At 38.3% G+C, this 57,671-nt stretch carries 44 protein-coding genes and 2 pseudogenes (1 of these 46 running past the window's edge); 24 read left to right on the top strand and 22 right to left on the bottom strand.

Annotation, left to right across the window (positions count from 1 at the left end; translation table 11 throughout):
• From DV415_RS01960 to DV415_RS01935, 6 genes are all read left to right on the top strand, one after another.
• A protein-coding gene (locus DV415_RS01960; RefSeq protein WP_118790740.1) for a fimbria/pilus outer membrane usher protein crosses the window boundary here: on the top strand, nt 1-2,060 show its 3' portion. Its footprint begins 538 nt before the window's first position; 2,060 of the gene's 2,598 nt are visible here — the last part of the coding sequence; its start codon lies off the left edge, out of view; its stop codon occupies nt 2,058-2,060.
• Nucleotides 2,061-2,075: 15 nt separating this feature from the next.
• Nucleotides 2,076-2,675: a fimbrial protein gene (locus DV415_RS01955; RefSeq protein ID WP_192879070.1), complete on the top strand. Its 600-nt coding sequence runs from the start codon at nt 2,076-2,078 to the stop codon at nt 2,673-2,675.
• A gap of 13 nt (nt 2,676-2,688) precedes the next feature.
• On the top strand, nt 2,689-3,321 hold the full coding sequence (locus DV415_RS01950; RefSeq protein ID WP_118790742.1) for a fimbrial protein: 633 nt from the start codon (nt 2,689-2,691) through the stop codon (nt 3,319-3,321).
• A complete protein-coding gene (locus DV415_RS01945; RefSeq protein ID WP_118794390.1) occupies nt 3,314-4,087 on the top strand; it encodes a hypothetical protein in 774 nt (257 codons plus the stop codon). The genes DV415_RS01950 and DV415_RS01945 overlap by 8 nt, the downstream gene beginning before the upstream one ends.
• Nucleotides 4,033-4,542 carry a fimbrial protein gene (locus tag DV415_RS01940; protein WP_192879069.1) on the top strand — a complete coding sequence of 170 codons (510 nt, stop codon included), beginning with the start codon at nt 4,033-4,035 and terminating at the stop codon, nt 4,540-4,542. The genes DV415_RS01945 and DV415_RS01940 overlap by 55 nt, the downstream gene beginning before the upstream one ends.
• Nucleotides 4,543-4,921: 379 nt before the next feature.
• Nucleotides 4,922-6,949 (top strand): BCCT family transporter, encoded by a 2,028-nt coding sequence (locus DV415_RS01935; RefSeq protein ID WP_118790743.1) that lies wholly within the window; start codon nt 4,922-4,924, stop codon nt 6,947-6,949.
• Between the two features lie 35 nt (nt 6,950-6,984).
• Here the strand turns inward: DV415_RS01935 and DV415_RS01930 are convergent.
• Nucleotides 6,985-7,413 (bottom strand): annotated as a pseudogene (locus DV415_RS01930) (leucyl aminopeptidase); the annotation flags it as partial.
• Between DV415_RS01930 and DV415_RS01925 the strand changes: the two are divergent.
• Nucleotides 7,412-7,672 (top strand): annotated as a pseudogene (locus tag DV415_RS01925) (TOBE domain-containing protein); the annotation flags it as partial. The pseudogenes DV415_RS01930 and DV415_RS01925 overlap by 2 nt on opposite strands.
• A 74-nt stretch (nt 7,673-7,746) precedes the next feature.
• On the opposite strand, the gene DV415_RS01920 reads toward DV415_RS01925, so the two are convergent.
• Nucleotides 7,747-10,704, bottom strand: coding sequence for an autotransporter outer membrane beta-barrel domain-containing protein (locus DV415_RS01920; protein WP_118790744.1), 2,958 nt, complete (start codon nt 10,702-10,704; stop codon nt 7,747-7,749).
• Nucleotides 10,705-11,107: 403 nt separating this feature from the next.
• Nucleotides 11,108-12,583 (bottom strand): leucyl aminopeptidase, encoded by a 1,476-nt coding sequence (locus DV415_RS01915; protein ID WP_118790745.1) that lies wholly within the window; start codon nt 12,581-12,583, stop codon nt 11,108-11,110.
• A 107-nt stretch (nt 12,584-12,690) separates the two neighbouring features.
• Between DV415_RS01915 and lptF the strand changes: the two genes are divergently transcribed.
• The 3 genes from lptF to DV415_RS01900 all read left to right on the top strand — a co-directional run bounded on the left by lptF (nt 12,691) and on the right by DV415_RS01900 (nt 15,795).
• Nucleotides 12,691-13,785 carry an LPS export ABC transporter permease LptF gene (gene lptF, locus DV415_RS01910; protein WP_118790746.1) on the top strand — a complete coding sequence of 365 codons (1,095 nt, stop codon included), beginning with the start codon at nt 12,691-12,693 and terminating at the stop codon, nt 13,783-13,785.
• A gap of 4 nt (nt 13,786-13,789) precedes the next feature.
• A complete protein-coding gene (gene lptG, locus DV415_RS01905; protein WP_118790747.1) occupies nt 13,790-14,866 on the top strand; it encodes an LPS export ABC transporter permease LptG in 1,077 nt (358 codons plus the stop codon).
• Between the two features lie 86 nt (nt 14,867-14,952).
• The gene (locus tag DV415_RS01900) at nt 14,953-15,795 is read left to right on the top strand and encodes a patatin-like phospholipase family protein (RefSeq protein ID WP_192879075.1); all 843 of its coding nucleotides are present in this window, start codon (nt 14,953-14,955) and stop codon (nt 15,793-15,795) included.
• 43 nt (nt 15,796-15,838) lie between these two features.
• Here the strand turns inward: DV415_RS01900 and DV415_RS01895 are convergent, their stop codons facing one another.
• Both DV415_RS01895 and DV415_RS01890 read right to left on the bottom strand, forming a co-directional pair.
• Entirely contained in the window at nt 15,839-18,481 is a 2,643-nt protein-coding gene (locus DV415_RS01895; protein ID WP_118790749.1) for a PqiB family protein, read from the bottom strand.
• A complete protein-coding gene (locus DV415_RS01890; RefSeq protein ID WP_118790750.1) occupies nt 18,465-19,715 on the bottom strand; it encodes a PqiA/YebS family transporter subunit in 1,251 nt (416 codons plus the stop codon). The genes DV415_RS01895 and DV415_RS01890 overlap by 17 nt, the downstream gene beginning before the upstream one ends.
• A 179-nt stretch (nt 19,716-19,894) precedes the next feature.
• Here DV415_RS01890 and proQ point away from each other — a divergent pair, with 179 nt between their 5' ends.
• The 8 genes from proQ to odhB all read left to right on the top strand — a co-directional run bounded on the left by proQ (nt 19,895) and on the right by odhB (nt 30,580).
• Nucleotides 19,895-20,533, top strand: a complete 639-nt coding sequence (gene proQ / locus DV415_RS01885) for an RNA chaperone ProQ (RefSeq protein WP_118790751.1) — start codon at nt 19,895-19,897, stop codon at nt 20,531-20,533.
• 26 nt (nt 20,534-20,559) lie between these two features.
• Nucleotides 20,560-22,635, top strand: coding sequence for a carboxy terminal-processing peptidase (gene prc / locus DV415_RS01880; RefSeq protein WP_118790752.1), 2,076 nt, complete (start codon nt 20,560-20,562; stop codon nt 22,633-22,635).
• 75 nt (nt 22,636-22,710) lie between these two features.
• Complete coding sequence (locus DV415_RS01875; protein ID WP_479682615.1) at nt 22,711-24,171, top strand: L,D-transpeptidase family protein; 1,461 nt, start codon at nt 22,711-22,713, stop codon at nt 24,169-24,171.
• A gap of 30 nt (nt 24,172-24,201) precedes the next feature.
• The gene (mepK, locus tag DV415_RS01870) at nt 24,202-24,762 is read left to right on the top strand and encodes a peptidoglycan L,D-endopeptidase MepK (protein WP_118790754.1); all 561 of its coding nucleotides are present in this window, start codon (nt 24,202-24,204) and stop codon (nt 24,760-24,762) included.
• Nucleotides 24,763-24,814: 52 nt separating this feature from the next.
• On the top strand, nt 24,815-25,570 hold the full coding sequence (locus DV415_RS01865) for a TatD family hydrolase (RefSeq protein WP_118790755.1): 756 nt from the start codon (nt 24,815-24,817) through the stop codon (nt 25,568-25,570).
• 9 nt (nt 25,571-25,579) lie between these two features.
• Nucleotides 25,580-26,212 (top strand): MBL fold metallo-hydrolase, encoded by a 633-nt coding sequence (locus DV415_RS01860; RefSeq protein ID WP_065246744.1) that lies wholly within the window; start codon nt 25,580-25,582, stop codon nt 26,210-26,212.
• Nucleotides 26,213-26,422: 210 nt separating this feature from the next.
• On the top strand, nt 26,423-29,230 hold the full coding sequence (sucA, locus tag DV415_RS01855) for a 2-oxoglutarate dehydrogenase E1 component (protein ID WP_118790756.1): 2,808 nt from the start codon (nt 26,423-26,425) through the stop codon (nt 29,228-29,230).
• 120 nt (nt 29,231-29,350) lie between these two features.
• Nucleotides 29,351-30,580 (top strand): 2-oxoglutarate dehydrogenase complex dihydrolipoyllysine-residue succinyltransferase, encoded by a 1,230-nt coding sequence (gene odhB, locus DV415_RS01850; protein WP_118790757.1) that lies wholly within the window; start codon nt 29,351-29,353, stop codon nt 30,578-30,580.
• Between the two features lie 115 nt (nt 30,581-30,695).
• On the opposite strand, the gene nrdB is transcribed toward odhB, so the two are convergent.
• From nrdB to DV415_RS01820, 6 genes are all read right to left on the bottom strand, one after another.
• Entirely contained in the window at nt 30,696-31,826 is a 1,131-nt protein-coding gene (gene nrdB / locus DV415_RS01845) for a class Ia ribonucleoside-diphosphate reductase subunit beta (RefSeq protein WP_065249677.1), read from the bottom strand.
• Between the two features lie 97 nt (nt 31,827-31,923).
• Entirely contained in the window at nt 31,924-34,194 is a 2,271-nt protein-coding gene (nrdA, locus tag DV415_RS01840) for a class 1a ribonucleoside-diphosphate reductase subunit alpha (protein WP_118790758.1), read from the bottom strand.
• A 243-nt stretch (nt 34,195-34,437) separates the two neighbouring features.
• Nucleotides 34,438-35,019 (bottom strand): division/outer membrane stress-associated lipid-binding lipoprotein, encoded by a 582-nt coding sequence (gene dolP / locus DV415_RS01835; RefSeq protein WP_118790759.1) that lies wholly within the window; start codon nt 35,017-35,019, stop codon nt 34,438-34,440.
• Between the two features lie 55 nt (nt 35,020-35,074).
• Nucleotides 35,075-35,659, bottom strand: a complete 585-nt coding sequence (locus DV415_RS01830; RefSeq protein ID WP_118790760.1) for a D-sedoheptulose-7-phosphate isomerase — start codon at nt 35,657-35,659, stop codon at nt 35,075-35,077.
• Nucleotides 35,660-35,671: 12 nt separating this feature from the next.
• Nucleotides 35,672-36,031 carry a YraN family protein gene (locus DV415_RS01825; protein ID WP_118788506.1) on the bottom strand — a complete coding sequence of 120 codons (360 nt, stop codon included), beginning with the start codon at nt 36,029-36,031 and terminating at the stop codon, nt 35,672-35,674.
• Complete coding sequence (locus DV415_RS01820) at nt 36,031-37,758, bottom strand: penicillin-binding protein activator (RefSeq protein ID WP_118790761.1); 1,728 nt, start codon at nt 37,756-37,758, stop codon at nt 36,031-36,033. Before DV415_RS01820 ends, DV415_RS01825 begins: the two co-directional genes overlap by 1 nt.
• A gap of 71 nt (nt 37,759-37,829) precedes the next feature.
• Between DV415_RS01820 and rsmI the strand changes: the two genes are divergently transcribed.
• From rsmI to DV415_RS01805, 3 genes are all read left to right on the top strand, one after another.
• Nucleotides 37,830-38,681, top strand: a complete 852-nt coding sequence (gene rsmI, locus DV415_RS01815) for a 16S rRNA (cytidine(1402)-2'-O)-methyltransferase (protein ID WP_118790762.1) — start codon at nt 37,830-37,832, stop codon at nt 38,679-38,681.
• Nucleotides 38,682-38,783: 102 nt separating this feature from the next.
• Nucleotides 38,784-40,232, top strand: a complete 1,449-nt coding sequence (tldD, locus tag DV415_RS01810; RefSeq protein WP_118790763.1) for a metalloprotease TldD — start codon at nt 38,784-38,786, stop codon at nt 40,230-40,232.
• A 115-nt stretch (nt 40,233-40,347) separates the two neighbouring features.
• A complete protein-coding gene (locus tag DV415_RS01805) occupies nt 40,348-40,899 on the top strand; it encodes an NlpC/P60 family protein (RefSeq protein ID WP_118781592.1) in 552 nt (183 codons plus the stop codon).
• An 84-nt stretch (nt 40,900-40,983) separates the two neighbouring features.
• Here the strand turns inward: DV415_RS01805 and fbp are convergent, their stop codons facing one another.
• Nucleotides 40,984-41,985, bottom strand: a complete 1,002-nt coding sequence (gene fbp / locus DV415_RS01800; RefSeq protein WP_118781591.1) for a class 1 fructose-bisphosphatase — start codon at nt 41,983-41,985, stop codon at nt 40,984-40,986.
• A gap of 234 nt (nt 41,986-42,219) precedes the next feature.
• On the opposite strand from fbp, the gene truA reads away from it, so the two are divergent.
• A complete protein-coding gene (truA, locus tag DV415_RS01795; protein ID WP_118791745.1) occupies nt 42,220-43,029 on the top strand; it encodes a tRNA pseudouridine(38-40) synthase TruA in 810 nt (269 codons plus the stop codon).
• A 92-nt stretch (nt 43,030-43,121) separates the two neighbouring features.
• Here the strand turns inward: truA and DV415_RS01790 are convergent, their stop codons facing one another.
• From DV415_RS01790 to DV415_RS01765, 6 genes are read right to left on the bottom strand one after another with little or no spacing between them, the layout of a single operon-like run.
• Complete coding sequence (locus tag DV415_RS01790) at nt 43,122-44,138, bottom strand: YeiH family protein (RefSeq protein ID WP_118791744.1); 1,017 nt, start codon at nt 44,136-44,138, stop codon at nt 43,122-43,124.
• Between the two features lie 11 nt (nt 44,139-44,149).
• Entirely contained in the window at nt 44,150-44,959 is an 810-nt protein-coding gene (locus tag DV415_RS01785) for a peptide ABC transporter ATP-binding protein (RefSeq protein ID WP_118791743.1), read from the bottom strand.
• On the bottom strand, nt 44,959-46,008 hold the full coding sequence (locus DV415_RS01780; RefSeq protein WP_118791742.1) for a peptide ABC transporter ATP-binding protein: 1,050 nt from the start codon (nt 46,006-46,008) through the stop codon (nt 44,959-44,961). The genes DV415_RS01785 and DV415_RS01780 overlap by 1 nt, the downstream gene beginning before the upstream one ends.
• Nucleotides 46,009-46,011: 3 nt before the next feature.
• Nucleotides 46,012-46,899: an ABC transporter permease subunit gene (locus DV415_RS01775; protein WP_118791741.1), complete on the bottom strand. Its 888-nt coding sequence runs from the start codon at nt 46,897-46,899 to the stop codon at nt 46,012-46,014.
• Nucleotides 46,889-47,854 (bottom strand): ABC transporter permease, encoded by a 966-nt coding sequence (locus DV415_RS01770; RefSeq protein WP_118791740.1) that lies wholly within the window; start codon nt 47,852-47,854, stop codon nt 46,889-46,891. Before DV415_RS01770 ends, DV415_RS01775 begins: the two co-directional genes overlap by 11 nt.
• Complete coding sequence (locus DV415_RS01765; RefSeq protein ID WP_118791739.1) at nt 47,854-49,548, bottom strand: ABC transporter substrate-binding protein; 1,695 nt, start codon at nt 49,546-49,548, stop codon at nt 47,854-47,856. Before DV415_RS01765 ends, DV415_RS01770 begins: the two co-directional genes overlap by 1 nt.
• A 69-nt stretch (nt 49,549-49,617) precedes the next feature.
• Between DV415_RS01765 and DV415_RS01760 the strand changes: the two genes are divergently transcribed.
• The gene (locus DV415_RS01760) at nt 49,618-51,030 is read left to right on the top strand and encodes a YcjX family GTP-binding protein (RefSeq protein WP_118791738.1); all 1,413 of its coding nucleotides are present in this window, start codon (nt 49,618-49,620) and stop codon (nt 51,028-51,030) included.
• A gap of 37 nt (nt 51,031-51,067) precedes the next feature.
• Here DV415_RS01760 and ppc read toward each other — a convergent pair whose 3' ends face one another.
• Both ppc and purR read right to left on the bottom strand, forming a co-directional pair.
• Complete coding sequence (ppc, locus tag DV415_RS01755) at nt 51,068-53,707, bottom strand: phosphoenolpyruvate carboxylase (RefSeq protein WP_118791737.1); 2,640 nt, start codon at nt 53,705-53,707, stop codon at nt 51,068-51,070.
• A gap of 183 nt (nt 53,708-53,890) precedes the next feature.
• Nucleotides 53,891-54,901, bottom strand: coding sequence for an HTH-type transcriptional repressor PurR (gene purR, locus DV415_RS01750; protein ID WP_118791736.1), 1,011 nt, complete (start codon nt 54,899-54,901; stop codon nt 53,891-53,893).
• 353 nt (nt 54,902-55,254) lie between these two features.
• On the opposite strand from purR, the gene dapD reads away from it, so the two are divergent.
• A complete protein-coding gene (gene dapD, locus DV415_RS01745) occupies nt 55,255-56,082 on the top strand; it encodes a 2,3,4,5-tetrahydropyridine-2,6-dicarboxylate N-succinyltransferase (RefSeq protein ID WP_005637068.1) in 828 nt (275 codons plus the stop codon).
• Nucleotides 56,083-56,141: 59 nt separating this feature from the next.
• Here the strand turns inward: dapD and purA are convergent, their stop codons facing one another.
• Together purA and DV415_RS01735 are read right to left on the bottom strand one after the other, a co-directional pair.
• A complete protein-coding gene (gene purA, locus DV415_RS01740) occupies nt 56,142-57,440 on the bottom strand; it encodes an adenylosuccinate synthase (protein WP_118790770.1) in 1,299 nt (432 codons plus the stop codon).
• 130 nt (nt 57,441-57,570) lie between these two features.
• Nucleotides 57,571-57,671: IS3 family transposase (locus DV415_RS01735; protein ID WP_133253116.1), on the bottom strand; the 101-nt coding region annotated here is incomplete at its 5' end.

Genomic DNA, 57,671 nt, shown 5'->3' with positions numbered 1-57,671 from the left:
CAAGCCGTTGGCAAACGGGTAGCAGTGCTGCGTTTGTGAATTATGATGTAAACCACAGCCGTTATACCAGCCAATTTAATACGCACTCTTCGCAGGCATATTTAAATTTACGTACAGGTATTAACTTAGGCGATTGGGCATTTCGTCACTCTGGCTCAAAAGTATGGAGTGAATCTGAGGGGAAATCCTCTCATATGCCATACCAAACCTACGAAACCTATTTGCAAAAAGATTTTGCCCCTATTCGTGGGTTAATGACAATAGGTGATTTTTATACTTCAGGTCAATTTGTGGAGGGCTTTGCTCTCCGTGGGATCGGTCTTGCATCCGATGACCGCATGCTCTCTCCTTCCCAGATGGGGTTTGCTCCACGCATACAAGGTATAGCCAATAGTAATGCAGTGGTCACTATTCGCCAAAATGGTAATATTGTTTATCAAACTAATGTAACCCCAGGGGCTTTTGTTATTGAAGACCTCTACTCTACGGGTTATAACGGCGATTTAACAGTAGAAATTAAAGAAGCTAACGGCCAAGTACGCACCTTTATTGTGCCCTTTTCTAACATAGCCCCCCTTATTCGTATGGGGCAATTCCGCTATCAAGTTACCGCAGGGCGTTATCGTAACGGACAACAAATTTCTGATGTCAACGTTGGGCAAGCAATGTTGCAATATGGTTTACTTAACAATCTCACCCTCAATACGGGGGTTACGTTCACCCGAAATTATTGGGCGGGCACTGTAGGGATTGGTTTAAACACGCCAATTGGTGCATTTTCATTTGATAACACTTGGACAAGAAGTATCTTCTTGCCTAATACAGTATTAGTTGCTCAAGAGACATTAAACCCATACCGTGAAGCACGTAAAGGCTACAGCCTACACGGCACTTATAGTATTAACTTTAACCGCACGGGTACCAACGTAACCCTTGCAGCTTATCGCTACTCTTCTCGCGATTTTTATAATTTGAGCGATGTAGTAAACGCAGAACAATTTGGTAGCGAAAGTCAATTTTCATTAACAGGAGTGCGACCAAAAAACCAATATCAAATCTCGTTAATTCAAGATCTGAAAGGTTTAGGTAGCCTCTATTTAGTTGGTTCAACCCTTAATTATTGGAATAGAACAGGGACTTATAGTCAATATCAGGTTTCCTATGCAAACAACTTTAAGCTGTTAAACTACCAGATTGGATTTTCACAAACGATTCACCGTGAAAATGGTCAACGTGATAACCAAATTTATCTTGGTTTCAGCATTCCATTAGGCCGCAACCATTCATTATCAGCAAACCAAACAAGTGGTTCAGGGCAGAAAAATGCTCACGTTGGTTTAAATGGCAGCTTCGGTGATTATAACCAATGGAGTTATGGTTTGCATACAAACTCAGGTCAATCTGGGTATCGTAATATTTCGGGCAATATTAATTACCGCAATACACACTTTAACTTTAACTCTTCTATCTCAAAAGATAGCCACGGTTCACAACAATTTAGCAATGCGTTATCTGGCGTGATCGTCGCACACCGTTATGGCGTAACCTTCGGTGAATCTGTTGGTGAGAGCTTTGCGATTGTACACGCTGATGGTGCAGCAGGTGCAGAGGTAAATAGCGGTCAAGGGCAAGTGTTAGATTGGTTCGGCAATGCGGTATTGCCTTATACACAACCTTATCGTATTAACGAAATCGGGATCGACCCACAAAATCTACCGATTAATATGGAATTTGATAGCACTGAGCAGAAAATTATTCCACGTGCTAACAGCATTCATGTGGTGAACTTTGGTACTACACGCAATAGTCTTGTGTTGTTTAACCTTTCACGACCAAATGGCGAATTATTGCCAATGGCATCTGAAGCCTTTGATGAAAATGGCAATTTTGTCGGCTATGTTGTACAAGGTGGCGTGCTCTTTGCGAGCGGATTAAAACAGCCAAAAGGTACTATTACCGTCAGCTGGGCAAGCGGTGAAACAGGACAATGCCGTTTTGATTATGAGGTGAAATTAGATGCCACCGAACAAATGCAACAACACACGAAACAGTGTAAGTAATAGGAAGAATAAATTGTGAAGAAATTGAAGATTCAATATTTATTCCTGCTAACAAGCGGTCTATTTTTTGCATCATTTGCCTCTGCCCATGATGGTGAAATACGTTTTAAAGCAGAAATTATCAAGGGCACCTGTGAAGTAAGTACAGATTCAGTAAACAAAACGGTTGAGCTCGGTATAACCTCAGCCCAAAATTTAATTAGCCAAGGTTCTACTGCCAATGAAAAATCATTTCAGCTTAATGTTGAAAAGTGTGGTGAGGACACAACAGACTCAAAATATATTAAATTTGCACTATCTAGAACTTCTGCTTCAGATGATTTACCTACAGGGGTGCTACCTAACAAGAACACTACAGCAATAAATCGGAATACGGTTGGTGTTCAACTCATTTCGAATAGTGGAACGCCCATTGAAATTGGATTTAGTCCATCAGGATTACCAACCATTACTCAATCACGACGCACATCAGGGAACGATCTAGGCGCTGTTTTAAAGCCTCCTTATGGCTTTGAAATCCCATTAAAGGCACGTTTTTATTCCCTAACTAATGGAAGTGCAAATAAAGAAGGCCAAGTGGAGTCAGAAGTAACTTTTGCTGTATTCTACGAATAATTAAGGATCAAAAATGAGAAATAATGCTGTTATATTTTTTTTATTACTGGGCACATCGCTCTTTTCTTACGGACAAGCAGTAACCTCGGGAAAGGTTAAATTTACTGGTGAAGTTATTGCTGGGAAATTGTGCACGGTAAAAGCTGATTCAGTAAATAAAATCGTGCCACTAGGGACTATCTCAAGAGCTCAACTTCCTACAGCGGGAGCTACTGCAGGTAATTCAGAATTCACACTTTCGGTAACCGACTGTGGCATAGATGTTTCTAACGCTAACAACCACCGTTTAACTTATTACTTTGTGTCTCCTGCTGCTACAATAAATCCTCGTGCTGGGGGCTATGACTATTATTTAAAAAATACAGCGACATCACCTAACCAGAATAGCGTGGGAGTACAAGTCTTTATTAAAAATGGCACCAATGCAGGAAATGTGCTTCAGGTGACAAATCGGGCGTTGCCGAATACTAACAGAGACGGGGGTGGATACACTGGACGAGAATTAGGTGCAACCGTTACTGGCACAGGAGTTAATGCTGATGTTAATATTGATCTCAGTGCTAAATTTTATTCTGTAACAAATGGTACTGCTGATAAACCAGGGCAAGTAACTAGCGAAATGAACTTTGAGGTATGGTATGAATAGCACCCTAGTTAAAGTAAATAAAAAAATAACAGCTCTATCGCCAATTATGGCTATTGGGATAATTGCTATATTTGGTAGTTCCTCATTATGGGCAGCTGATAAGATAGGTAGATGGGAACCCCGTACAGCAGCCCAGCGTCCATATCTTGTTTTTGATAATAGGCTTGAAGTATCACATTATCCTGAAGGACCTGTTGTCAGTAACGTTTATACCTTTCCTCGAGATAATCCCCCCTCTTCTCTTGACATGAGTAATCTAACAACACGATTACCAAAAAAAGAATATAACATGGCAACTTATAGGATTCCTGTTTCAGGGGTAAATACTTTAGGCTGTTTCCAAGCTCGTTATTTCATTGATAATCAGAATTTAACACCTATCTCAACTGCTTTTGGAACGGTGTGGCAAGTTAAAAGTTTCCCGTATTTAGGTTTTAAGATAAGAGTAAGAACACATACTCAAAGAAATGCAGGTATAGGGCAAAATTACGATCAATGGCATGATGTTAATTCAGCGGAGTTCACGTTTCCTACTAGCTGTACAGGTTCTGCAGCAATGAGGATAACCCCTAAGATGGAAATCGAACCTATAGTACTAAACAACATTCCAACAGACCTCAAATTTGAGGATGGGAAAGTCGATATTAATTTGAGTAACATTACATTCGGGCGTTTCTATTTGCAAGGTCGAGATGCATCTACTGGAAACACTTGGCGAGTAGACGTAGAAGACGAGGGGGGGCATCAATTATTGGTAGTAATGTAACCATTAAAATTAATGCCACAACTTGTGATATTACTGGTACTAAAAATCATGCCCATAATTTCGGTAAAATAAGAAGTATCGATTTGAAGACGCCAAAACAAGGACCAGAGATGAGCATCATCGTAAACTGTGGGCGCTATCAGATCGATCCCCATATTGTGTTTAGCGATGCAAACACACCTAACAACACAAGTGATATATTAAGTATGTTTTACACTGGTGGCGTAGCATCTAACGTTGGCGTAAAATTACGTAAAAAAACGGATTCAACCTACATTAAATTCGGCCCTGATAGTTCTAAAAAGGGGATAACGAACCAATTTAAAATGACCCCTATCGGGAATAATCATTTTTCCGTTACGTTTACCCCTGAGTTAATTAAAAAGAATAGCAGTGCAAACGTAGATGGCGGCATTTTAGAAGGTTTAGCAACCTATACGCTTTCTTATCAATAACCAAGCCCGTAGAGTGGGCGTAAGCCCACGAAAAATAAATATGCCTAAGGATTTGGGTTAAACGCGTGGGCTTACGCCCACCCTACATTGGATTATATGTTGTCATATTAATAATTCAGATTGAAACAAGCATAAAGTGCGGTGAATTTTCACCGCATTTTTATAGCTTTAGTCTTCACTAATTTGAAATAATAATCACATTTTGTTATTATGTTCTCACTTTTTGGAAACAAACCTTCAATTCCTACTGAACGTTTCCTTCAAAATCGCACTTCTATGTGCTGTCCTTTGTAGTGGTTCCATTACACATTTTTGCTTCTAGGCAATGTTTATTAAATCTATTTTTTAATCTATTCACTTAATCGTTAAGGGGAAAAGTTTGTCTTTATTTCAATTTATGACAAAGCGAACGTCATTTAATCCTTTGGTAATTGGCGTTACATTATTTTTTGTGTTGTTACTTATGGCGATGATTTTAATTGTCCCAGCACAAACTCAAGCATTATTGAATCAAGCTAAAACCAGCATTTTTGCCAATTTTAGTTGGTTTTATGTTCTCACTTTTTCAGTGTTTTTAGGATTTTTATTAATTTTATCAGTAAGTAGTCTTGGCAATATAAAACTAGGGCAGGATGAAGAAGAACCTGAATTTAGTTTCTTATCTTGGCTTGCGATGTTATTTGCCGCTGGAATGGGGGTTGGGCTGATGTTTTTTGGCGTAGCAGAACCATTAACCCATTATCTTTCTGACATTACAACAGGTTCAGCTGAACATAAACAACAAGAGGCTTTACTTCACACCCTGTTCCACTGGGGCATTCACGCTTGGGCAGTATATGGTACCATTGCTTTAGCATTAGCTTATTTTGGGTTTCGTTATAAATTACCTTTAGCATTGCGCTCTTGTTTTTATCCTTTATTAAAAGAGCGTATTAATGGCAAAATCGGCGATGCGATTGATGTTATGGCGTTACTTGCTACGTTATTTGGGATTATTACTACATTAGGTTTCGGTTCATCACAGCTTGGTGCAGGGCTTGAACAAATAGGTTGGATAAGTCAGAACAGCTTTGCTTTACAAGTTGGCGTTATTGTTGTGGTAATGTGTTTAGCGGTGTTTTCTGCTATTTCTGGTGTTGGAAAAGGTGTGAAAATATTAAGTGAAATTAACTTAACTTTAGCATTTTGTTTACTTCTTTTTGTTTTAATTGCCGGCCCTACGTTATACCTTTTATCTGCATTTAGCGACAATATGGGGAATTATTTCAGCAATTTAGTGCAACTCAGCTTTAAAACTTATGCTTATGAGCAAGAACACACAAGTTGGTTTAGTGGATGGACGATTCTTTATTGGGCATGGTGGTGCTCTTGGGCTCCGTTTGTTGGCTTATTTATTGCTAGAATTTCCAAAGGACGAACTATTCGTGAATTTATCTTTGGGGTGTTAGTTATTCCAAGTTTATTTGGAATTCTATGGTTTACTGTTTTTGGTAATACAGCAGTATGGCTAAATGATGGCATTGCTGCGGGCGGGCTTGGCGAATTTATTTCTTCTCCAGAAATTTTATTATTTAAATTTTTAAATTATCTGCCTTTACCAACAATAACAGGCTTTGTGAGCTTATTAGTGATTTCATTGTTTTTTATCACTTCAGCGGATTCAGGTATTTATGTGTTAAATAACATTGCATCTCGAGATAAAAGTTTAGCTTCGCCTGCATGGCAAGCGATAATGTGGGGCACTTTGATGTCAGTTGTTGCAATTGTGCTTATGCAGTCTGGTGGACTTGCTAATTTGCAAACAATGACATTAATTGTTGCCTTGCCTTTTGCTTTATTGATGTTGGTAATGTGTTTTAGTTTATGGAAAGGCTTAATTGCAGATAAAAAATATTTTTCTACTAAAGTCAATCCAACTAGTATTTTCTGGAGCGGCGATAAATGGAAATCACATTTAGAGCAAATGATGAACCAAACACAAGAGAAAGATATTTTACGTTTCCTTAAAAATACGGCGTTACCTGCTATGCGAGAATTACGTCAAGAATTAACAGGAAAATATAATTTAAGTGTAGAAATCAATACATTATTTGAACAAGAAGAGCCAGCTTTGGAATTGGTAATTCATAAAGAATCAATGCGAGATTTTATGTATGGTATTAAATCTGTTGGGCGAGAAGTGTCAGAGCAATTAATTAACGATGAAAATCTACCGCACATTCAGCATAGTGTTACTTACGAGCCTTACACTTATTTCTTTGATGGACGAGTCGGTTACGATGTTCAATATATGGATCAAGATGAATTGATTGCCGATATGTTGAAACAATATGAACGTTATCTAAGTTTGCTTGATGATGTGGGTCAGGAACTGATGGCACACGAGCAAACCGAACTAGCAGAGTAATCGATTTAAAGGTGCAACGTGTGCCAGTTTTGTGGTTATTTAACCTGATTAATCAAAAATTGGGTTAATAAAGAAACAGGGCGGCCAGTTGCGCCTTTATTTGCGCCTTGTAACCAAGCTGTACCTGCAATGTCTAAATGTGCCCAGCGATATTTTTTCGTGAAGTTAGACAAAAATGCACCAGCAGTAATTGCGCCACCCCAGCGACCGCCAATGCTGGCAAGGTCGGCGAAAGGCGATTTAAGTTGCTCTTGATATTCTTCGCCTAATGGTAAACGCCACGCTTTGTCAGTGGTTTCTGTTGCGGCTTGGAGTAGTGCATTGGCAAGATTGTTATCTGTAGAAACTAAGCCGCTATTGTGTTGCCCTAGTGCAACCACACAAGCACCAGTCAAGGTTGCAACATCAATAACAAGCTCAGGTTCAAAACGCTCAACATAAGTAAGTGCATCACAAAGGACTAATGTAGGCGAACGAGTGCGAGTTTGTATTTATAGTTCAGATGTTTCTATTACACTGCAAAAGCCAGAACAAACAAGCATTCGTAATATTTTACGTGGCAAAATTACACAAATTGAGATACAAGATTCTCGAGTGGATATTGCTGTATTAGTGGAAGGGCATAAGATTTGGGCAAGCATTAGTAAATGGGCGCAAAATGAACTGCGTTTTGCTGTTGGGCAGGATGTTTATGTTCAGATTAAAGCGGTGTCGGTGATGTAGTAAGAATGACCTAACTTAATCTGCACCCTAAAAGTTAGAAAAAATCGCTAACTGATTAAGGTGCAGATTATTTATTATTTCCAAGTATATTTTATCCCAATCGTGCCATGATAGCCTTCCCGTTTAGGTGTGTTTATTTGAAATTCATATCTCGCATCTGAGTACAAATAAGTTTGTTTAGAGACAGGAATTTGCATTCCTAAGCCTATTTCTCCCCAAAAACGATGATATTTTTCAGTCGCGATACTATCTTGAGCAATTTTAACACTTTGTTGTTTGCTAAGATCTGACCATAGGTTTGCAATGAAATAGAAAGTATTAGTGCGGTAGTTTTGGGTTTTATTATTGTAAGCTAATCTTACACCCATTCTTCCTCGAGAATTATGTTCTCTTGATTGTTGTACCATTCTTATTCCGTCATTAAATTTATTTAATTTAATGGTTTGGTAAATGAGTTGTACTTGAGGTTCAATTAACCAGCCCACTTCTTTATTATTGTGTTTGGTTAGACTATAAGGGCGACCAACTTCTGCTGATAAGATTAAACCATAACCATGTTGTTTAGCTGTAGGATTATTGTCTCTTGGTATGTAGCTATTTTTCAAATAAGAAAGTTGTCCTACAATATCAAGATAGCTCCCATTTAAAGAATAGCGAGTATGGGTAATACCTAAGCTGAATAATTTACTTTTGCCCTTTCCTGTAAATTTATCGTTACTAATTTCAGCATTTTCTGTTCGATAAAGATCTGTAAATTTTGTATTAGCTTGATTATAAGTAATATAAATCCCCGTTAAACGATAAGCTCCTTTATCTGTTCGTTTTATATTAAAATCATGACCAAGTTGAAAGCCATATATATTAGTGCTAAAACCAAAACGGTTTTTTCCCTGAATAGCCAAATGATGACCAAGAATTTTCCCCCAAGTTTGAACTTGAGTCTGTTTGTCACTATCTCCATAATAATCCCAAGCCAATATTTGGTTTTCACCGCGACGTTCGTGTAATGTACGTAAACTAGTATAGCCTTGCTCTATATTGACTTTATGCATTTGTACATAAGCAGAAACTATCGGATTATAGGTTGGGGTATCTGGTTGGGATTTAGCTTCCATTGTCCAATAGTATAAATCTTTACCCGCTTCTGTTTTCTTAGCCAGTTGCACTTCCACTCCTCCACGTGTTTGTGCAGTTCCTGAGAATGCTCGTTCTCCTGGGGTGGCAACTTCAATAACAGGAATAGTATTAATCACTTTAGTAAGTTGCTTAACATTGCCTTCAATAATATTACTTTTACCGCTATGACTAATTGGACTAACTGTTGTACTACCTATTGCTGAGCCTGTGATTTTTAATACATCTGAGGTCGAATTTGCGCCATTTTCATCACCTAATGAATTCCAAATAGTATCCATACGCACTAATGAATTATTACCCTCATAATTCCCCTCAATAGTCAAAATATCTCCCGCTTTACCATCAACAGTAGTTATAATTCCTTCATTAGAACTTACATCACCTTTAAGGATAAACTTTGCTGTACCTTGTTTGGCTGCCGTAATTGTTGCACCAGAGGATAAGTTTGTTTTATTAAAATAAGCTTGCTTTGTCGTATCAGTATGTTCACGTAAAATCCAATTAAATTTATCAGAGAGATTAATATTTAATATTGATGAATCAACTTTATTAACCAAACCCGTCATTTTCCCCTCTTTAGCCGAAATATCGAGGTTGCTGTTATTCTCAACGTTAATTAACCAACCATTTTCTGCAGCACTAACTTCAGTTTTATTACCACTTAGCGTAAATTCTCCTGTAGTATTGGCATTTACTTGAATTAAATTCGCCTTTGTAGCGGTTGTGCCTATAACAGCATTATTTAATAGTACTTTTTGGTTTTTTCCACTACCGGAGGAAAAATAGTCACTGCCACCAAAGAGTATAGCTGTATTAGCAGATTTTATTTCACTCCTACTGTTCTCAAAATTGGCAATAAGTGATGAACCTGAACCAACTAAACGTACAGTCGGTGCTTTATCTTCCGCAGAAGTATCTAATATCATTTGCCCCTTTGATTCAACAATACCATTACCGGTACCAACACTCCTTGCCTTACCAATTTTGAGTGCAGCAGAATGTTTGCCTGATTTCCCTACAGTAATTTTCGAATCGTTTAAAATGACCTTGGAATCTGGTCCTGATACATAAATTCCATTCACATAATCGCCACTGTTATTTGTACTACTATCGTAGGCATTGATAACGACTTCTCCCGTCGATTCAAATATCGGCGTCGATCCTATTTTTGCCTCATTACGAACAACTCGAATACCTGTTAGTTGATAGGGCGCAGTAGCCCACCAACGATTACTTTCAGTTGTCGTTGTCGGTGTATTAGTAATAGTGATATTAGCATCACGTACACTAACTTTAGATTGTCCATCCGCTATAGTATCTTCATTTTTTATTGCAGTTCCCACTTGGATACCATAGCTTTCTTTTGCTCCATGGTCCGTTTTAATATCATTTTGATAGACAATCTTTGCATTAATTGTATCTGCCGAGATCATAGAATTAGCAAACGCAACAACACCTCGCATTGTTACATTTTTACCTGGTGTGGATTGTAGGGTAACCGAGAGGTTTTTAGCGGTAAGCTTTGAATTTCGTTGTGCGTTAAAACCATCAGAATTGAATATATTATATTTTGTTGAATTGGCAGTTAAATCAAGATCTAATCCTTCACCAGTGACAGTGATTTTCCCCCCATCACGAGCAAGTAAATAACTTTGCCAGCCAACGCTTGCAACGGTTTTTTTACCAGTGATTTCACAAGTTGTATTGGTGTTCACAATACCATTATTATTTGTACATTCAGTTGCTATAGTTTGCTTAGAAAAGGATAATAAAGAACCTAAAACAAGAAAAATAGATACATAATACTTTGATTTTCCTTTGGCTTTGGTTAATTCAGAACATACAATCCAACTTTGACTGGTATGATTCCATTTAAGCTTAAAGATTTTATTCATATATAATCTCCTTTATTTTATTAAGATATAGTGGGATTTATGGGAAAGGAATTGTTCTATAAAGAAAGTAAACAGTGAAAAGTATTTCTTTATGGAACAAAATAGGATAAGAAAAATCTACTGGAAATAATATAGAGAAAGAATATTATTTGTGCTGTGCTGTGCTGTGCTGTGCTGTGCTGTGCTGTGCTGTGTATCATTGTATTGATTTTCTCCTTAAATTGTAACAGATTAATTTATAATACAACCTTAGTTCTGAGTATTCTAAAGATTATGTGATTTTTGATCAAATTTTTTTAATTAAATAACGATAAAAACAAGCGTATTTTAATTTATTTAATTGTGTCGTAAAACGACAAGATAGCACAGGCTTTCTAGCGTGCGCTATCTGTTTTTCGTTGGTTTATTTTGTTTGATTAATCAAAAATTGGGTTAATAGCGAAACTGGGCGGCCAGTTGCACCTTTATTGGTGCCTTGTAGCCAAGCCGTACCAGCAATGTCTAAATGTGCCCAGCGATATTTTTTCGTGAAGTTAGACAAAAATGCACCCGCTGTAATTGCGCCACCCCAGCGACCGCCAATGTTGGCAAGATCGGCAAAAGGTGATTTCAGTTGCTCTTGATATTCTTCGCTTAATGGTAAACGCCACGCTTTGTCTGTGGTTTCTGTTGCCGCTTGGAGTAGTGCATTGGCAAGATCGTTATCTGTAGAAACTAAGCCGCTATTGTGTTGCCCAAGGGCAACCACACAAGCCCCCGTCAAGGTTGCAACATCAATAACAAGCTCAGGTTCAAAACGTTCAACATAAGTAAGGGCATCACAAAGGACTAAGCGACCTTCTGCATCGGTATTCAGCACTTCTACGGTTAAACCGTTCATAGTAGTAAGAATATCGCCTGGGCGATAAGCATTACCATCTGGCAGATTTTCACAACCTGCTAAAACACCAATAACGTTTAATGGCAAGTTCAACTCGGCAATGGCTTTCATTGTGCCGAAGACAGAGGCTGCACCGCACATATCATATTTCATTTCATCCATGTCAGCGGCAGGTTTAAGTGAAATACCGCCTGCATCAAAGGTTAATCCTTTGCCTACAAGTACAATTGGTTTGGCGTTTTTATCTGGTGCATTATTGAATGTTAAAATAGACATATAAGCACGGTTTTCAGAGCCTTTTGAGACGGCAAGATAAGCGTTCATTCCAAGTTTTGCCATTTCTTCTTCATCCACAACTTTCAATGAAAGTGCGGTAGAATTTTCTGCTAAATTTTTTGCTTGCTCAGCAAGATAAGCGGGGTTGCAGATATTTGGTGGCATATTTGCGATGTCGCGTGCTGCTTTTATGCCTGAGCTAATCGCATTGGCATGAGCAATGGCTTGTTGTGCTTGATCACAATCTGTATTGAAGATGAAAGATTCTAAAACAGAAGCTTCTGCTTTTTGAGATTTGAAATGATCAAATTGATAATTGGTGTGTTCAATCGTTTCAATGGCAAAGCGGATATTCCAATAAAGATCGCGATCTTTTAATTCAATTTCAGTCAAATAAGAAATGACTTCGCGCGCGTTGGTTTCTTTTAGCGTTTTTAATACAGCTTGGATGATTTGTTTATATTGACGCTCCGTGAGTTCTCCTTTTTTGCCACAGCCAACGATTAATAGGCGTTTTGCAGCCAAACCTTGAAGATCACGAAGTAAAACGGTTTGCGCTAATTTTCCCGTCAGTTCACCAGATTTAACCAAGTTGTTTAAATAGCCTTGTGTTAATTGATCGATTTCATTAAAACATTTTGAAAATTCATTGTTTTCATAGATGCCTAAAACAATGCAATCAGTGGCTTGAGAAAGTGCGGTGTTTTTTGCTTGATATTTCATTTGATGTCCTTAAATTTCTGTTTAATTCAGCGAAAATAAGGTATCATACGCGACCGATTTTATCCAGTTTTCCCCCGTTTTAGATTTAGAAAAACAAACGAAATAAGATGATTTTAATTCGATATTTAACGAAAGAAGTATTTAAGAGCCAAGTCGCCATTTTGTTCATTTTATTACTGATATTTTTCTCTCAGCAGTTAGTGCGCGTACTTGGATCTGCGGCTAATGGTAAAGTGCCAGCTGACTTGGTATTTTCCTTACTTGGGCTAGGCATGCCTGCTATGGCACAATTAATGTTGCCATTATGTTTGTTTATTGCGATTTTACTCACTTTTGGTCGTCTTTACGCTGAAAGTGAAATAACGGTGATGCGAGCTTGTGGTGTCGGGCAACGTGTTTTAGTGCGTGTGGCGTTAATGCTTTCATTGATTACAGCGGGACTTGCTGCTTATAACATCTTGTGGCTTTCGCCTTGGTCAATTCAAAAACAAGCTGCAATTGTGGAAGATGCCAAAGCGAATCCTACAATGGGGGGGCTTGCTTCTGGTCAGTTTATATCAACAAATAACAACAATTTTGTTTTATTTATTGATAGTATCAAGGAAAATCAAATTAATGACGTGTATTTGTTCCAAACTGCGCCAAAAGGACAAACAAAACCATCCGTCGTAACTGCTGAAAAAGGCGAATTAAAAGCGCTGCCAAATGGCGATCAAATTTTGAATTTACAAAATACGCAACGAGTTGAAGGTACGTCTGTTTTGCCTGATTTCCGCATTACGCATTTTGATGAATATCAAGCCTATTTAGGGCATCAGGAAACAGAAAATACGAATGATGAAGTCGCGGAATTAACGTTATCGCAACTTATCGGTTTAGATTCTCCTTCTGCGAAGTCGGAATTGCATTGGCGTATTACATTAATCCTTGCGGTTCCACTCATGGCGTTAATTGCTGTACCGTTAAGTCGTGTAAATCCTCGACAAGGTAGATTTGCCAAAATTTTACCCGCACTTTTACTCTATTTAATTTATTTTTTATTACAAAGTTCCTTTAAATCTGCGGGGGCAGCAGGAAAATTAGATGCTGCTATTTTTATGCCTCTTGTTAATATTGGCTTTTTGTTGCTTGGTATCGTGTTAAACGGTTGGGATAGCGCTGCGATGTATAAATTCCGCCATTTATTCAGTAGAAAAGGATAAGCAAATGATGAATACCCTCGATCGTTATATTGGAAAAAGTATTCTTGGCTCGATTTTTGCCACTTTGCTTACATTGGTTGGGCTCTCTGCTATTATCAAATTTGTGGAACAATTTCGTAGCGTAGGTAAAGGTACTTATGATATTTGGCAAGCGGTGGCTTTTACTGGCTTAACCATTCCAAAAGATATCGAAACTTTCTTTCCTATGGCTGCATTGCTTGGTGCCCTAATGGCTTTGGGCAACCTTGCGAGTCGAAGCGAACTTGTTGTGATGCAAGCCGCAGGATTTTCTCGTTTTAAAATCGGAATGGCTGTGATGAAAACCGCATTACCATTAGTGTTGTTAACCATGGTGATTGGTGAGTGGGGGATTCCGCAAACAGAACAGTTCGCACGTGATATGCGTGCTCGAGCGCTTTCTGGTGGTTCAATGCTTTCCATGAAAAATGGGGTTTGGGCAAAAGATGGTAATAATTTTGTGTTTGTTCGACGTGTTACCGATGACGCAAAATTAAACGATATTTATATTTATACTTTTGATCAGCATCGCAATTTGACGGAGTTGAAACATGCTAACCAAGCAAGTTATTCGGAAGATGAAAGTAAATGGACTTTACGTCAAGTGAACCATTCTATGATTAGCAAAGATGAAATCACGACAAGTAATCGCTTATCAGAAAAATGGGAAACAAATTTAACGCCAGATAAATTAGGCGCGGTTTCTTTGCGTCCTACATCACTGTCTATTTCAGGTTTGTATAATTACATTTCATTTTTACGTGAAACAGGTCAGGATGTGAGTCGCTTTGAACTCACATTCTGGCGGAAAATTTTCCAACCTGTATCTGTTGGCGTAATGATGTTATTGGCATTATCTTTTATTTTTGGATCACTACGCAGTGTGACTGCGGGGGCAAGAATTGTAACGGGCATCTGTTTTGGCTTTTTGTTCTATGTCGTAAATGAAATTTTCGGGCAAATGAGCATTGTTTATAACATGCCTGCTGTTTTTGGTGCATTAATGCCAAGTTTACTATTTATTGTGATGATTTGGTGGTTGCTGAGTCGGAAACGGGATTAATCCAGATTGTTCAAATAATTGCGTGTTCAGAAATGGCACGCAATATTTTTATGTGTTGTTTTCAAATGGAAGAAGTTAAAAAATCAATGAAAATTGGCTTAGTATTAGAAGGTGGAGCGATGCGAGGTATGTACACCGCGGGAGTGCTAGATACCTTCTTAGATAAAGATTTTTGGGTGGATGGAATTATTTCCGTTTCAGCAGGTGCATTGTTTGGCGTTAATTATCCTTCTCGGCAAAAAGGGCGGGCAATTCGTTATAACAAGAAATTTATATCAGATAAGCGTTATATCAGTTTTAAAAGTTTGGTGAACACTGGAAATATCGTGAATAAAGACTTTGCTTTTTATGAAGTACCTTTCAAATATGATGTGTTTGATAATAAAACGTTTAAAGAATCAGATATCGATTTTTATGTAGCTGTGACTAATTTACAAACTGCACAAGCAGAGTATGTCAAATTAACAGATCCTTTGACGCAAATGGAAGTGTTGCGCGCCACTTCCGCTATGCCTTATGTTTCTCGTCCTGTTGAGATAGACGGGATTCCTTATTTGGATGGCGCTATTGCGGATTCTATTCCTGTCGAACAAATGCAGAAGCTAGGATACGATAAAATCATTGTTATTCTTACCCGCACTTTAGATTATAGAAAATCTAAGCCAATGGCTTGGATTGCCAAATGGTTTTATCGACGTTATCCACATTTTGCAGATGCCGTAAATCAGCGTTATGCCATGTATAATCGACAAGTTGAAAATGTGATTAAGCTAGCAGAAAAAGGCGATATTTTTGTTATTCGACCTTCAGTTGATTTGAAGATTAAGCGTATTGAAAAAGATCCCAATAAATTGCAGGCAATGTATGAGTTGGGTATAAAAGATATGCAATTACAGTGGAAAAATTTATTGGGTTATTTAAATCGATAATAAAAAATGGATTAAACCTTTTACCGTTTAATCCATTTTTTATTTATTGTGGTAACGCGCCGCTTCCCCAGGTTTGTACTTCTTCAGGGCGTTTTATTTGAAGTAAGAAACGTTTGTTTGGCTGCGCCTGTGGTTGAATTTCTTTTTCTGCTGGTGTGGAGAAAGAAATACCACCTTTTAGCAACTGTTGAACACTTCCTGTATTAAATATCGCACCTTTCCAGCCTAAGGTAAAGTCATAACCCGATGCAATCCAAAATTCTGTATTTTGTCGAACAAGATGACTATATTTTGGCATAATTGCAATATGCACTAAGACGCGATCACCAAGACTGTTAAGCTCAAATTTTTTCACGGTCCCCACTTCTACGCCTCGATAAAGAATTGGTGAACCTTCACTTAAATTCATGGCATCACGTGTTTCTAAAATAAATGGCGTACCATTACTAAATTTATTACGTTGTGGCGCTGTTTGCGCTAAATTGAATTGTGTTTTTGGTTTACCATTCCCAATTTCAATATCGATATAAGGCTGTAATAAGCTATCAAGGTTATCTATTCCACTTGCTGAAATTTGTGGAGAGATAATCGTAAAGTTAGAACCTTCTTTTGCAATCATATTTATATAATTAGGGTTGATTAACGCTTTTGCTGTGATGCGTTTAGATTTTGCATCAAGCTGAATACTGTCAATTTGCCCCACATCTAAACCTAAATAGCGCAGATTCATCCCTTTACTCAGATTGGTTGCATCATCTGCCGTTAAGGTGATGGCAAGTCCGATGGATTTTGCATAACTTTCATTTGCGTAAAGTATTCGATTATTGCCCGAACCACTATTATCAAAGCTAATCGCACCTTTTAAGGAACGCGCAAGTGGCATTGCTTGAATGCTAATTCCTTTAGGTGTGATATCAATTTTCGCCGCACTTTCCACCCAAAATCGGCTTTTATCTGTCAACAAATGCTGATAGGCAGGGTAAATATAAACTTCTACATCAAAGCTATTAGTTTGAGGTTTGATATTTAACACTTTTCCCACTTCAAATTGACGATATAGTACGAGAGAGCCTTTATCAATGCTTGGTAACGTTTGGGTTTGTAAGGTTATCGTTGGCGTAAGAATATTTCCTGTGATGCCATGTTCAGCATTGCTGATATTTTGATAAAGCGGATAGCTATCTTTAGCTTTTCCCTGACCTTGTTTCGTTAGTATTCGTACGCCACCTTGTAACCATTTTTCTGGTGTCGCGGATTCAAAACGCAATCCGTCTAATCCAACTCTGATATCAAAGTTGGTTGCTGCGACAAATTGTGTATTTTCGTGAATTAAATTGCGATATTCGGATGCAATCGCTGCTTTAAATTGCACGCCATTTACATCCACTTTTTGTGAAACAATTTGTCCGATTGGCATGTTGTTATAAAACACATTTTGCCCTTCACTTACACCATAATTTTCTGGTGCAGTGAGTGTTAAAACCAATGTATTAGGTGCATTGAGTAATAACTCATTTTCTTTAATGACATCAAACTGATGCTTAGTTTCACCATCTCCAGCAATGACATCAAAATATTCGCCACGAAAGAATTTTTTGGGATCTGCTAAATTACCAAGATCCGTTTTTTTATTGCGAAGTACGATTTTGCTATTCGCTTTAAATAAAGAGGCTTGGTTTGGATCTATCAATAAACTGCCTTCTAAAATTTCATCGTTATTTTCAACCGCACTTATTTTAGAAAGAATCCCGATAGGATTATCTTGAGAATAAACTTCGGTCTGTCCTGCAACGAGACCAGCAGAAGCTGGGATATTTACGTTGATTTCAATTCCACGTTTTGCGGCTTTTAAATTGGTATAGAGCGTGAAATGACTATTTTCATCTGCCTTTGGGCTGTCAGCTGGAGAGTCAAAAGAAACAGCACCTTGTACAACTGCATTTAAACTTTCTACATTTAGATTTAAGCCTGATGGGCTAATGTTAGCGTTAATGCCACTAATATTCCAAAAACGTGAATCTTTTTTCACAAATTGTGCATAGGCTTTATCAATCACCACATCTATTTCTACTTTATTGTCTTTATTAATGCGGTAATCGTAAATTTTTCCTACAGGTAATTTTTTAAAATAGACGGATGCACCAATAGAAATTGAGCCTAAATCATCAGAAATTAAGTGAATCAATAAATCTCCTGCGGAAACTTGTGCAATAGGGCCTTGTTCTTCCGCAATAAATTCATCTTCGCGATCGCCATCACCCGGTTGAAGAGTGATGTAATTACCTGACACGAGAGAATCTAAACCTGAAATGCCTGCAAGTGAAACATTTGGTTGGACAAGCCAGAATTTTGTATTTTCACGCAAAATACTTGACGCTTCAGGATTGATATTGGCAACAACTTCCACTTTTTGCATGTTATCTGTGAAATTTACTTTTTTCACCACACCAATTTGTAAACCTTGGTAGCGAACTTGTGTTTTATCCGCAACGATACCTGAACCATTGGTAAAGGTAATCGTGATGCTTGTGCCGCGTTCCTTAACTATTTGGAAGAATAAAATTGCCCCAATACATAATGCAATAAAGGGAAGTAACCAAAATGGAGAAATACGACGAGTTTTTCGAACTGCCGCTGTCATTTCTGTATGTTGATCTTTCATTGAAGAACTATTTTTCTCTGTCATAAATTTTCCAAATTAATCGACTATCAAATTGTGAGGTTGAAATCATGCTGCAAAATACGGCAGCACCGAAGTAAAAAGCACCAGGACCAACGGTAAAATTAATAATTTCACCACGTGTTACGAGTGACATCATTAAGGCTAATACAAATAAATCGAGCATCGACCAGCGCCCAACGAAATGCACAATATGCAATAAACGTATTTGCCATTTAATAGAGTGTCGCCATTTAAAATGAACACAACTTAGTAAATAAAGTAAAATTACAGCTTTACTGATTGGGACAAAAATACTCGCAAAGAATACCACGAAAGCAACAAAATAACTGCCCATGTTCACAAAAGAAATTACACCAGATATTAATGTATCTTCAGAGAGCGAACCTGTTAAATAAATGCCTGATATGGGTAATAAATTTGCTGGGAAAAGCATAATAATCCCTGCAATTAAACTTGCCCAAGTGCGTTGTAACTTAATATTATCTGAAATATGAACAGGCGATAAACAGCGCGGACATCGTGGGTTGTTCTTTTTATCGTAATGAATACCATTTTTTGAAAATGTATAGTTACAAGCATCACATAATTCAATATTGTTTGCATCATAAGCTGGTTCATTTTCGGGATAAAACTCTTTCCATAGCGCTTTAAGGTTTAATTTGATAAAAAGTAAGGTTGTCAAAAGTGCGGTGAAAATAAAGGGAATTAAATAAACATTAATTTCCAGTGTTGCATATTCACGTACTTTGAACATTGTTACACCTAGTGCGACTAAATATACATCAAACATCACCCAGGGTTTTATGTAACCTAAAAAAAGTAAAACACTGCGTGGTTTTATATGCAAAATTTTTGCAATCCAGAGCATGATGACTAAAATTGCAAAGGTAATTGGCATGACAACGGCACAAATAAACACCATAAAGGCAGTGTATTCATAGCCTGCCACTGACATTTTCCAAATACCTTCCCAAATAGATGCGTCAATTTTGACACCTAATAAATGAAGACTTAATAGGGGATAACTCAAGGCAAATGGCATCAAAATAAGGATTGATAAAGCAACCATAGCGCAACGATGAACAGACCAACGCCCACCTGTCGCTAAATGATGATGGCAACGTGGACATTCAGCTTGTTCATTTTTATTTAATATTAAAGGTGTTTCTACGCTAGCATCACATTCTTCGCATTTTATAATTTGAAATGATTTTTGTGTGAGGTTTGATTCTTGCACGAAGGATTATCTTTTATTCGGTTGTTAAAAACGGCGCATTTTAGCCTTGTTTAAGTATATATGGGAAGTGATTTTGACTATTTTTGTGTAAAATTTATTCACAATGTTGTGATTAATTGTAAATTTTGTAAAAAGTGCGATAAACTAACTCGGTTTATATTTACCCTAGGATAACTAACATGACTGATTCTCAATCTGGCGTTCAGACCACTGATGCGCAAGTAAATTCACAAAAATTAACCAATACAAAAGATATTATTGCGTATTTGGCTGAAAAATTCCCTCTTTGCTTTATTTTAGAAGGCGAAGCAAAACCATTAAAAATTGGTTTATTCCAAGATTTAGCGGAAGCATTAGAAGATGATGAGCGTGTAAGCAAAACTCAGTTGCGTCAGGCTCTTCGTCAATACACATCAAATTGGCGTTATTTACATGGCTGTCGAGAAGGCGCGGTGCGCGTAGATTTACAAGGTAATCCAGCCGGAGTATTAGAAGCGGAACATGTAGTCCATGCAGCTCAACAGCTTGCTGATGCTAAAGCTCGTGTTGCTGAAAAACGTAAGGCAGAGGCTGCAGCGAAAAAAGCACAGCAGAAACAACGCCCACGTAAACCTGCAAATAAAAATGCTAAACATTTCAATAAGCCGTCATTAAGTGCGGTTGATTTTTCACAAATTTCTGTTGGTTCTGTGGTGAAAGTAAAAGCTGGCGATCATGCGAAAAAAGCAACAGTAGTGGAAGTGCTAAAAGATTCAGCACGTGTTCAGCTTGAAAACGGTTTGGTTATGAGCGTAGCTGCAGATCGTTTATTTGCATAATGATTTAATTCTACTCGGGAAAGGTTATGAGATCTAATATTTCAAAAAATGTGATTACTCGCGCATTGTTATCGGCATTGTTAATCGGCTCTGTGCCTGCTTTTGCTGTGCAGCCTAAATTAAAACTGAGCGATATTACTATTCCAACAGCAAGCGAAGAGAATCAGTTGGCAACTAAGCGTGCAACGACTCGATTAACCCAATCGCATTATCGAAAGATCTCATTGGATGATGCTTTTTCTGAAAAGATTTTTGATCGTTATATTAAAAATATTGATTTTAGCCATAACACCTTTTTGCAATCTGATGTAGATGAACTTCGTCAAAAATATGGCGCTAAGTTGGATGACCAGTTAAATCAAGGTGATCTTTCTGCTGCTTTTGATATTTATGGTGTAATGATGAAGCGTCGTTATGAACGTTATGCTTATGCGTTGTCTTTATTAGATAAAGAGCCTAATTTGAATGGCCAGGATCAAATTGAAATTGATCGTGAAAAAGCGACATTTCCGAAAAACGAAGAGGAAGCCAATAAACTTTGGGAAGAACGAGTAAAAAATGACATTATCAATCTTAAATTAAAAGATAAAAAATGGTCAGAAATTAAAACAAAACTCACCAAACGTTATAATTTGGCAATTCGCCGTTTAACTCAAACGAAGGCAGATGATATTCTTCAAACTTATTTGAATGCATTTGCTCGCGAAATTGATCCTCATACAAGCTATCTTGCACCAAGAACCGCGAAAAGTTTTAATGAAAGCATGAATCTTTCGCTTGAGGGGATTGGAGCAACGTTACAATCAGAAGATGATGAAACAAGCATTAAATCACTTGTTCCTGGCGCACCAGCGGAGAAAAGTAAAAGATTACATCCCGGAGATAAAATTATCGGTGTGGGACAAGCTACTGGCGAGATTGAAGATATCGTTGGCTGGCGTTTAGAAGATATCGTTGAGAAAATCAAAGGTAAAAAAGGCACAAAAGTGCGGTTAGAAATTGAGCCGTCTAAAGGTGGAAAATCCCGTATTATTACTTTAGTGCGCGATAAAGTGCGTATTGAAGATCAAGCTGCAAAATTAACCATGGATAAAGCAGATGGTAAAAATATTGCGGTAATCAAAGTGCCAAGTTTCTATATTGGTTTAACTGACGATGTTAAAAAATTATTGGTTAAAGCAGAGAAACAAAAAGCCGATGCGTTAATTATTGATTTGCGTGAGAATGGTGGTGGCGCATTAACAGAAGCGGTTGCTTTAAGTGGTTTGTTTATTACTAATGGTCCTGTTGTGCAAGTACGTGATGCTTACCAACGAATTCGTGTACATGAAGACGATGATGCCGAACAACAATATAAAGGCCCTTTGTTGGCCATGATTAACCGTTACAGCGCTTCTGCATCAGAAATTTTTGCAGCGGCAATGCAGGATTACAATCGCGGTATTGTTATTGGGCAAAATACTTATGGTAAAGGTACCGTTCAGCAAAGTCGTCCTTTAAATTTTGTGTATGATTTGGATCAGACGCCGTTAGGTTTATTGCAATATACCATCCAAAAATTCTATCGAATTAATGGTGGGTCAACTCAGTTAAAAGGTGTGGCGGCAGATATTAATTTCCCTGAAATTATCGATGCGAAAGAGTACGGTGAAGATAAAGAAGATAATGCATTGCCGTGGGATAAAATTCCATCCGCAACTTATAAAGAAGTTGGTAATGCGCGCAAAGACGTTGATGTATTAAATAAAAAACATCTTGAGCGTATTGCTAAAGATCCTGAATTTGTTGCATTGAATGAAGATTTAAAAATCCGTAATGAGCGCCGTGATCGCAAATTCTTATCGTTGAATTATCAAACGCGTAAAGCTGAAAATGATAAGGATGATGCAAGACGCTTAAAAGATATTAATGAACGTTTTAAACGTGAAGGTAAAAAAGCATTAAATGATATTGATGATTTACCGAAAGATTATGAAGCGCCAGATTTCTTCTTAAAAGAAGCAGAAAAAATGGCTGCGGATTTTGTCATGTTGAATTCAAGTGCGCAAGATGTTGGTAAAGAAGCTCAGAAACCAACAGAAAAAGTAGAAGAGAAAAAATAAAATTATTTTAATCGCACTTTGTTTTAGAACTTAGATAAAGTGCGGTTGTTTTTAGGAAATGTTTAAGGAATGGCTATGTTTAAAAGCACTGCAAAGCTCTCAGTATTTGTGTTGTCATTGTCAATGATGACATCAGGATGCGCTTTAGCAGATTTTGTAAAGAATGGACAATCGGCACAACTTCATGGCGTTGATGTTTCGCATTTATCTCCAGAAGAAAAACAAAAGCTTGAAGAGGAAATAAAATTAGATCAAGCCCGCTTAGCACAGGAAAAGCAAGCGATTTTAGAAATGTCTCTCACCCATGAAATAGGTGAGCATGCTTTACAGTTTAAGCCTTTGTTGGCTCGTTTATATGCAGAGCGTAAATATGCACCATTATGGAAAGATAACGCTGCGGCTCGCCAATTATTACAGGATTACGCAGCAATGGTGGCTAGTGGTATTTCTAAACGTTCAGCAAAATCCTTAGAATCCTTTGAATTGATTGAGCAGCAAGGCGGGTTAGCTTATGATGTTTTATTGAGCGATATATTGCTAGATTACTTGTATTATACTCAAAATGTAGGTGTACAAGCTCAACGTTGGTTGTATTCATCTAGCGCTTATCAAGTCCAACAACCTGCAGATGAGCATATTCAACGTTGGTTAAGTGCGGTAGACAATAGTCAACTTTTAGGTTTTGTACAAAGTTTATCGGGTGATAATCACTTATATCATCAAACTGTTAAAGCATTATCATCAATGGTATCTGCATCAGGCTTATCAGAGGTTGGGCAGAAACTTGCAATTAATGCTCAGCGTTTGCGAGTAATTCCTGATTTTCATAACGGCATCTTTGTAAATATTCCAAGTTATAAATTGCAGTATTATCGTGATGGTAATTTAATTTTGGAGTCTCGTGTTATTGTTGGTAAGGATCAACGGCGTACGCCAGTGATGTATAGCAAATTGAGTAATGTTGTTGTTAATCCACCTTGGAATGCCCCTACTCGCTTAATTAATGAAGATTTATTGCCAAAAATGAAAGCGGATCCAAATTATATTGCAGAACATAATTATTCAATTTTAGATAGTCAGGGAAATGTTGTTGATCCAGCTTCTATTGATTGGGCATCTATTGGTAATAAATTCCCTTATCGAGTTCGACAAGCTGCGGGCGATAGTGCCCTGGGTAATTATAAATTTAATATGCCAAGCTCAGATGCCATTTATTTACATGACACGCCAAATCATGGGCTGTTTAGCCGTAAAGATCGCGCATTAAGCTCTGGTTGTGTGCGTGTGGAAAAATCCGATCAACTTGCTAGTATTTTATTGAAGGAAGCAGGGTGGTCTGATGAACGTAAAAAGAATGTTTTAGAGAGTAAAAAAACGGTTTCTGCCCCAATTCGTTCGGAAAACCCAGTGTTTATATACTATGTGACATCTTGGGTTGAGAATGGAAATATTCAGGCATTGCCAGATATTTATAAATATGATGGATTGATGAATTTCAGTGGAATTAACTGGAATGTCGTTAAAAAATATCTCTAATAATCCATTAAAAAATAGAAAGGAGAGATGATGCACAAAGTTGATAAACAGAAACGTAAATGGTTGTCGCTCGGCGGTATTGTTTTAGGTGCATCAGTTTTACCGAATTCTGTATTAGCAATGGTTTCAACACCTAAGCCTCGTATTTTGACGTTCCGTAACATTAATACGGGAGAGCGATTAAGCGGTGAGTTTTCTGCTCAAAAAGGTTTCGCAAGTACCACATTAAAAAAATTAGACCATTTTATGCGCGATAAACGAACAAACCAAGTTTGTAAAATGGATCCAAATTTATTCCACAAGTTTTATAACATTCAAAGCAATTTGGGGCTACGCAATGCGGAAATTGAAGTTATTTGTGGGTACCGTTCTGCTGCAACTAATGCAATGCGTCATCGTCAAAGTAGCGGAGTAGCAAGTAATAGTTATCATATTAAAGGAAAGGCCATTGATTTTCGTATTGCTGGTGTACCTTTGATTAAAGTGAAATCTTCCGCAGAAAATCTTCGAAATGGTGGGGTAGGGTATTATCCGACAAGTAATTTTATTCATGTGGATACAGGCCCTGTTAGAACCTGGAAAGGGGTATAAAATAGATTTAAAATTGACCGCACTTTTGTGCGGTTTTTCATTGGGAAATACTATGCTATTTGACTGCCATCTTCATTTGGATCAACTCTCTGATGAGAATATTCAGAAAACACTTGGTGATCCAAAGCTTACTGGTATGCTTGCGGTAAGTACGAATCTAAAAAGTGCTAAAAAACTATTGAATTTAAAACAGGGTTATCCCGAGAAACTTTATATTGCAGCTGGTTTTCATCCGGAACAGCCATTATTTAATTTCGAAGAGCAAGATGAATTATTTCAATGGATTGATGAATATCATTCATCGATTTCTGCGATTGGCGAGGTGGGGTTGCCACATTATTCTAAACGTGAAAATGCAAATTTGGATTACGCACCTTACATTGAATTACTGGAACGATTTATTCTGATAGCGAAAAAATGGGATTTGCCGTTAAATTTACATATTGTGCATAATGATGTGGATATTGCGCTTGAATTATTGCAGAAACATAATATCCAACTAGCCCATTTTCATTGGTTTAAGACAGATGAAAAATCTTTTCAGAAATTTTTATCTACACCATATTTTGCTAGTCTAACGCCTGATATTTTATGGAATCCTAAAACGCAATATGTTGCTCAACATTTGTCGTTGAACCGTTTGATGATTGAAACGGATAGTCCATGGCCACACGAAGGATTTGAAAGTGCGGTAATTTCTGAGCAATTATTCGCAGTAGCGAAGAAAGTAGCTGAATTAAAATCTTTGCCATTACATTATGTTCAAGAGCAAATTCTTTTGAATACTCAACAATTTTATCGATTATAAGGAGCAAACATGAATATCGAAATTATCCCAGTCACCGCATTTCAACAAAACTGTTCTTTGATTTGGGATGATGACAAAAATGCAGCAATTATTGACCCAGGTGGCGAAGTCGAACGTCTAATTCAACGTATTGAAGAACTGGATTTAAATCTTAAAGTGATTTTGCTTACCCATGGTCATTTAGATCATGTTGGCGCAGCGATGCAGTTAAAACAACACTTTGGTGTTGAAATTTGGGGTTCTCATGAAGAAGATAAATTTTTATTTGAGAGTTTGCCAGAACAAGCACAACGTTTTGGTTTGCCAAATATTGAAGCCTTTTTACCTGATCGTTGGTTTAATCAAGAAGGTGAAATCTTAAAATTAGATGGCTTTAATTTCGAGATTTTACATTTACCAGGGCATACACCTGGGCATATCGGTTTTATTGAACATGATAAAAAAGTGGCATTTACAGGCGATGTATTATTTCAAGGCGGAATTGGTCGTACCGATTTCCCTCGAGGCGACTATGAAACATTGATTTCTTCAATTCGAACAAAACTATTACCCTTGAATGATGATCTGATTATTATTGCTGGGCATGGGCCTTATACAACCATTGGCCGAGAAAAACAGACAAACCCATTTTTAAATCGTTAAAGTTAAAAGTGCGGTGAATTTTATTCTTATTTTCTAAAAGAGCTGATTTTTTATTGGCTCTTTTTATCTGAAAAAGGAAAGAGTTTGAGTCAGATCACAAATCTGTAACAATTTCTGATAAGAGGCTTATTTCCTTTTCAATCCTATGTATAATGGATAAAAAATGGAGCGAAAAATATCGTTCCAAATAATCATAATAAAGAGGTAATTATGCAGCAAAACAAGGCATTTGATGATTGGTTAGCTAGCACAGCATTAGGCGGTGCAAATCAATCTTATATAGAAGAACTTTATGAAAGCTATTTGAGTGATCCGCAGTCGGTGGAGGAAAGCTGGCGAGCCACTTTTGATTCTTTACCAAAAATGACCGCACTTGAACAGCCTCATACACCAGTGCGAGATTATTTTCGTCGTTTGGCGCGAGAAAATCATAATGAAGCGGTGACAGTGATAGATCCTGCTGCTGGTGCAAAATTGGTGAAAGTTCTACAATTTATCAATGCCTATCGTTTTCGTGGCCATTTAGAGGCTAATCTCGATCCCCTCAATTATTATCGTTGGAAAGTATCTTCCGTCCCTGAATTAGATTATCGTCATCACGGTTTTACTGAACAAGATCTCAATGAAACCTTTAATATTAATCATTATGTTTACAAACGCGATACCATTAAGCTTGGTGAGTTAGCTCAAATGTTGAAAGAGACTTATTGTGGCTCAATTGGTTTGGAGTTTATGCATGTGCAAGATATGGCACAGAAAACTTGGCTTCAGAGCAAAATGGAAAGTGTGTTAGATAAACCGCTTTTTACATCTGAGGAACGTGTTAATTTTCTTCGTGAACTTACCGCTGCAGACGGTTTAGAACGTTATCTGGGTGCAAAATTCCCGGGGGCGAAACGCTTTTCTTTAGAAGGAAGTGATGCATTTATTCCATTAATGAAAGAAATTATCCGTCATGCTAGTCGCCAAGGGGTAAATGATGTGGTAATGGGAATGGCACACCGTGGGCGTTTGAATATGCTCGTGAATGTATTAGGTAAAAAGCCTGAGGATTTATTTGATGAATTTGCGGGTAAACATTCGAGTGAACGTACAGGGGATGTGAAATATCATCAAGGTTTTTCCTCTGATTTCGCAGTGGATGATAAGCGAGTCCACTTAACTTTGGCATTCAATCCATCTCATTTGGAAATTGTAAGCCCAGTAGTGGTGGGCTCTGTGCGTTCAAGACAGACTCGTATTAATGATACAACGCGTAGTCAAGTTTTAGCGATTACAGTACATGGTGATTCCGCTGTAGCTGGGCAGGGTGTTGTTCAAGAAACATTGAATATGTCAAATGCCCGTGGTTACAGTGTGGGCGGTACTATTCGTATCGTGATTAATAACCAAATTGGTTTTACGACATCTAACCCGAATGACACGCGTTCCACAGAGTATTGCACCGATATTGCGAAAATGATTCAAGCGCCGATTATTCACGTTAATGGTGATGATCCTGAAGCGGTTGCTTTTGCTGCGCGTATGGCGGTGGAATATCGTAATTTATTCAAACGAGATATTTTTATTGATTTGATTTCTTATCGTCGTCATGGTCATAACGAAGCTGATGAGCCATTAGCTACTCAGCCAATGATGTATAGCATCATCAAAAAACATCCTACACCTCGTAAAGTTTATGCAGATCGCTTAGTTGCAGAAGGCGTGATGACTGAAGAACAAGTCACCGAGATGGCGAATGATTATCGCGATGCGCTAGATAATGGTGATCGAGTCGTATCAGAATGGCGAGAAATGGATACGGCAAAAATGGATTGGTTGCAATATCTCAACTATGATTGGACTGCTCCGTATGAAAGCAAGTTTTTACAGGAACGTTTTTTAACGCTTGCTAAACGTGTGTGTGAATATCCAGAAAGTTTACGTGCGCATCCTCGTGTAGAAAAAATCTATAATGATCGTAAAGCAATGTATCAAGGCGAAAAATTGCTCGACTGGGGGATGGCTGAAACCATGGCTTATGCAACCTTACTTGATGAAGGTGTTAATGTCCGTTTATCAGGTGAAGATGCAGGGCGCGGAACCTTTTTCCATCGTCATGCCGTAGTGCATAATCAAAATGATGGTACGGGGTATGTACCATTGACACATCTACATGCTAACCAAGGTCGTTTTGAAGTATGGGATTCAGTACTTTCAGAAGAATCAGTACTTGCTTTTGAATATGGCTATGCAACAACAGATCCAAAAACTTTAACCATTTGGGAAGCGCAATTTGGCGATTTTGCTAATGGTGCACAAATTGTTATCGACCAATTTATTAGCTCCGGCGAACAAAAATGGGGCAGAATGTGTGGTTTAGTTATGTTATTGCCTCATGGCTATGAGGGACAAGGCCCAGAACATTCTTCTGCCCGCCTTGAACGTTATTTGCAACTTTGTGCTGAACAAAATATGCAAGTCTGCGTGCCATCAACGCCAGCACAGGTGTATCACATGCTTCGTCGTCAATCGTTGCGTAAGATGCGTCGTCCATTAATTGCTATTTCTCCAAAATCTTTGCTACGTCACCCATTAGCAGTATCCAGTTTAGATGAGTTGATTAATGGGGCTTTCCAAACAGTAATCGGAGAAATTGATGAGCTTGCTCCTAAAGATGTAAAACGTGTGGTAATGTGTTCAGGTAAAGTTTATTACGATTTACTTGAACAACGTCGTGCGAATAATCAGAAAGATGTGGCGATTATTCGTATTGAGCAGCTTTATCCATTCCCACATGAGGATGTGAAGAACGCGCTTGCGCCTTATGCACATGTCACGGATTATGTATGGTGCCAAGAAGAACCACTTAACCAAGGGGCTTGGTATTGCAGTAAACATAATTTTGAATCCGCAATTCCAGAATCCGTTAAACTCAAATATGCGGGGCGTCCAGCTTCGGCTTCGCCTGCTGTGGGTTATATGTCGCTTCACACTAAACAGCAAAAACAGTTAGTGGAAGATGCGTTAACCCTATAAAGTGCGGTTAAAAATTAAGATATTTTTATAAATTTACAGGTGTACTTGTTGCATCCTGGATAAAAAGTAAAAGAGTAATTCAGTGCAATAAGTTGCACTTTAAGAGATAAGGAAAATAAAATGACCATTGAAATTCTTGTTCCAGACCTACCTGAATCAGTTGCGGATGCAACCGTGGCTACTTGGCATAAAAAAGTAGGTGATACTGTTAAACGTGATGAAGTTATTGTAGAAATTGAAACGGATAAAGTCGTGCTAGAAGTGCCCGCACTTTCTGATGGCGTACTGGCAGAAGTTGTTCAAGCTGAGGGCGAAACTGTGGTGAGTAAACAACTGCTAGGCAAAATTTCTACGGCTCAAGAAGGGGATATTAGTTCCGCGACATTAAAAGCAACGAATGAACCCACACCTTCTGATCGTCAAAATGCAGCGATTGAAAATAGTCATAATCACAATGCGGATCAAGGCCCTGCGATTCGTCGTTTATTAGCAGAACATGATTTACAAGCAGAGCAAATTCAAGGTTCGGGTGTGGGTGGCCGTTTAACACGTGAAGACATTGAGCGTGAAATCGCAAAACGACAAGCACTGCAAGCGAAACAAGAAGCTGCCACTGAGCAAAATACAATTAGTACGGTAGCTTATAGCGCACGTTCTGAAAAACGTGTGCCAATGACCCGTTTGCGTAAACGTATTGCTGAACGTTTACTTGAAGCCAAAAATAGTACAGCAATGCTTACTACTTTCAATGAAGTAGATATGCAGCCGATAATAACTTTGCGTAAAACCTACGGTGAAAAATTTGAAAAACAACATGGTGTGCGTTTAGGATTTATGTCTTTTTATATTAAAGCGGTTGTGGAAGCATTAAAACGTTATCCTGAAGTTAATGCTTCTATTGATGGGGATGATGTTGTTTACCATAACTATTTTGATATTAGTATTGCGGTTTCTACTCCTCGTGGATTAGTCACCCCAGTGCTTCGCGATTGCGATAAGCTCAGTATGGCAGAGATCGAAAAACAAATTAAAGTATTAGCTGAAAAAGGTCGTGATGGCAAATTGACAGTAGAAGATCTTACTGGCGGAAATTTTACCATTACAAATGGCGGCGTGTTTGGTTCTCTTATGTCCACCCCAATTATCAATCCACCACAAAGTGCGATTTTAGGAATGCATGCAATTAAAGAACGTCCGATTGCGCTTAATGGTCAAGTTGTGATTCGTCCGATGATGTATCTTGCTTTATCTTACGATCATCGCTTAATTGATGGCCGTGAATCTGTTGGTTTCTTGGTAACGATTAAAGAATTATTGGAAGACCCAACAAGATTATTATTAGAAATCTAAGAAATAAAAGGCTTTCTGTGTTAGAAAGCCTTTTAAAATGAACAAAAAATTAACAGCACTTTAAATATTTAAAAAGAATATTTCAAAGTGCGGTTATTTTCTTATGTGTTTTTAATTATAGATCGAAATCCCCAAAATCATTCGTATCAACTTTTGAGTCAATTTGACCAACAAGGTAAGAACTCACTTCCACTTCTTGTGGTGCTACTTGTACATTATCAGAAACAAGCCATGCGTTAATCCATGGAATTGGGTTAGAACGCGCACCAAATGGCAATGGAAGACCAACAGCTTGCATACGGATATTAGTGATATATTCCACATATTGCACCAAAATGTCTTTGTTCAAACCAATCATCGAACCGTCTTTAAACAAATAATCTGCCCAGTCTTTTTCTTGTTCTGCAGCGGCTAAGAATAAATCATAGGCTTCTTGTTTACATTCTTCTGCAATTTCTGCCATTTCCGGGTCGTCTTGACCTGCAGCCATAATATTTAAAATGTGCTGCGTACCAGTTAAGTGTAGGGCTTCATCACGTGCGATAAATTTAATAATTTTCGCATTACCTTCCATTAATTGACGTTCAGCAAAAGCAAACGAGCATGCGAAAGACACATAGAAACGAATGGCTTCAAGCGCGTTCACGCTCATTAGGCAAAGGTAAAGTTGTTTTTTCAAATTACGCAATGTCACAACACATTCTTTACCATCTACCGTGTAAGTACCTTCGCCGTATAGGCTATAAAGTTGGCTGTCGCGGATTAAATCATCGTAATAAGAAGAAATATCACGTGCACGTTTGATGATTTCTTCGTTAGTTACGATGTCATCAAATACGATAGATGGATCGTTCACAATGTTACGAATAATGTGCGTGTAAGAACGAGAGTGGATGGTTTCAGAGAATGTCCAAGTCTCGATCCAAGTTTCTAATTCTGGAATAGATACCAACGGTAATAATGCAACGTTCGGGCTACGGCCTTGAATAGAATCTAATAAGGTTTGATATTTTAAGTTACTGATGAAAATGTGTTTTTCATGCTCAGGTAACGCAGCATAATCAATACGGTCTTGTGACACATCCACTTCTTCTGGACGCCAGAAGAAAGAAAGTTGTTTTTCAATGAGCTTTTCAAACGTCTCATATTTTTGTTGATCGTAACGCGCAACGTTAACGTTTTGACCAAAGAACATTGGCTCTTTTAATTGGTCGTTTTTAGTTTGTGAGAAAGTGGTGTATGCCATATATTGTTCCCCGTTTTGGCAACCTTAATTTTGCCGATAGTAATTAATAGGTTACAAGTAGCGGGCTAAAGCCCGCTAATAATTTGAAAGTAAATAGTTAGATTTTACAAGCCCCACCAGCACAGCCCTCATCAAGATCTTCTTGAGCATCTTCAGCACCGTCGCGAGTGTTTTGGTAGTAAAGGGTTTTTAAGCCGTATTTGTAAGCGGTTAAAAGATCTTTTAACAACACTTTCATTGGTACTTTACCATCTTCAAAACGTTTTGGATCGTAGTTAGTGTTGGCGGAGATCGCTTGGTCTACGAATTTTTGCATAATACCGACTAAGTGTAAGTAACCATCATTGCTTGGGATATCCCAAAGTAATTCGTAGTTGTCGCTTAAGTTTTCGTACTCAGGTACAACTTGTTTTAGGATGCCATCTTTTGAGGCTTTAATACTTACATGACCACGCGGTGGCTCAATACCATTAGTCGCATTGGAAATTTGTGATGATGTTTCTGATGGCATTAAGGCGGTTAATGTTGAGTTACGTAAACCAAATTCTTGAATATCTTTACGCAAACTTTCCCAATCATAATGTAATGGCTCTTGCGTTAAGGCATCTAAATCTTTCTTATAGGTATCAATAGGTAAAATGCCTTTTGCATAAGTGGTTTCATTGAAGTATTCGCAAGCACCTTGCTCTTTTGCTAAGTTCATAGAGGCTTTCAATAAATAGTATTGAATGGCTTCAAAAGTGCGGTGAGTTAAATCATTAGCTGAACCATCAGAATAACGAACACCATTTTTCGCAAGATAATAAGCATAGTTAATTACACCGATACCTAATGAACGACGAGCAAGTGAACTACGTTTTGCCGCCACAACAGGGTAATCTTGATAATCTAATAATGCATCAAGCGAACGAACCGCAAGATCGGCAAGTTCTTCTAATTCATCTAAGTTTTCAATTTTACCTAAGTTAAATGCGGAAAGGGTACAAAGTGCGATTTCTCCATTTTCATCATTAATGTGCTCAAGAGGCTTCGTAGGTAACGCGATTTCTAAACATAAGTTAGATTGGCGAACTGGTGCAACTTGTGGATCAAACGGAGAGTGAGTATTACAGTGGTCTACGTTTTGAATGTAGATACGGCCTGTTGATGCACGTTCTTGCATTAATAAAGAGAAAATCTCAACGGCTTTGACGGTGCGTTTACGGATAGTTGGATCTTGTTCGTATTTTATGTACAGTTCTTCAAATTTGTCTTGATCTGCAAAGAATGCTTCATAAAGTCCAGGTACATCTGATGGACTAAATAAAGTAATCTCGCCGCCTTTAATTAGACGTTGATACATTAATTTATTTAATTGGACGCCATAATCCATATGACGAACGCGGTTGTCTTCTACACCACGGTTATTTTTTAATACAAGTAAGCTTTCTGCTTCTAAGTGCCAAATAGGGTAATAAAGTGTCGCCGCACCGCCACGAACACCACCTTGTGAGCAAGATTTCACCGCGGTTTGGAAATATTTATAGAATGGAATACAACCCGTATGGAATGCTTCACCGCCACGAATCTCACTACCTAATGCACGAATTGCACCTGCATTAATACCAATTCCCGCGCGTTGTGAAACATATTTCACAATAGCTGATGCCGTTGCATTGATTGAATCTAAGCTATCATCACATTCAATTAATACGCAAGAGCTGAACTGACGAGTAGGTGTGCGCACTCCCGCCATAATTGGCGTTGGTAAGGAAATTTTGAAGGTGGATGTTGCATCGTAGAAACGTTTTACATAATCCAAACGCGTTTCTTTTGGATATTTAGAGAATAAACTCGCTGCAACCAGTAAATAGAGGAATTGTGCTGATTCGTAGATTTCTCCTGTCACACGGTTTTGAACTAAATACTTACCTTCTAATTGTTTTACGGCAGCATAAGAGAACGTCATATCACGCCAATGGTCGATAAACCCATCCATTGTGTCCCATTCTTCACGGGTGTAATCATCCAATAACGCATGATCGTATTTACCCATGCGCACTAATTTTTTGACGTGATCGTATAAACGAGGGGGATCAAAATGACCGTAGGCTTTTTTACGTAAATGGAAAATCGCTAAGCGAGCAGCTAAAAATTGATAATCTGGCGTATCTTTGCTGATTAAATCTGCGGCTGCTTTAATAATGGTTTCGTGAATGTCTGAAGTTCGAATGCCTTCATAAAATTGAATGTGTGAGCGAAGCTCAACTTGGGAAACAGACACATTGTCTAGACCTTCTGCTGCCCATGTAATAACACGGTGGATTTTATCAAGATTGATTTGTTCCTGCGTGCCATCACGCTTGGTTACCATTAAGCTTTTATTCATTATACGACCCTTGTTATTATGCGATGTTAAACACAAGATATAGTGTTTGTAATAAAATTACGCACAAGGTAATGTGTTTTTTGCTTGAGATCAAGCAATAAATTTTTTGCTTAAATTATTGACAATAGGTAACTTATTTAAAAATAAACAGTTTTTTCGAAGAGCAAAAAAATCAAATTTTTTACTTGTAAAAATGAGAAAAGTGCGGTTGAAATTCGTTGAATTTTTACCGCACTTTGAAGATTAGTTGAGATATTTGAAAACTTTAATTACTTTTTGTACGCCACTGATTTTACTTGCAATATCTGCAGCTGCATCAGCTTGAGCGTGTGTTAGGGTACCAAGTAGGAAAACTTCTCCATTTTCGCTAATAACTTTAACATCGGTTGCTTTAACTCGATCATCGACTAACATTTTTGATTTGACTTGCGTAGTAATCCAACTGTCTTTGCTGATTTGTGTAAAAGAGATTTTCGGGCCAACAGTCAGTTCGTTATAAATATCATTGACACCTTCAACGCCTTTTGCAAGATCTGCGGCAGTGTCTTTTACACCACTATTAGGCACTTGACCGATTAAAAGTACTCGACCATTGTAAGACACTGCATTTACACGGCCTTCAGCCTTAATTTGGGCATCTTTTTCAACGGCATTTTCTACTTTGAATTCGAGTGTTTCGTCATCAATTTGTGCCCCAGTTGTTCGAGGATCGGTACCTACTTTAGCCGCTACAGCGCCACCTCCAATCACAGCTGCAACACATCCCTGTAAAAAGATTGTTGTTCCAAGTACGATAGCCAGTTTTTTTAATGGGGATAATTTCATATTAACTCCTTTTGAGATTGAACTACTGGTAGTTTGAAAGTAATTTATTTTTCTGTCAAGCACTTGGGAACAACGCATGGTCAACTAATTCACAAAGGGCATTGATAACAAAAAGATGGTTTTCTAGGACTCGACTTTCTTTGGTTGCTGGAATCGATATTTCTAAATCACTATCGGCTAAAATTCCTTGAATTGCATCGTTATTAGAGCCAGTGAGTGCAATAACATTAACTTCTTTATTTACTGCATGAGAAATAATGTTTAGCACGATTTTCTCTGTTCCCAAAGGCGAAAAAGCGATAAGTAAGTCGCCCGGTTTGGCAACAGCATTAAATTGGTGACAATACAATTCTTCAGGCGAGTGTTCAAAAACAAGAGAAGAACCCACCGCACTTTCTAAACTTAATAGAACAGAGGGAAAACTTGGTCTTGCTAAATCGTATCGATTAAGCAAGTTAGATACGAGAAACTGTGCATTGGCATAAGAACGCGAGACGCCACAAGCGATCACTTTATTGCCGCCTAGCAAACATTGCATCACCATTTGGGTGGCGTTAGCAATATTTTCCGAAAGCATGCTAGACGCAGCAATTTGAATTTGAATACTTTCGCTATAAATATCTTTTACTTTTTGTAACATCATAAAAAGCCATTAATCGAGAAAATTAGGAATCCATTGAATATCTTGGGGCGTTTTGCCAAAGGCGATTAAATCAAAACGACAATCGGCGTCTTCTAAACTCATATTTTGTTTCATTAGCCATAAATTTGCCGCATCCAACCATTTTTGTTGTTTTTGCCAATCTACGCTTTCTATTGCCGAGCCAAAGGTATTATGAGAACGTTGGCGAACTTCAACAAAAACGATGGTTTCTTTGTCACTCATAATAAGATCAAGTTCACCACATTTGAAATTTTGATTAGCCGCAATAAATTTTAAGCCTTTTGATTCTAAAAAAAGGCGAGCTTGATGCTCAAAGCTCGCCCCTTGTTGACGTTTTAAAGAAAACATTAGTTTGCGACCGGTACAACTGCACCATCTTGATATTGATACCAAGTCATATCGCGTTCAACATTACAATTTGTACCCGCACTTAAAATACCAGTTAAACCACTTAAGCGATATCCTGGTACTTGGCGCAATTCATTAAATTGATTGATGAGTAACCAAGCATCTGCACCCATTGCGTATAAACGCATTAATTGATATTCACCGCCAGTTGTTTTGGCTAGTTTTTGATATTGTGGTGAATTGGTTTCTTTAAAAAATGGAATATCACTAAACTGTACGCCATTCATCTGTGTAATGAAATCCGCGTTAGTATTTGTCGCATTTGCGCTTGCTCGAGAGCTGGCATAAATCGCTAAATTAGGCGCGATATTTGTTAAATAACCTTTCATTTCTGCTAGCTCAGTTGGACTTGCTACGACATAAAGTGCGGTTGAATTTGAACCATTTTCTTGAAGGAAATAAGTGACATCCGCAGGCAAATTGTAGTAACGGATATTCGCATCAGTACCTGCTAATTGTTGCCAACGTACATTAAAGGCATTGCCTACGCGTTGCCCTAAATCATTTTGTGGCATTGCGACAAGTGGATTACGCACGCCATCGTTCCACATTTTATTGGCGGCAGATTCAGCTTCATCTTCTGGAGAAAGTCCGTAATAACAAAGTTGAGGAATCGCACGAGAATTTGGTGTTGCATTTAATGCAAGCACATCCATACCTTGAATTTGTGCAGGATCCGCTAAAATCACATCAAGATTTTGTTTTAGTAATGGACCCACTAATGTTTTAATCCCCGCTTGTTTCGCTTGCGCAATGATATCTTGTACCGAATTTATTGAGGTATCAAATACTTGCACTGGAATAGTTGAGTTACCTTTCGCGTCGTTGAAACCCGATTGAATGGTTGTACCAAGAATTTGTCCATCTCCACTTAATGGCAAGAGTAAACCAATTTGTGACACATTCGTTTGTTGGAAATTAAGCAATGTAAGCAATTCTTTTGGGAACAACGTTGCGGCTGCATGATTTGGATAAGCATTTTTCCAGCTTTGTAATGCTTGGCTTAATTGTACAGGCTGACGAATATAATCATTGTAGGTTTTGATTAACGTTAACCAACCGCCTAAAGCCGCGTTGCCTTCATCTGAAGCATTATTGATTACACCAGTATTTGCTGAACGTAACAATGCCCAAGTTTTATCAACATTATCTTGGCGACGTTGTACATCCGCTAAATTCTCATCAATTTTTACCCGCGCTTTTACGGCTTCAATGATGTCTTTACGGTTTTCAGCAACAATAGCTAAGGTTTCGTAATAACGAGATTTTTGTGACGGGCTTAATTTATTTAAATCCAATGCACGCAATTGATTTTGCGCGACTTCATTAGCATTTTTTGCAGCAGAAATTCTCGCTTCAATTAATGCACGATCTAATTTTTGCGCATCATTTAATTCACCTAATTCACTTAATAAAGCTTCTGATTGTTCAACTTTATTTTCACTGATTAACACGCGAGCCGCGAGCAATTTATAGGTTTGTTGATCTTCAAGTTCTTGTGCTTGTCCTAATTTATTCATATAAAATTCAGAACTTGCATTCGCATCTTGTTGTAAAGTTTGCGTAAAACTGCTACCAAGTAGATTTGAACAGCCAGCTAAGGCCATTGACAATAAAATTGGCATTAAACGTTTTTTAAAACGCCCGCCTTGTAATAGAATAGACATTCTTGCTCCATCATGAACAGACAATAGTTGTGGCAGATCTTACTTATCTCATAACTTAAAAGCAAACAAAAATGACTGATTTAACCGGAATTTTATACATTGTTGCCACGCCGATTGGCAATTTACAGGATATTACCCAGCGTGCTTTAGATACTTTTGCGCAAGTGGATTTAATTGCAGCAGAAGATACCCGTCATAGTGGCCTTTTATTAAGTCATTACGGTATCAAAAAGCCCTTTTTTGCTTTGCATGATCACAATGAACAAGAAAAAGCCCATATTTTGGTGGAAAAACTCAAGCAAGGTAGCAATATTGCTTTGATTTCTGATGCGGGCACGCCATTAATTAGTGATCCTGGTTTTCATTTAGTACGCCAATGCCGTGAGGCTAGCATTTGCGTTGTTCCTTTGCCTGGGGCATGCGCAGCAATTACCGCACTTTGCGCATCGGGGATTGCTTCTGATAGATTTTGTTTTGAGGGGTTTTTGCCCGCAAAAAGTAAAGCCCGCATAGATAAATTAGAAAATATCGCAGAAGAAGACCGCACTTTGATTTTTTATGAATCCACTCACCGTATTTTAGATACGCTAGAAGATATGCAATTTGTGCTAGGAGAAGAACGATATATTGTGTTAGCCCGCGAAATTACTAAAACTTGGGAAACGATTACGGGTAATACGATTAAAAATTTACGAGAATGGCTTTTAGAAGATGCAAATCGTACAAAAGGCGAGATGGTTTTGATTGTTGAAGGCAAACCAAAGTCTGACAATAACGATGAAATCTCCCCACAAGCGGTGAAGGCACTTGAATTAATTGCAGAAGAATTACCGCTAAAAAAAGCGGCCTCTATTGTTGCTGAGTTGTATGGTTATAAGAAGAATGCTTTGTATCAATTTGGATTAGCGCATTTGGAAAAATAACCTCAAAATTAACTGCACTTTATTCATCCAATTTTAATCTTTGCTGTTGCACCAAAGGGACACAAGCTCTTACAAGATATTTACTTTTAGACTGGAAAAAATATGTTAAACCAAGTTTCAAATACATTACTGACGCCAAGTAATCTTTCAACTAAAGCATTGCTCAATATTTTCGACATGATGTCGCATCGTAATATTGACTATGCTGATTTGTATTTTCAACTTAGCCAAGATGAAAGTTGGGTATTGGAAGATGGCATTATAAAAGAAGGCGGTTTTCATATTGATCGTGGAGTTGGCGTGCGAGCAGTTTCTGGTGAGAAAACAGGCTTTGCTTATGCCGATCAAATTAATCTTGCCTCTTTGCAGCAATGTGCGGAGGCGGTAAAGGGGATTGCGCAAGTAAAACAAGGAAATTTGATTTCGCCATCCGCTTTTAATGTGGTAAATCCTATTGCTCGTTATGCAGCGATTAATCCTTTGGAGAGTTTGACTAAAGAGAAAAAAATTGAGCTATTACATTTGGTTGATCGTACAGCACGCGCAGAAGATCATCGCGTAACTCGCGTATCAGCAAGTCTTAGTTCGGTTTATGAAGAAGTATTAGTCATGGCGACGGATGCTACGCTAGCCGCAGATATTCGTCCTTTAGTTCGCTTATCTATTTCTGTGTTAGTAGAGGAAAATGGAAAACGTGAACGAGGCAGTTGTGGTTCTGGTGGGCGTTTTGGTTTAGATTGGTTCTTTGAAGTGATTGATGGCGATATTAGAGCAGTCCGATTTGCTAAAGAAGCGGTTCGTCAAGCTTTAGTAAACCTTAGTGCAGTTGCGGCACCTGCTGGATTAATGCCAGTTGTATTAGGTGCTGGTTGGCCAGGCGTGTTGTTACACGAGGCGGTAGGGCACGGTTTAGAAGGAGATTTTAATCGTAAAGAAAGTTCACTTTTCACAGGCAAGATTGGTGAACAAGTGACTTCACCGTTATGTACGATTGTGGATGATGGCACGATTGAAAATCGTCGAGGTTCATTAACTATTGATGATGAAGGAGTGCCAAGTCAGTGCAATGTACTCATCAAAGATGGGATCTTGCAAGGTTATATGCAAGATAAAATGAATGCCCGTTTGATGGGCGTAGCACCTACGGGGAATGGTCGTCGCGAGTCTTATGCTCATTTACCAATGCCTAGAATGACCAACACCTATATGCTTGCGGGACAAAGTCAGTTTGATGATTTAATTGCTTCTGTAGAACAGGGGATTTATGCACCGCACTTTGGTGGTGGTCAAGTGGATATTACGTCTGGTAAATTTGTATTTTCCACTTCAGAAGCTTATTTAATTGAAAAAGGAAAAATTACGAAACCAGTTAAGGGCGCAACTTTAATTGGCAGTGGCATTGAAGTGATGCAAAAAATTTCTATGGTTGCAGATAAATCAGAACTTGATTTAGGTATCGGGGTTTGTGGCAAAGAGGGGCAAAGTGTGCCAGTTGGTGTTGGACAGCCCGCACTAAAAATTGATGAAATTACTGTTGGTGGTACAAATTAAACCAAAATTGTGCAAAAGATCACAAAAATCCCATTAAAATTGGATTTTTACTGGCAATTTTATTCAAATTTTGATAGCCTCTACAAAATTTTATTTCTTTTAATTATTTGAAATTATGCTGAAAAGAATTTTAGTTATTATCGGTTTAGCGACCCTCGCAACCGCTTGTTCTAATGGTCCACGAACGGCAAATCATCAGATTATTTCAGAAAATGATGATGTTCAATTAACTGGTTTAATTAATAATTTAGAAAAAGATAATCGAACAGGCATTTTTCACAAAGTGAGAACAAACCGCTCCTCTGCTTTGATGGGCGATAAGGCTCTCGCTAGTGTTTATAATGAATGGGTTGGAACTCGTTATCGTATGGGCGGTACGACTAAACGTGGTATTGATTGTTCAGCATTTATGCAAACTACTTTTTCTGAAGTTTTTGGTATTGAATTGCCTCGTTCTACGGCTGAACAGCGTTATTTAGGTAAACAAATTAGTAAATCAGAGTTGAAAAAAGGCGATTTAGTTTTCTTCCGTAAAAATAACCATGTCGGTGTTTATATTGGTAACAACCAATTTATGCACGCAAGTACAGGGCAAGGTGTGACGATAAGTTCCCTTGATGAAGAATACTGGGCTAGAACTTACACTCAATCGCGTCGTATCATGTAATGAAAAAGAAAACCGAACATTAAGTTCGGTTTTTTTGATCAGTTTATTGATAAAAATCTCCTCTTTTAATCGAGGAGATTTTTATTATTCTTTAAATTCTTCCATCATTTCTTGTGCTTTTTTCACCATATCTTGTGAACCAACAAATAGTGGAACGCGCTCATGAAGTGCGGTTGGTTCGATATCTAAAATTCGACGATAACCATCCGTTGCGACACCACCCGCTTGCTCCGCTAAAAATGCAATTGGATTGCCTTCATATAATAAACGGAGTTTTCCATTTGGATAGTTGGTTGCACTTGGGTAAATATAAATACCGCCTTTTAATAAGTTGCGGTGGAAGTCTGCTACAAGTGAACCAATATAGCGAGAGGCGTAAGGACGATTAGTCGATTTATCTTCTTCTTGGCAATATTTAATATATTTTTTCACACCTTGTGGGAATTTGAGGTATTGCCCTTCATTGATGGAATAAATGCGGCCAGTTTTTGGCATTTGCATATTTTCGTGTGACAGACAGAATGTACCGATTGATGGATCATAAGTAAAACCATTAACCCCATGACCAGTGGTATATACCAACATAGTTGATGAACCATAAACAATATAACCTGCGGCAACTTGTTTATTCCCTGGTTGTAAGAAATCTTCTAAAGTTACAGGCGTTCCAATTGGAGATACGCGACGGTAAATAGAGAAAATTGTACCGACGGATACGTTTACATCAATATTTGAAGAACCATCAAGGGGATCCGTTAAAATAATGTATTTTGCATTGCGTCCACGTTCCGTATCAAATGCGATAAAACTTTCTTCTTCTTCAGATGCAAACCCAGCCACTTCTTCACGCGCCATTAATGCCGCTTTCATCGTGTTATGGGCGAATAAATCAAGTTTCATTTGACTTTCGCCTTGTACGTTTTCAACACCAGATTGGCCGAGAATATTTGTTAAGCCTGCTTTATTAATATCTCGGTGAATAATTTTCGCTAAAAGACGAATTGATGACAAAATACCGCTCAATTCCCCTTTTGCATTTGGGTATTCTGCTTGGCGTTCAACGATAAATTCACTCAATGTTTTCATAATTTTCCTTTTAGTTTTTCATAATATATTGATTAATTATAGGGATTTTGGAGTGTAAACTCTAATGATAGATTATCAGAATGAGATCTTTATCACAAAAATTTCACATTTATTGCTGTAATTTTTAGAAGCTATCGCTTATTTGTTAATTAATTCTGGAGCGATTTTGTGAATTTGCGCTCCAAATAAACTTGAGCTACCATAACCGCACTTTATTAAGCCAAAAGGTAAAAAATGAAAATCGCATTAGGCATTGAGTATAACGGGCAAAATTATTATGGTTGGCAGAGACAAGAAAAAGTCCGCAGTGTACAAGAAGAATTAGAAAAGGCGCTTTCTTGTATTGCGAATGAAAAAATTGAAATATTTTGTGCGGGGCGAACGGATTCTGGTGTGAGTGGAACGGGGCAGGTTGTTCATTTTGAAACCAATTCAGTTCGCCCAGATAAGGCTTGGGCTTTTGGTACGAATGCTCATTTACCTGATGACATTGCAGTGAGTTGGGCAAAACAAGTCGATGATGAATTCCATGCTAGATTTTCTGCAACAGCACGCCGTTATCGCTATATTCTTTATTGTAATAAATTACGCTCTGCGATTTTAGCGGGAGGAATGACTCACTGTCATTTAGATTTAGATGCCGAAAAAATGCATCAAGCAGGGCAATGTTTATTAGGGGAACATGATTTTTCCTCTTTTCGCGCTGCACAATGCCAGTCTCATACGCCTTGGCGTAATGTGCATCATTTGAATGTGTCTCGTATCGGAAAATATATTATTGTGGATATTCAGGCGAATGCTTTTGTGCATCATATGGTGCGCAATATTGTGGGAAGTTTGATTGAGGTCGGTGCTGGAAATCAGCCGATTGAATGGATGCAATGGCTACTTGAGCAGAAAAATCGTCAGCTTGCTGCACCAACAGCAAAACCCGATGGATTGTATTTGGTGGATGTGATTTATCCACAAAAGTTTGATATTCCTAAACGCCCCATTGGCCCTTTATTTTTAGAGGATGGTTTATTAAATCGCACTTTGAAATAAAGCGTAATTTCATGTTTTAAATCACTATATCTGAAAATATTTTTCATAAAAAAAGACCGCACTTCAAAAGTGCGGTCAATCTTAAGTAAATTTTATATTAATTTTGATATTCCATAGTTCACTAAAAATCCACCAATCACTAGCCATAAATAAATCAGTATCCCTAAAATCAGAGGTTTTAGTCCAGCTTTCTTGATTGCGCTTGCTTGCGTAGTTAAGCCAAGCGCAGCCATCGCTGAAATTAATAAGAAAGAATCGATTTCAACGAATAATTTCACGAGTTCTTTTGGTAATAAATCAAAAGAATTAAAAATGGCAACGCCAATAAAAAGTACGGCAAACCAAGGAATTGTAATTTTGTGCGATGTATTTTCTGATACCCCATTACTACGTGTTAATAACCAAGAAAGCATTAATAAAAATGGTGCGAGCATCATTACTCGGATCATTTTGGTAATGACGGCGGTATTTGCCACGATAGGATCAATATTTCCCCCAATCGCATAAACTTGAGCTACCTCATGCACGCTAGAACCAATATAAATACCGAATTGATGAGCGTTAATTAAATTTTGTGACCAAGTGTAGAGAAATGGATAAGTAAAAATAGAAAGCGTCCCGAAAATGACCACTACGGCAATCGCCACTGAAACTTTATGAGATTCTGCTTTGGTAACAGGCTCTGCCGCCATAACCGCTGCCGCACCACAAATACTACATCCAGCCCCAGTCAGATAAACCAATTGTTTATCCATTTTTAGATAACGAATGCCCAAAAGTGCGGTAAAAAAGAACGTTGAAATTAGCATGATTGCATCAGTGACGACAGCATTTAATCCAACATCGGCGATATCGCTAAAGGTGAGTCGAAAACCATATAGCACAATGCCAGTGCGAAGAAGAGGACCTTTCGCAAATAATACGCCTTTTTCCACTTGTGCAGAAAATTGCGGGTAAATGGTATTGCCGATTGCCATTCCCAGCAAGATGGCAATAATTAAGGCACTGACATGATAGTGATGAGAAAAGTCGGTACTCCCTAAGTAGCTGGCAAGTACAGCGATAATCGCGATAAATATAAGTCCGAAATAAAAGGGACGAGTGTTCATTTTTTCTTTCCTTAGTTAGTATGAGTTTCCTTTACCCAGGCACTTTCATCCAAAATTTTTCCAAAATAACTTTCCACTAAACGGCCAGTTACATCTGTTTGAGGATCGGTAAATAGCGTTTTAGGCGTACCGCTCTTTATCATTTTCCCTTTATCCATCACTATGACAGTGTCTGCAATATGTTTAATCACGCCGAGGTCTTGCCCTACATAAATGTAAGAGATGCCTAAACGTTGCTGCAGATCAAGAGTTAAATTTAGTAATTGAATGCGCACCGAGGCATCTAAATTACCAAGTGCATCATCTATAATAATTATTTCAGGTTCTAAAATCAGCGCGCGAGCCAAAGCGACACGCTGTTTTTGGCTGATAGAAAGATGTTTGATTTTTAGATTTGTGTAATCGGGGTAAAGCCCTACAAGTAACAGTGTTTCAAAGATTTTTTGATTGCGACGTTCTTCATCCCAGTCTGTTGCTAAACGTAGCGGCGCATCTAATGCCTCACCGATATTTAAGCGAGGATTAAACGCTGAATTCGCATCTTGGAACACCATTCGAATATGTTGCGCGCGGTATTGAAAATCCTCGAATTGCAATTCATGATCGTTAAATAAAATTCTGCCAGAAGTGGGCTGAGTAATGCCCGCAATCATTTTTACTAACGTTGATTTCCCAGAACCATTTTTGCCGATAATCGCCAAAGTTTGTTGGCGCTCAAGAGAAAAACTTACATTTTCTACCGCATTAAAGTCACTCGTACCAAATAAACGCTTGCGACCTTTGAAGGTTTTCGTTAAATCTTCTACTTGTAATAACGGCATTATTCATTTCCTTTGCTTGCAAGTGTTAATGGTGTACTCGTAGCTTTTTCTTTGAAGGTTTTCTCGCGTAAATTAATTGGATAATGGCAAGAAAATTCATGTTGTTTTATTTTGAATCGAGTTGGTTTTTCAATACATTTTTTCTGCGCAAAAGGGCAACGAGGACCAAGACGGCAACCAATAGGCATTTGTTCTAAAATTGGCACAGTGCCTTCTAAGGTGCTTAGTTTTGTTTTAAATCCCAAAGGCTGCGTAAAATCAGGTACGGCATTAATCAACGCCTGTGTGTAAGGATGATGAGGACTTTCAAGCAACATTTGCGTTGGACCTGATTCCGTATTTTGCCCGCAATAGAGTACAGAAATCTGATCGCACCATTCACTAATACTTCTGATGTCATTGCTAGCCAATAAAACGGTTGTGCCTTGGTTTTGGTTCATACTCGAAAGTAATCGAAATACCTGTAATGCTGTTGTTGCTTCTAATGCATTAGTCGGTTCATCGGCAATGAGCAAGCGGGGCTGATTTGCCACTGCGATAGCAATCATGACTTTTTGTCCTTCGCCTTCCGTTAATTCATTAGGATAGCTTGCCATGATATCTTTGTGTTCTTTTATCCCTACACGATGCAATAATTCAATGGCACGGCGTTTTTTCCAACCAAACCATTGCCACCATTTTCCTTTAAATGTCCAATTCGGGATATTTTGGATTAATTGTTTACCAATTTTCCGACTTGGATCAAGACAAGAAAGGGGATCTTGGAAAATCATGGATATTTCTTTACCCACTAACTTTCGACGTTTATTAGGACTGAGTTTTAGTAACTCTACATCATGAAAGCGAAAGCGATCTGCGGTAATAATCCAGTTTTCTTTGATAGCATTACAAATTACTTTGGCGATTAAACTTTTACCAGAACCTGATTCGCCAACAAGCCCACAAATTTCCCCTTCATTGATCGATAAGCTTACGCCGTCCACAATCTTAACGAGGCCGTTTGAGGTTTGTATTTCGATATTTAGGTTACGGATGTCTAGTAGTGCCATAAATTATTCGTAATATTGGTTGATAGCTTTAGTTAAGCCATTGCTAAAAATAATGCTTAATAAAATAGTAAAAATAATTGCAAAGCCAGGGAGTAATACCGTCCAGGGTGCAAGATAGAGGAGTTCTAAAGAATCTCGAATCATTGCGCCCCATTCTGGGGTTGGTCGTTGTGCGCCAAGGGAAATAAAACTCAAGGCGCTAATATCCAATATAGCGACAACAAATGCGCGTGCAATTTCTTGAACATAGATTACGGTGATATTAGGCAAAATGGTACTTTTTAATAATTCCCAGTTAGAAATGCCCTCAAGTTTTAACATCAGCACATAATCTTTTTTCAATTCTTGTTGAATGGCTCGATAAATTGCATGGATGAAATAGGGCAATATCGCTAAAAGTGTTGCGAACATTGCATTTAATAAACTCGGTTCCATCAGAGTGGAAATCACGATGGCAATGAGCAAAATAGGGAGCGATAAAAAGGCATCGAAAATATGACCAACAAAACGCGCTTTTAAGCCTTTCAACATACCGGCAACAATACCAAGGGTTCCACCAATTAAGGCAACTACAAGTACGACTAGCAACGATGATCCAATCGTGTAACTTGTGCCCATAATTAATCTACTCAGCACATCACGACCTAAATCATCAGTACCAAAGAAAAAGGCAATTTGCCCTTTTTCGACCCAAGATGGCGGCATTAATTCTTGCCCAACAAACTGCATATTATGAGCATAAGGTGCGATCCAACCGCTGAAAAGTGCGGTTAGAATTAACAACGTTAATAAATAAAAGCTGAACAACGCAATGGTATTTTTGCGAAATAGCAGCCAGATTTGGAATATTGAAGTATTTTCTCGAAATTCTTCAGGTTCTTTATCTTGCATACCAACCTTTCTTTTTAAATGGATCGAGCACGAAAGCAAGCGCTTTAATAAATGTGTCGATTAAAATAATGCAAACGCCAATGACAACTACACCCGCAGAAATACTATTGTAATCTTGTTGCGTTACGGCATCGATCAGCCAGCGACCAATTCCAGGCCAACCTAAAGCTGTTTCTACCAACATACATTGAGTTAATACTAGGGTAAACACGCGAGGTACTTGTGGAACAAGCAGAGGAAACGTATTACGGAATACATATTGGTGGAGAATTTTCCATTTTGACCAACCCCGTGTTGTGGCAACTTTGGCAAAATTTTGGTTCAAAACATATTCTGCTCGTTGTTGAATAATTCTGATAATTTCCATTGTTGGCAAAATGCAAAGCACCAGTGTTGGTAAGGCTAAATGTTGTAAAACATTTTGTACAATTTTGGTGCGATAAGGCACATCTATAAACCAAACATCAATGACAGGAAAACCAGTAATCGGTTTTATTTCATAGAGTAAATTGTATTGCCCAATAGAGGCAATTTCCCAATGATTCACTGCCGCCACATAAAGTAAAATAGGTGCAAGCCAAAATATTGGGATTGATAAGCCTAGATAAGATAAGCTTTTTAAGCTCTTTGCAAAAATATGCTGAGAATTTACCGCACTTATAATACCAAGTGGTACGCCGAGAATGAACGCCAATAAAAGTGCGGTAAAACAAAGCTCTAATGTAGGTGGAAGCACCGTTAGAATCAGATCTATGAGCGATTTCCCACCGTTATAAGTAATCCCAAAATCGCCATGTAATAAGGTGCTTAAATAATTAAAATAACTAGTATAAATATTGTGCGTGACAAGATCGGCATTAAGCGGATCTCGCAATAAAATGACGAAACTTAGCAAAGATAACACAAGCAAAAGCAAGGTTACCCAAAGGGTATGGCGAATAACAGACCACAACATTAGGGTTTCTCCTTGTGTAAGCGTAAGTCCGAAAAGTTAAGGCTACCGAACGGTGTCATTTCCACGCCTTTTACTTGGCTATTTGCCACCAAAATGCGTTTTACATTCGCAATAGGGATAATCGGCAATTCATGTAGAATCAGTTCTTGAGCATCATTATAAGCACGCGCCCGTTCAGATAAATTAGAGGTGGCAATCGCGCGATCCATTAAATGATTAAATTCTTCGTTACACCAGTTAGATAAATTTGTGATTTCATTTTGCGTATTACAGCTCAAAATAGGGCGCATAAATCCATCAGGATCAAGATTTCCTGCTAACCATCCCGCTAAAATTAAATCGTAATTTTCTGATTTATTGCGAAGTTGCTCACTCAAAAATGTGCGTGTTACTGTCCGCACTTTCACTTTTACGCCGACTTGATCCAAATCGGATTTAATCATTTCCGCCATTTTAAAAGGGGCTGGGTTATACATTTGTTCTTCATTAATCACCCATAAATTGAGCGAAAGATGTTTATTTTCTAATTTTTTCTTCGCGATTTTTGGACTGTAATCAAAATCAAATTCTGGCGTGTTTACGCTAGAAGCCCAAGATACTTCAGGAATAATGTTATTCGCTACTGTCGCAGTATTGTGATAGATGTTGTGAATAATACGTGCGCGGTTCAAACTTTGTGAGATAGCTTCTCGAATGGTGCGATCCTGCATCAATGGTTTTTCAAAATTGAAAGCAAGATATGCTAAATTCATTCCGTCAGTAGATTGCATATAGTAGTGCTTATCGTTGCTCTTTAATAAGCCAATTTGGCTCACTTCAGGATAAGAGGCTATTTGACATTCATTATTGAAAAACTTGACGAGCCGCCCATTTCTATCAGTAGATAAATCTACGATAATATTTTCAATTTTTTCTTCTTTTTTCCAATAGTTTTCGTTACGCACTAAGCGAACATATTGGTTATACACATAATCCTTTACTTGATATGGTCCAGTGCCCACGGGGTGAGTATCTAATTGAGTGAGATTATCGTCAGCGCTTAATTGATAGGCATATTCTTGTGAAAAAATAATCGCATATTGGCTGGCAAGATGCGACAAGATCGATGAATCAGGCTCAAATAATTCAATTTTCACTTGGTAAGGCGAAAGTGCGGTCACTGATTTAATTTTTTCATTAAGCTTAATGCTATCAAAATAAGGAAAGCGAACTTTTCTTGCTTGCTCGTGAAACACTTTATATTGTGGGTTTTTATAGGTAATTGCTGTTTCTGCTAAGGTGGGCAAGTAAGTATCATGACCCAACACACGATTGATTGAAAATATTACATCTTCCGCATTAAAATCACGAGTTGGGGTAAACCAAGGCGTATGATGAAATTTCACCCCACGGCGTAAATTAATTAAAATTTCTTTGTTATCTGGTGAAATTGAATAGGATTGCGCGAGCACAGGCGTAACATTTGCGCTATGGTTTTTTATTTCAAAAAGTTTGTTATAAATTTGCTCTGTGACGACATTCATACTGGTGCCAGCATCCGCAGTTTGTGGATTAAAAGAAAATCCAGAGGCATTAGTACAATAAGTTAGTCCGTTTTCTGTTAGGTGTTCTGGTACGCGCGGAGCCGCTTGAAGTTGAGAATTCAAGCTAATACCAAATAGAAAACAGAAAAACGTAAGATTTTTGCGTAACATAACAAATGCATTGTGATAAATTATGTGCCAAATTGTAAGGCATATTAGTAAAAATGGCTAGGATATTGAATGTTTAATAGGGTTCAAAACGAAATCAATCAAATTATTAATCGTGGTTTTGACCGCACTTTGCGCTTGGCGGTAACAGGGTTAAGTCGGAGTGGAAAAACGGCGTTTATTACAAGTTTAATCAATCAACTTCTCTCTATTAATCAACATTCATCACAGCATTTGCCCTTGTTTGAAGCGGCTAGAAATGGTGCAATCTTGGCGGTGAAACGCGTATCCCAACAAGATCTCAGCGTGCCACGTTTTGATTATGAACGTAATTTAAATGATTTGTCACAAAATCCGCCTCAGTGGTTTCAATCTACTCGTGGCGTGAGTGAAACGCGTTTAGCAATTCGTTTTCAACGTCAATCTGGCTTGCTACGCCATTTGAAAGAACGAGGCACGCTTTATCTGGATATTTTTGATTATCCAGGGGAGTGGCTGCTCGATTTGCCGTTGTTAAATCTAGATTTTCAACAATGGTCACAAGAGCAAATCAAGGTTACAACTGGCATTCGAGAAGAATTGGCGCAGAATTGGTTTTCCATGTTGCAGGATTTGGATTTAAGTGCGGTCGCAAATGAAGATGTTTTAGCCAAGATAGCGAAAAGTTATACGGATTATTTACACCAATGTAAGTCGCAAGGTATGCAATTTATTCAGCCTGGGCGATTTGTATTACCGAGTGATTTAGAGGGCGCGCCAGCATTGCAATTTTTCCCATTGATTCATCTTTCGGAAGAACAGTGGAAAACCTTGAAAAAAACAGCCAAATCGAATAGCTATTTTGCTGTGCTGACAAAACGTTATGATTATTATCGAAATAAAATTGTGAAAGGTTTTTACGAAAATTATTTTTCTACCTTTGATCGTCAAGTGATTTTGGTGGATTGTTTAACGCCTTTAAATCATAGCCAGCAAGCCTTTTTAGATATGAAAATGGGCTTAAATCAGTTATTTAATAATTTCCATTATGGCAGCAGAAATTTTCTTCATCGTTTGTTTTCCCCGAGAATTGATCGATTAATATTTGTTACGACAAAGGCTGATCATATTACTCGTGATCAAATTCCTAATTTAGTGAGTTTAATGCGCCAAATTGTGCAAGAGGGCGGTCGCCATGTAGAATTTGAAGGAATTGATACGGAATATACCGCCATTGCGGCTGTTCGTACCACAAAGCAAGTGATTGTGAATCAGCAAGGAAAAGAAATTAAAGCAATTCAAGGGATTCGTTCTATTGATAAACAACCGATTACGCTTTATCCAGGAACGGTGCCGAGTAAATTACCAAGAACAGAATTTTGGCAAAAACAACCGCACTTTGATTTTGATAGTTTTGAACCTCAGCCTTTAGAACAAGGGGAGAGTATTCCTCATTTGAGAATGGATGCGGTTTTACAATTTTTATTAAGTGATCGATTTGAATAAAAAAGTGCGGAAAATTTTCCGCACTTTTTTCATCCTTCTAGCCCGTATTGCGCATCCCAGCTGCGATACCTGTGATAGTAATCATCAATGCTTGTTCCACATCGGGATTGACTTGCTCTGGATTTTCACGGAAACGGTGGAGCAATTCCACTTGCAGTAGATTGAGGGGATCCGTGTAGATATTACGCAATGCGATTGAATCTGCAATCCAAGGTAAATCAGACATCAATTCACTTTGGTGAGAAAGTGAAAGCACCGTTTGAATATCATCTTCAAGTTGCTTACGTAAATTTTCTCCTAAATACCAAAGTTCTTTTTTTACTAATCGTTGATCATACTGTTGAGAAAACCAAGCATCCGATTTACTAAAGACCATTTCCAACATACCGATTCGAGTTGAAAAGAACGGCCAGTTTTCGCACATTTCATGAATGATATTGCCTTTGCCTTGTTCAATAATTTGACGGATAGAGGCACCCGCACCTAGCCAAGCGGGCAGCATTAAGCGATTTTGCATCCATGCAAAAATCCAAGGAATGGCGCGTAAACTTTCTACACCGCCATTTGGATTACGTTTTGCTGGACGAGAGCCAAGCGGCAATTTGGAGAGTTCCTGTTCTGGTGTAGCACTACGGAAATAAGGAACGAAATCTTTATCACCACGCACCACACCACGATAAATATCGCAAGAAATAGAGGAAAGCTCGTCCATTATAGTGCGCCATTCTGGTTTCGGTTCTGGTGGTGGTAAAAGATTTGCTTCTAAAATAGCGCTGGCGTAGAGATCAAAGGTTTCTACCGCCACAGCGGGCAAACCCAGTTTAAAGCGAATCATTTCGCCTTGTTCTGTTACACGTAAACCATTTTTTAGTGAACGAGGTGGTTGAGAAAGTAATGCCGCATGTGCTGGCGCACCGCCACGACCAATCGTGCCACCACGTCCGTGGAATAAAGTGAGTTCAATGCCAAGTTTTTCCGTTAAATTCACTAAGGCTTCTTGTGCACGGTATTGCGCCCAAGAGGCAGCCATCATTCCCGCATCTTTTGCTGAATCCGAATAGCCAATCATCACCATTTGACGATTATTGATAACGCCACGATACCAACCCACATTGAAAAGTTGAGTCATGACTTTTTCGGCTGCATCTAAATCGTCTAAGGTTTCAAATAGCGGCACAACAGGAATGTGATATGGCACACCCGCTTCTTTCAAGAGTAAATGAACGGCTAAAACATCAGAGGCACTGCGTGCCATCGAAATAACATAACACGCAATGACACCTTGTTTTTGTTGAGCAATGACTTTACAAGTATCTAAAATTTCTTTGGTTTCAGACGATGGCGTCCAGTTTTGCGGAATTAATGGGCGACGTGAGCTTAATTCCCGAATTAAGAAAGCCTGTTTATCGTCTTCCGTCCATTGAGCGTAATCACCTAAACCAATATAGCGTGTGATTTCAGCAATGGCATCGGTGTGACGTGTGCTTTCTTGGCGAATATCCATTTGAGAAAGTGTCACGCCAAAACAACTAATACGGTGCAAAATATCCAACAATGAACCATTGGCAATAATACGCATGCCGCATTGAATTAAAGATTGATAACAATCGTAAAGCGGCTCCCAAAGTTGATTATCTTCCAAAATAATTTCGCTTTCGGATACGCGCGGTGTGCGATCTGATAGATGATCATCAAAATAAGCTAATGTTGCCGTAAGCTGATTGCGTAAATTTTTCACCACGAAACGATAGGGTTCTAAATGCTCACCGTATTTAGCACGAAATTCATCGCTACATTTCACCATTGAAAGTTCATCGACTAATTTGCTGATGTCTTGTAAGAATAAATCCGCCGCTTTCCAACGGGCAAAATAAAGCACTTTTTTGGTGATTTGTGCGGTGACAAATGGATTTCCATCACGGTCGCCACCCATCCAAGAGGAAATACGCACAGGTTTTAATCCTACTGGCAAATCGTAACCTAAAAATTCACGAGCGGTTTCGTTGAGTTGGCGTAAAAACTCTGGCACAGCTTGCCACAAACTATTTTCCAACATCGCAAAGCCCCATTTTGCTTCATCAAATGGTGTTGGACGAACAGTACGAATTTCGTTGGTATGCCATGCTTCAGCGATTAAACGAAGTAATAGACGCTCAATAATATTGCGTTCTTTTTCAGTTAAATCATGATGTTCCAGCTTGCTTAAACATTTATTGATTTCAATATGTTTATGAATGAGTGAGCGACGTGTTGTTTCTGTTGGGTGTGCGGTAAGAACAAGCTCAATTAATAATTTTTCGACGGTTTTATGCACCTCTTCCACTGAGGCATTTTGTTCTTTTAAGCGTTTGAAAAGTTCGCTTAAGGATTGAGAAGAACTTTGTGCAAGAGAATGTTCACGAGAAATCGTTTGATATTGTTCCGCAATATTCGTGAGGTTTAAAAATTGGCTGAAAGCACGTGCGACGGGAATAATATTTTCATTAGAAATACTACCGAGCGTGTCGAGCAATTCTTGTCTTGCTTTATCATCACCTGCACGAGAATTACGAGAAAGTTTACGAATATTTTCGATTAATTCGAGAATATCGGCACCTTGGGCATCGTTGATTGTTTCTCCGAGAAAACGCCCTAACATACTAATGTTATTGCGCAGAGTGGCGTACTCTTGTGTCATGGGAACTCCTAAAAGTAAAAAATAAACTTCGTAAGTTGGTGATAGATATAGCTAAAAACGGAAGATAGGGCAAATGCTATTCAAGGAAACCTTGAAGATAATCAAGAAAAGCTAAAAAATAGCTAAAAAAGAACCGCACTTTTTATAGATTATTTAAAAAGTGCGGTTCTTTTTTAATAAGTTTTATAAAATTGATTTAACGGATTTTCGAATAATAAGCTCAGGGCCAATGTCAATACGACTATATTGCTGAACACCTTGATCTTTTTTACTAATACGCTCTAATAAAATATTCACCGCCTGTCTGCCTAATCGTAGTTTCGATTGGTGAATAGTGGTTAATGGTGGCGCATAGAAACGTGAAGCATGAATATCATCATAGCCGATAATGGACATATCATCGGGTACGCGCAATCCTTTTTCTGTCAGTGCAGAAATTGCACCTAACGCCATCACATCGTTACAACAGAATAGGGCTGTTGGTAATTCTTCTTGAGCCAGTAAACGATTCATACATTCATAACCGTCTTCAGGTTCAAAGGCACCTTCGAAAATCCAAGGTTTATGCACTTCAAGATTCGCATCTACCATCGCTTTTAAAAAGCCTTCATAACGAGTTTTTGCCGTAGTTTTATTGAGTTCACCACAGATAATCCCGATTTTTTTATGACCGCACTCAATGAGGTGTTTGGTTGCTAAATAACCGCCATCAAAACTATGATCATCAATTACATCGGTATTAGCATTTGGGCCCCAATCCATTACAACCATTGGAATAGTGGAAAATGACGAAAGTAAATCCAAGGAGTCTTGCGTATATTCAGAACACATCACCAGCAAACCATCTACCCGTTTTTTCGCCAACATTTCCAAATGATTTTTGACTTTTTCAGGATCATTTTGTGTGTTACACAAAAATAAAGAATAACCTTGTCGATAGCAATGTTCTTCAACAGAATGAATGATTTCGGCAAAATACGGCGCTTCACTGGTCGTCACAATCATTCCAATGGATTTTGTGGTATTGACTTTCAAACTGCGCGCCACGGCACTGGGTGAATAGTTAAGTTGCTTAATTGCTAATAACACCGCTTCTTCCGTATCTTTTGCAACGAAGCGGGTTTTATTAATAACATGAGATACGGTTGTGGTGGACACGCCAGCCATTTTTGCGACATCTTTAATTGTTGCCATATTTCGAACCCCAAAAATTTTTGCCTATTATAAAGGTTTGTAGAAAATTTCGTTACTTTTATTGAAATTTTTTTGTAAAAGAGGTGATTTTCTTAAAACAATCTTGTTACAATGTGGCATCATTTTTAGTGAGGAGAAAAACATGAGTGATTTTGGTTATGCAATGATTGCAGTTGTATTGAGTATGTCAGTCGTTTGTGGTTTAGCGCTTTCAATTTTTTAATCAATTATGTTTTAGGATCACCGCAGTTTGTTTTAACAAAGTGCGGTGATTTTTTTAGGTGTTTTTGCGCAGCAAGCGAAAATATGATAAAACAGATTCCATCTTATTCACACAAAACATAGGAAATACAATGTCAAACTTACAAGCAATTATTGAAGCTGCATTTGAAAAACGTGCAGAAATTACACCAAAAACCGTTGATGCAGAAACGCGTGCGGCAATTGAAGAAGTGATCGAAGGATTAGATTCTGGAAAATATCGTGTAGCCGAAAAAATTGATGGCGAATGGGTAACACATCAATGGTTAAAAAAAGCGGTTTTACTTTCATTCCGTATTAATGACAATCAAATCATTGACGGCGCAGAAACAAAATATTACGACAAAGTAGCATTAAAATTTACGGATTACACCGAAGAGCGTTTTGCTCAAGAAGGTTTCCGTGTTGTGCCTTCTGCAACGGTGCGTAAAGGTGCATACATTTCTAAAAACTGCGTATTAATGCCATCTTATGTAAACATTGGTGCTTACGTTGGCGAAGGCACAATGGTAGATACTTGGGCAACGGTAGGCTCATGCGCACAAATCGGTAAAAACGTTCACTTATCTGGTGGTGTAGGCATCGGCGGCGTATTAGAACCATTACAAGCTAACCCAACCATTATCGGTGATAACTGCTTTATCGGCGCACGTTCAGAAGTGGTGGAAGGCGTTATCGTAGAAGATGGCTGTGTTATTTCAATGGGCGTATTCATCGGTCAATCAACCAAAATTTATGATCGTGAAACCGGTGAAATTCACTACGGCCGTGTACCAGCAGGTTCTGTGGTAGTATCTGGTAGCCTTCCATCAAAATGTGGAAAATACAGCTTATACTGCGCAGTAATCGTGAAAAAAGTGGATGCAAAAACTTTAGGTAAAGTTGGCATTAACGAATTATTACGTTCTATCGAAGAATAGTAAAAAATAATAAAAAAAAGACCGCACTTTTAAAAGTGCGGTCGAAAATCTAAAAGAAATTAAGCTGCGAACGGATCACGTAAAATCATGGTTTCTACACGATCAGGGCCTGTTGAAAGAATATCAATTGGTACCCCAGTTACTTCTTCAATACGTTTAATATAGTTAATGCAGTTTTGTGGCAATTTATTTACATCTGTGACGCGGAAAGTATTTTCTTTCCAACCCGGTAATGTTTCATAAATTGGTTCTACACCTTCCCAATCTTTCGCTGCTAATGGAGCATATTCAACGATTTCACCATTTGGCATTTTGTATGCAACACAGATTTTTACTTCGTCAAAACCATCTAACACGTCCAGTTTGGTCATGCAGAAGCCAGAAATAGAGTTAAGTTGGATTGCACGACGAATGGCGACGGCATCGAACCAACCACAACGACGTGGACGGCCTGTTACTGCACCAAATTCGTTACCCTTACGCGCAATTTCAGCCCCCACATCATCAAATAATTCCGTTGTGAATGGGCCACCGCCTACACGAGTACAGTAAGCTTTGATGATACCAAGCACATAATCAAGATTACGCGGGCCAAAACCAGAACCTGTTGCAACACCACCAGCCGTTGTGTTTGAGCTGGTTACATACGGATAAGTACCGTGGTCGATATCTAACATGGTACCTTGCGCACCTTCAAATAAAATGTGCTCGCCATTTTTGCGTGCTGTATCAAGAATTGTAGTGATATCTGCCACCATACCTGTGATTACATCGGCAATTGCCATTACATCATCTAAGGTTTTTTGATAATCGACCGGTTCAACTTTGTAGTAGTTCACCAATTGGAAATTATAGTATTCAAGGATATTTTTGAGTTTTTCGGCAAAAGATTCTTTATCAAATAAATCGCCTACGCGTAAACCACGACGAGCTACTTTATCTTCATAAGCTGGGCCAATGCCACGACCAGTTGTACCGATAGCTTTTTTACCGAGTGCTGCTTCACGGGCGTGATCCATCGCCACATGATAAGGCAAGATTAAAGGGCACGCTTCAGAAATTAACAAACGTTCACGCACTTTAATACCACGGCTTTCAAGTTCGCTCATTTCTTTCATTAATGCTTCAGGTGAAACCACAACGCCATTACCAATTAAGCAAGTTACGTTTGGATGTAACATACCAGATGGAATTAAACGTAATACGGTTTTCTCTCCATTAATGATAAGTGTATGGCCTGCGTTGTGACCGCCTTGGTAACGAACTACGTATTTTACGCGATCCGTTAGAAGATCGACGATTTTCCCTTTACCTTCATCGCCCCATTGAGCGCCTAAGATAACAACACTTTTTCCCATAATTTCCGCCTTTTATTCGGTTAAATTAGTCAAATGAACAGCCGTTTACTTTACTCTTTTTCGGCTTTAATCTCAATGATATAAAAGAAAAAGTGCGGTGATTTTGATCTGACCCCAAAAAGTTAGACTGTTATTTAAAGGATTGTTTTCGATATTGTATCGGACTCAGTCCTTTTAATTTTAGTTGAATCCGTCGATGATTATAGTAATCCAAATAATCTCTGACAGCAT

It is taken from the genome of Haemophilus haemolyticus (assembly GCF_003490595.1).
Taxonomy (GTDB): Bacteria; Pseudomonadota; Gammaproteobacteria; order Enterobacterales; family Pasteurellaceae; genus Haemophilus; species Haemophilus haemolyticus_L.
This window is presented reverse-complemented; position numbering and strand designations above follow the sequence as displayed.

Coding starts and splice junctions, on each gene's coding strand:
- DV415_RS01950 (WP_118790742.1), top strand. CDS start 2,689: ATGAGAAATAATGCTGTTATATTTTTTTTATTACTGGGCACATCGCTC.
- DV415_RS01945 (WP_118794390.1), top strand. CDS start 3,314: ATGAATAGCACCCTAGTTAAAGTAAATAAAAAAATAACAGCTCTATCG.
- DV415_RS01920 (WP_118790744.1), bottom strand. CDS start 10,704: ATGAATAAAATCTTTAAGCTTAAATGGAATCATACCAGTCAAAGTTGG.
- DV415_RS01915 (WP_118790745.1), bottom strand. CDS start 12,583: ATGAAATATCAAGCAAAAAACACCGCACTTTCTCAAGCCACTGATTGC.
- lptF (WP_118790746.1), top strand. CDS start 12,691: ATGATTTTAATTCGATATTTAACGAAAGAAGTATTTAAGAGCCAAGTC.
- lptG (WP_118790747.1), top strand. CDS start 13,790: ATGATGAATACCCTCGATCGTTATATTGGAAAAAGTATTCTTGGCTCG.
- DV415_RS01900 (WP_192879075.1), top strand. CDS start 14,953: ATGAAAATTGGCTTAGTATTAGAAGGTGGAGCGATGCGAGGTATGTAC.
- DV415_RS01895 (WP_118790749.1), bottom strand. CDS start 18,481: ATGACAGAGAAAAATAGTTCTTCAATGAAAGATCAACATACAGAAATG.
- proQ (WP_118790751.1), top strand. CDS start 19,895: ATGACTGATTCTCAATCTGGCGTTCAGACCACTGATGCGCAAGTAAAT.
- prc (WP_118790752.1), top strand. CDS start 20,560: ATGAGATCTAATATTTCAAAAAATGTGATTACTCGCGCATTGTTATCG.
- DV415_RS01875 (WP_479682615.1), top strand. CDS start 22,711: ATGTTTAAAAGCACTGCAAAGCTCTCAGTATTTGTGTTGTCATTGTCA.
- mepK (WP_118790754.1), top strand. CDS start 24,202: ATGCACAAAGTTGATAAACAGAAACGTAAATGGTTGTCGCTCGGCGGT.
- DV415_RS01865 (WP_118790755.1), top strand. CDS start 24,815: ATGCTATTTGACTGCCATCTTCATTTGGATCAACTCTCTGATGAGAAT.
- DV415_RS01860 (WP_065246744.1), top strand. CDS start 25,580: ATGAATATCGAAATTATCCCAGTCACCGCATTTCAACAAAACTGTTCT.
- sucA (WP_118790756.1), top strand. CDS start 26,423: ATGCAGCAAAACAAGGCATTTGATGATTGGTTAGCTAGCACAGCATTA.
- odhB (WP_118790757.1), top strand. CDS start 29,351: ATGACCATTGAAATTCTTGTTCCAGACCTACCTGAATCAGTTGCGGAT.
- nrdB (WP_065249677.1), bottom strand. CDS start 31,826: ATGGCATACACCACTTTCTCACAAACTAAAAACGACCAATTAAAAGAG.
- nrdA (WP_118790758.1), bottom strand. CDS start 34,194: ATGAATAAAAGCTTAATGGTAACCAAGCGTGATGGCACGCAGGAACAA.
- dolP (WP_118790759.1), bottom strand. CDS start 35,019: ATGAAATTATCCCCATTAAAAAAACTGGCTATCGTACTTGGAACAACA.
- DV415_RS01830 (WP_118790760.1), bottom strand. CDS start 35,659: ATGTTACAAAAAGTAAAAGATATTTATAGCGAAAGTATTCAAATTCAA.
- DV415_RS01825 (WP_118788506.1), bottom strand. CDS start 36,031: ATGTTTTCTTTAAAACGTCAACAAGGGGCGAGCTTTGAGCATCAAGCT.
- DV415_RS01820 (WP_118790761.1), bottom strand. CDS start 37,758: ATGTCTATTCTATTACAAGGCGGGCGTTTTAAAAAACGTTTAATGCCA.
- rsmI (WP_118790762.1), top strand. CDS start 37,830: ATGACTGATTTAACCGGAATTTTATACATTGTTGCCACGCCGATTGGC.
- tldD (WP_118790763.1), top strand. CDS start 38,784: ATGTTAAACCAAGTTTCAAATACATTACTGACGCCAAGTAATCTTTCA.
- DV415_RS01805 (WP_118781592.1), top strand. CDS start 40,348: ATGCTGAAAAGAATTTTAGTTATTATCGGTTTAGCGACCCTCGCAACC.
- fbp (WP_118781591.1), bottom strand. CDS start 41,985: ATGAAAACATTGAGTGAATTTATCGTTGAACGCCAAGCAGAATACCCA.
- truA (WP_118791745.1), top strand. CDS start 42,220: ATGAAAATCGCATTAGGCATTGAGTATAACGGGCAAAATTATTATGGT.
- DV415_RS01790 (WP_118791744.1), bottom strand. CDS start 44,138: ATGAACACTCGTCCCTTTTATTTCGGACTTATATTTATCGCGATTATC.
- DV415_RS01785 (WP_118791743.1), bottom strand. CDS start 44,959: ATGCCGTTATTACAAGTAGAAGATTTAACGAAAACCTTCAAAGGTCGC.
- DV415_RS01780 (WP_118791742.1), bottom strand. CDS start 46,008: ATGGCACTACTAGACATCCGTAACCTAAATATCGAAATACAAACCTCA.
- DV415_RS01775 (WP_118791741.1), bottom strand. CDS start 46,899: ATGCAAGATAAAGAACCTGAAGAATTTCGAGAAAATACTTCAATATTC.
- DV415_RS01770 (WP_118791740.1), bottom strand. CDS start 47,854: ATGTTGTGGTCTGTTATTCGCCATACCCTTTGGGTAACCTTGCTTTTG.
- DV415_RS01765 (WP_118791739.1), bottom strand. CDS start 49,548: ATGTTACGCAAAAATCTTACGTTTTTCTGTTTTCTATTTGGTATTAGC.
- DV415_RS01760 (WP_118791738.1), top strand. CDS start 49,618: ATGTTTAATAGGGTTCAAAACGAAATCAATCAAATTATTAATCGTGGT.
- ppc (WP_118791737.1), bottom strand. CDS start 53,707: ATGACACAAGAGTACGCCACTCTGCGCAATAACATTAGTATGTTAGGG.
- purR (WP_118791736.1), bottom strand. CDS start 54,901: ATGGCAACAATTAAAGATGTCGCAAAAATGGCTGGCGTGTCCACCACA.
- dapD (WP_005637068.1), top strand. CDS start 55,255: ATGTCAAACTTACAAGCAATTATTGAAGCTGCATTTGAAAAACGTGCA.
- purA (WP_118790770.1), bottom strand. CDS start 57,440: ATGGGAAAAAGTGTTGTTATCTTAGGCGCTCAATGGGGCGATGAAGGT.